General features: G+C 71.4%; 58 protein-coding genes (2 of these 58 cut by a window edge). 25 read left to right on the top strand and 33 right to left on the bottom strand.

Annotated elements, in window-relative coordinates; translation table 11 throughout:
* The 4 genes from F6J85_RS00540 to allB all read right to left on the bottom strand — a co-directional run.
* On the bottom strand, positions 1-1,078 hold the 5' portion of the coding sequence (locus F6J85_RS00540) for a pyridoxal-phosphate-dependent aminotransferase family protein (RefSeq protein ID WP_150927066.1). It extends 122 nt beyond the left edge of the window; 1,078 of the gene's 1,200 nt are visible here — the first part of the coding sequence; it begins with the start codon at positions 1,076-1,078; the stop codon falls past the left edge of the window.
* A 255-nt stretch (positions 1,079-1,333) separates the two neighbouring features.
* The gene (locus tag F6J85_RS00535; protein ID WP_238707012.1) at positions 1,334-2,941 is read right to left on the bottom strand and encodes an AtzH-like domain-containing protein; all 1,608 of its coding nucleotides are present in this window, start codon (positions 2,939-2,941) and stop codon (positions 1,334-1,336) included.
* Complete coding sequence (locus tag F6J85_RS00530; RefSeq protein WP_150923390.1) at positions 2,938-4,200, bottom strand: acetamidase/formamidase family protein; 1,263 nt, start codon at positions 4,198-4,200, stop codon at positions 2,938-2,940. The genes F6J85_RS00535 and F6J85_RS00530 overlap by 4 nt, the downstream gene beginning before the upstream one ends.
* A complete protein-coding gene (gene allB, locus F6J85_RS00525; RefSeq protein WP_150923389.1) occupies positions 4,197-5,552 on the bottom strand; it encodes an allantoinase AllB in 1,356 nt (451 codons plus the stop codon). The genes F6J85_RS00530 and allB overlap by 4 nt, the downstream gene beginning before the upstream one ends.
* 140 nt (positions 5,553-5,692) lie before the next feature.
* On the opposite strand from allB, the gene uraD reads away from it, so the two are divergent.
* From uraD to hpxO, 3 genes are read left to right on the top strand one after another with little or no spacing between them, the layout of a single operon-like run.
* Entirely contained in the window at positions 5,693-6,217 is a 525-nt protein-coding gene (gene uraD / locus F6J85_RS00520) for a 2-oxo-4-hydroxy-4-carboxy-5-ureidoimidazoline decarboxylase (RefSeq protein WP_150923388.1), read from the top strand.
* Positions 6,214-6,540: a hydroxyisourate hydrolase gene (gene uraH / locus F6J85_RS00515; RefSeq protein WP_150923387.1), complete on the top strand. Its 327-nt coding sequence runs from the start codon at positions 6,214-6,216 to the stop codon at positions 6,538-6,540. Before uraD ends, uraH begins: the two co-directional genes overlap by 4 nt.
* A complete protein-coding gene (hpxO, locus tag F6J85_RS00510; protein WP_150923386.1) occupies positions 6,537-7,733 on the top strand; it encodes an FAD-dependent urate hydroxylase HpxO in 1,197 nt (398 codons plus the stop codon). Before uraH ends, hpxO begins: the two co-directional genes overlap by 4 nt.
* 431 nt (positions 7,734-8,164) lie before the next feature.
* Here the strand turns inward: hpxO and F6J85_RS00505 are convergent, their stop codons facing one another.
* On the bottom strand, positions 8,165-8,686 hold the full coding sequence (locus tag F6J85_RS00505) for an adenine phosphoribosyltransferase (protein WP_150923385.1): 522 nt from the start codon (positions 8,684-8,686) through the stop codon (positions 8,165-8,167).
* 68 nt (positions 8,687-8,754) lie between these two features.
* Between F6J85_RS00505 and F6J85_RS00500 the strand changes: the two genes are divergently transcribed.
* The 3 genes from F6J85_RS00500 to F6J85_RS00490 are packed head-to-tail and all read left to right on the top strand — an operon-like array spanning position 8,755 to position 12,748.
* On the top strand, positions 8,755-10,434 hold the full coding sequence (locus F6J85_RS00500; protein ID WP_150923384.1) for a glycoside hydrolase family 13 protein: 1,680 nt from the start codon (positions 8,755-8,757) through the stop codon (positions 10,432-10,434).
* Positions 10,435-10,463: 29 nt separating this feature from the next.
* Entirely contained in the window at positions 10,464-11,474 is a 1,011-nt protein-coding gene (locus F6J85_RS00495; protein ID WP_150923383.1) for a LacI family DNA-binding transcriptional regulator, read from the top strand.
* Positions 11,475-11,524: 50 nt separating this feature from the next.
* Positions 11,525-12,748, top strand: coding sequence for an amidohydrolase (locus tag F6J85_RS00490; RefSeq protein ID WP_150923382.1), 1,224 nt, complete (start codon positions 11,525-11,527; stop codon positions 12,746-12,748).
* Positions 12,749-12,770: 22 nt separating this feature from the next.
* Here F6J85_RS00490 and F6J85_RS00485 read toward each other — a convergent pair whose 3' ends face one another.
* The 7 genes from F6J85_RS00485 to F6J85_RS17605 form a co-directional block, all read right to left on the bottom strand.
* A complete protein-coding gene (locus F6J85_RS00485; protein WP_150923381.1) occupies positions 12,771-13,445 on the bottom strand; it encodes a response regulator in 675 nt (224 codons plus the stop codon).
* Positions 13,442-15,955: a DUF4118 domain-containing protein gene (locus F6J85_RS00480; protein WP_150923380.1), complete on the bottom strand. Its 2,514-nt coding sequence runs from the start codon at positions 15,953-15,955 to the stop codon at positions 13,442-13,444. The genes F6J85_RS00485 and F6J85_RS00480 overlap by 4 nt, the downstream gene beginning before the upstream one ends.
* An 83-nt stretch (positions 15,956-16,038) precedes the next feature.
* Positions 16,039-16,650 carry a K(+)-transporting ATPase subunit C gene (kdpC, locus tag F6J85_RS00475; RefSeq protein WP_150923379.1) on the bottom strand — a complete coding sequence of 204 codons (612 nt, stop codon included), beginning with the start codon at positions 16,648-16,650 and terminating at the stop codon, positions 16,039-16,041.
* 11 nt (positions 16,651-16,661) lie between these two features.
* Positions 16,662-18,854 carry a potassium-transporting ATPase subunit KdpB gene (gene kdpB / locus F6J85_RS00470; protein WP_150923378.1) on the bottom strand — a complete coding sequence of 731 codons (2,193 nt, stop codon included), beginning with the start codon at positions 18,852-18,854 and terminating at the stop codon, positions 16,662-16,664.
* Position 18,855: 1 nt separating this feature from the next.
* Complete coding sequence (gene kdpA, locus F6J85_RS00465) at positions 18,856-20,538, bottom strand: potassium-transporting ATPase subunit KdpA (protein ID WP_150923377.1); 1,683 nt, start codon at positions 20,536-20,538, stop codon at positions 18,856-18,858.
* A gap of 1 nt (position 20,539) precedes the next feature.
* Entirely contained in the window at positions 20,540-20,629 is a 90-nt protein-coding gene (gene kdpF / locus F6J85_RS00460) for a K(+)-transporting ATPase subunit F (protein ID WP_135062510.1), read from the bottom strand.
* The gene (locus tag F6J85_RS17605; protein ID WP_191906691.1) at positions 20,626-20,766 is read right to left on the bottom strand and encodes a hypothetical protein; all 141 of its coding nucleotides are present in this window, start codon (positions 20,764-20,766) and stop codon (positions 20,626-20,628) included. Before F6J85_RS17605 ends, kdpF begins: the two co-directional genes overlap by 4 nt.
* A gap of 244 nt (positions 20,767-21,010) precedes the next feature.
* On the opposite strand from F6J85_RS17605, the gene F6J85_RS00455 reads away from it, so the two are divergent.
* The 4 genes from F6J85_RS00455 (at position 21,011) to F6J85_RS00440 (ending at position 23,412) form a co-directional block, all read left to right on the top strand.
* Positions 21,011-21,340: a PadR family transcriptional regulator gene (locus tag F6J85_RS00455; protein WP_150919844.1), complete on the top strand. Its 330-nt coding sequence runs from the start codon at positions 21,011-21,013 to the stop codon at positions 21,338-21,340.
* A gap of 1 nt (position 21,341) precedes the next feature.
* Complete coding sequence (locus F6J85_RS00450) at positions 21,342-21,704, top strand: DUF1048 domain-containing protein (RefSeq protein WP_150923376.1); 363 nt, start codon at positions 21,342-21,344, stop codon at positions 21,702-21,704.
* A gap of 138 nt (positions 21,705-21,842) precedes the next feature.
* Positions 21,843-22,640 carry an ABC transporter ATP-binding protein gene (locus F6J85_RS00445; protein ID WP_150923375.1) on the top strand — a complete coding sequence of 266 codons (798 nt, stop codon included), beginning with the start codon at positions 21,843-21,845 and terminating at the stop codon, positions 22,638-22,640.
* Between the two features lie 10 nt (positions 22,641-22,650).
* Positions 22,651-23,412: an ABC transporter permease gene (locus tag F6J85_RS00440; RefSeq protein WP_150923374.1), complete on the top strand. Its 762-nt coding sequence runs from the start codon at positions 22,651-22,653 to the stop codon at positions 23,410-23,412.
* 61 nt (positions 23,413-23,473) lie between these two features.
* Here F6J85_RS00440 and F6J85_RS00435 read toward each other — a convergent pair whose 3' ends face one another.
* The 4 genes from F6J85_RS00435 to F6J85_RS00420 form a co-directional block, all read right to left on the bottom strand.
* A complete protein-coding gene (locus F6J85_RS00435) occupies positions 23,474-23,671 on the bottom strand; it encodes a glycine zipper domain-containing protein (RefSeq protein ID WP_150923373.1) in 198 nt (65 codons plus the stop codon).
* A 226-nt stretch (positions 23,672-23,897) separates the two neighbouring features.
* Positions 23,898-24,386: a hypothetical protein gene (locus tag F6J85_RS17600; protein ID WP_191906690.1), complete on the bottom strand. Its 489-nt coding sequence runs from the start codon at positions 24,384-24,386 to the stop codon at positions 23,898-23,900.
* 172 nt (positions 24,387-24,558) lie between these two features.
* Positions 24,559-25,536, bottom strand: a complete 978-nt coding sequence (locus F6J85_RS00425) for an SRPBCC family protein (RefSeq protein WP_150923371.1) — start codon at positions 25,534-25,536, stop codon at positions 24,559-24,561.
* 40 nt (positions 25,537-25,576) lie between these two features.
* Positions 25,577-25,921, bottom strand: coding sequence for an ArsR/SmtB family transcription factor (locus F6J85_RS00420; protein ID WP_150923370.1), 345 nt, complete (start codon positions 25,919-25,921; stop codon positions 25,577-25,579).
* An 80-nt stretch (positions 25,922-26,001) separates the two neighbouring features.
* Between F6J85_RS00420 and F6J85_RS00415 the strand changes: the two genes are divergently transcribed.
* The 5 genes from F6J85_RS00415 (at position 26,002) to F6J85_RS00400 (ending at position 30,996) form a co-directional block, all read left to right on the top strand.
* Positions 26,002-26,406 (top strand): hypothetical protein, encoded by a 405-nt coding sequence (locus tag F6J85_RS00415; RefSeq protein ID WP_150923369.1) that lies wholly within the window; start codon positions 26,002-26,004, stop codon positions 26,404-26,406.
* A 90-nt stretch (positions 26,407-26,496) separates the two neighbouring features.
* Complete coding sequence (gene purL, locus F6J85_RS00410) at positions 26,497-28,929, top strand: phosphoribosylformylglycinamidine synthase subunit PurL (protein ID WP_150927061.1); 2,433 nt, start codon at positions 26,497-26,499, stop codon at positions 28,927-28,929.
* 9 nt (positions 28,930-28,938) lie between these two features.
* Entirely contained in the window at positions 28,939-29,073 is a 135-nt protein-coding gene (locus tag F6J85_RS18090) for a hypothetical protein (protein WP_261799196.1), read from the top strand.
* Positions 29,074-29,150: 77 nt separating this feature from the next.
* Positions 29,151-29,984: a hypothetical protein gene (locus F6J85_RS00405; RefSeq protein ID WP_150923368.1), complete on the top strand. Its 834-nt coding sequence runs from the start codon at positions 29,151-29,153 to the stop codon at positions 29,982-29,984.
* Positions 29,985-30,027: 43 nt separating this feature from the next.
* Complete coding sequence (locus F6J85_RS00400) at positions 30,028-30,996, top strand: hypothetical protein (protein ID WP_238707010.1); 969 nt, start codon at positions 30,028-30,030, stop codon at positions 30,994-30,996.
* 106 nt (positions 30,997-31,102) lie between these two features.
* Here the strand turns inward: F6J85_RS00400 and F6J85_RS00395 are convergent, their stop codons facing one another.
* Together F6J85_RS00395 and F6J85_RS00390 are read right to left on the bottom strand one after the other, a co-directional pair.
* Positions 31,103-31,900 (bottom strand): hypothetical protein, encoded by a 798-nt coding sequence (locus F6J85_RS00395; RefSeq protein WP_150923367.1) that lies wholly within the window; start codon positions 31,898-31,900, stop codon positions 31,103-31,105.
* Between the two features lie 31 nt (positions 31,901-31,931).
* Positions 31,932-32,156: a hypothetical protein gene (locus F6J85_RS00390; RefSeq protein ID WP_150923366.1), complete on the bottom strand. Its 225-nt coding sequence runs from the start codon at positions 32,154-32,156 to the stop codon at positions 31,932-31,934.
* 114 nt (positions 32,157-32,270) lie between these two features.
* Between F6J85_RS00390 and F6J85_RS18085 the strand changes: the two genes are divergently transcribed.
* The gene (locus tag F6J85_RS18085) at positions 32,271-32,399 is read left to right on the top strand and encodes a hypothetical protein (RefSeq protein WP_275094053.1); all 129 of its coding nucleotides are present in this window, start codon (positions 32,271-32,273) and stop codon (positions 32,397-32,399) included.
* Between the two features lie 8 nt (positions 32,400-32,407).
* Here the strand turns inward: F6J85_RS18085 and F6J85_RS00385 are convergent, their stop codons facing one another.
* Together F6J85_RS00385 and F6J85_RS17595 are read right to left on the bottom strand one after the other, a co-directional pair.
* Positions 32,408-33,187 carry a hypothetical protein gene (locus F6J85_RS00385; RefSeq protein WP_150923365.1) on the bottom strand — a complete coding sequence of 260 codons (780 nt, stop codon included), beginning with the start codon at positions 33,185-33,187 and terminating at the stop codon, positions 32,408-32,410.
* Positions 33,184-33,345, bottom strand: coding sequence for a hypothetical protein (locus tag F6J85_RS17595; RefSeq protein WP_191906689.1), 162 nt, complete (start codon positions 33,343-33,345; stop codon positions 33,184-33,186). The genes F6J85_RS00385 and F6J85_RS17595 overlap by 4 nt, the downstream gene beginning before the upstream one ends.
* A 246-nt stretch (positions 33,346-33,591) precedes the next feature.
* Here F6J85_RS17595 and F6J85_RS00380 point away from each other — a divergent pair, with 246 nt between their 5' ends.
* From F6J85_RS00380 to F6J85_RS00370, 3 genes are read left to right on the top strand one after another with little or no spacing between them, the layout of a single operon-like run.
* Complete coding sequence (locus tag F6J85_RS00380) at positions 33,592-33,993, top strand: GntR family transcriptional regulator (RefSeq protein ID WP_150923364.1); 402 nt, start codon at positions 33,592-33,594, stop codon at positions 33,991-33,993.
* Entirely contained in the window at positions 33,990-34,907 is a 918-nt protein-coding gene (locus F6J85_RS00375; RefSeq protein WP_150923363.1) for an ABC transporter ATP-binding protein, read from the top strand. Before F6J85_RS00380 ends, F6J85_RS00375 begins: the two co-directional genes overlap by 4 nt.
* Positions 34,904-35,602 (top strand): hypothetical protein, encoded by a 699-nt coding sequence (locus F6J85_RS00370; protein ID WP_150923362.1) that lies wholly within the window; start codon positions 34,904-34,906, stop codon positions 35,600-35,602. The genes F6J85_RS00375 and F6J85_RS00370 overlap by 4 nt, the downstream gene beginning before the upstream one ends.
* A gap of 87 nt (positions 35,603-35,689) precedes the next feature.
* Here F6J85_RS00370 and F6J85_RS00365 read toward each other — a convergent pair whose 3' ends face one another.
* Positions 35,690-35,998: a chorismate mutase gene (locus tag F6J85_RS00365; RefSeq protein WP_150921755.1), complete on the bottom strand. Its 309-nt coding sequence runs from the start codon at positions 35,996-35,998 to the stop codon at positions 35,690-35,692.
* A gap of 86 nt (positions 35,999-36,084) precedes the next feature.
* Between F6J85_RS00365 and F6J85_RS00360 the strand changes: the two genes are divergently transcribed.
* Entirely contained in the window at positions 36,085-37,230 is a 1,146-nt protein-coding gene (locus tag F6J85_RS00360; protein WP_150923361.1) for an AI-2E family transporter, read from the top strand.
* 13 nt (positions 37,231-37,243) lie between these two features.
* Here F6J85_RS00360 and F6J85_RS00355 read toward each other — a convergent pair whose 3' ends face one another.
* Together F6J85_RS00355 and F6J85_RS00350 are read right to left on the bottom strand one after the other, a co-directional pair.
* Complete coding sequence (locus F6J85_RS00355) at positions 37,244-38,425, bottom strand: lactonase family protein (RefSeq protein ID WP_150923360.1); 1,182 nt, start codon at positions 38,423-38,425, stop codon at positions 37,244-37,246.
* A complete protein-coding gene (locus F6J85_RS00350) occupies positions 38,425-39,711 on the bottom strand; it encodes an adenylosuccinate synthase (RefSeq protein ID WP_150921758.1) in 1,287 nt (428 codons plus the stop codon). Before F6J85_RS00350 ends, F6J85_RS00355 begins: the two co-directional genes overlap by 1 nt.
* Positions 39,712-39,801: 90 nt before the next feature.
* Between F6J85_RS00350 and F6J85_RS00345 the strand changes: the two genes are divergently transcribed.
* Both F6J85_RS00345 and F6J85_RS00340 read left to right on the top strand, forming a co-directional pair.
* A complete protein-coding gene (locus F6J85_RS00345; protein ID WP_191906688.1) occupies positions 39,802-40,554 on the top strand; it encodes a Pr6Pr family membrane protein in 753 nt (250 codons plus the stop codon).
* Between the two features lie 4 nt (positions 40,555-40,558).
* On the top strand, positions 40,559-41,224 hold the full coding sequence (locus tag F6J85_RS00340) for a peptidylprolyl isomerase (RefSeq protein ID WP_191906827.1): 666 nt from the start codon (positions 40,559-40,561) through the stop codon (positions 41,222-41,224).
* Positions 41,225-41,241: 17 nt separating this feature from the next.
* Here F6J85_RS00340 and F6J85_RS00335 read toward each other — a convergent pair whose 3' ends face one another.
* The 6 genes from F6J85_RS00335 to F6J85_RS00310 all read right to left on the bottom strand — a co-directional run bounded on the left by F6J85_RS00335 (position 41,242) and on the right by F6J85_RS00310 (position 48,539).
* A complete protein-coding gene (locus F6J85_RS00335) occupies positions 41,242-42,255 on the bottom strand; it encodes a LacI family DNA-binding transcriptional regulator (RefSeq protein ID WP_150923358.1) in 1,014 nt (337 codons plus the stop codon).
* Positions 42,252-43,778, bottom strand: a complete 1,527-nt coding sequence (locus tag F6J85_RS00330) for a sugar ABC transporter ATP-binding protein (RefSeq protein ID WP_150923357.1) — start codon at positions 43,776-43,778, stop codon at positions 42,252-42,254. The genes F6J85_RS00335 and F6J85_RS00330 overlap by 4 nt, the downstream gene beginning before the upstream one ends.
* Before the next feature lie 37 nt (positions 43,779-43,815).
* A complete protein-coding gene (locus F6J85_RS00325; RefSeq protein ID WP_191906687.1) occupies positions 43,816-44,847 on the bottom strand; it encodes an ABC transporter permease subunit in 1,032 nt (343 codons plus the stop codon).
* Positions 44,844-45,893, bottom strand: coding sequence for an ABC transporter permease (locus tag F6J85_RS00320; protein WP_150923356.1), 1,050 nt, complete (start codon positions 45,891-45,893; stop codon positions 44,844-44,846). The genes F6J85_RS00325 and F6J85_RS00320 overlap by 4 nt, the downstream gene beginning before the upstream one ends.
* Positions 45,890-47,482 carry a sugar ABC transporter ATP-binding protein gene (locus tag F6J85_RS00315; protein WP_150923355.1) on the bottom strand — a complete coding sequence of 531 codons (1,593 nt, stop codon included), beginning with the start codon at positions 47,480-47,482 and terminating at the stop codon, positions 45,890-45,892. Before F6J85_RS00315 ends, F6J85_RS00320 begins: the two co-directional genes overlap by 4 nt.
* Positions 47,483-47,558: 76 nt before the next feature.
* Positions 47,559-48,539 carry an ABC transporter substrate-binding protein gene (locus F6J85_RS00310; protein ID WP_150923354.1) on the bottom strand — a complete coding sequence of 327 codons (981 nt, stop codon included), beginning with the start codon at positions 48,537-48,539 and terminating at the stop codon, positions 47,559-47,561.
* Between the two features lie 277 nt (positions 48,540-48,816).
* Here F6J85_RS00310 and argG point away from each other — a divergent pair, with 277 nt between their 5' ends.
* The 3 genes from argG to F6J85_RS00295 all read left to right on the top strand — a co-directional run bounded on the left by argG (position 48,817) and on the right by F6J85_RS00295 (position 53,104).
* Positions 48,817-50,259: an argininosuccinate synthase gene (gene argG, locus F6J85_RS00305; RefSeq protein ID WP_150920617.1), complete on the top strand. Its 1,443-nt coding sequence runs from the start codon at positions 48,817-48,819 to the stop codon at positions 50,257-50,259.
* 254 nt (positions 50,260-50,513) lie between these two features.
* The gene (locus F6J85_RS00300) at positions 50,514-51,254 is read left to right on the top strand and encodes a P-loop NTPase family protein (RefSeq protein ID WP_150923353.1); all 741 of its coding nucleotides are present in this window, start codon (positions 50,514-50,516) and stop codon (positions 51,252-51,254) included.
* Complete coding sequence (locus tag F6J85_RS00295) at positions 51,251-53,104, top strand: YhgE/Pip domain-containing protein (protein ID WP_150923352.1); 1,854 nt, start codon at positions 51,251-51,253, stop codon at positions 53,102-53,104. The genes F6J85_RS00300 and F6J85_RS00295 overlap by 4 nt, the downstream gene beginning before the upstream one ends.
* Before the next feature lie 21 nt (positions 53,105-53,125).
* Here F6J85_RS00295 and mnhG read toward each other — a convergent pair whose 3' ends face one another.
* The 4 genes in view from mnhG to F6J85_RS00275 are tightly spaced (each overlapping or abutting the next) and all read right to left on the bottom strand, a layout consistent with a single transcriptional unit that may run on beyond the window.
* Entirely contained in the window at positions 53,126-53,527 is a 402-nt protein-coding gene (gene mnhG, locus F6J85_RS00290; protein ID WP_150923351.1) for a monovalent cation/H(+) antiporter subunit G, read from the bottom strand.
* Positions 53,524-53,793: an MrpF/PhaF family protein gene (locus tag F6J85_RS00285; protein WP_150920614.1), complete on the bottom strand. Its 270-nt coding sequence runs from the start codon at positions 53,791-53,793 to the stop codon at positions 53,524-53,526. The genes mnhG and F6J85_RS00285 overlap by 4 nt, the downstream gene beginning before the upstream one ends.
* Positions 53,790-54,386, bottom strand: a complete 597-nt coding sequence (locus F6J85_RS00280) for a Na+/H+ antiporter subunit E (RefSeq protein WP_150923350.1) — start codon at positions 54,384-54,386, stop codon at positions 53,790-53,792. Before F6J85_RS00280 ends, F6J85_RS00285 begins: the two co-directional genes overlap by 4 nt.
* Positions 54,383-55,863 carry the 3' portion of a Na+/H+ antiporter subunit D gene (locus F6J85_RS00275; RefSeq protein WP_150923349.1) on the bottom strand. Its footprint extends 76 nt past the window's final position, so only the last 1,481 of its 1,557 coding nucleotides appear in the window; its start codon lies beyond the right edge, outside the window; it ends in the stop codon at positions 54,383-54,385. Before F6J85_RS00275 ends, F6J85_RS00280 begins: the two co-directional genes overlap by 4 nt.

Raw genomic sequence — 55,863 nt, 5'->3', positions numbered from 1 at the left:
GCACCGCATCCGTGCGCGCGTTGTAGCCCATCGTCCCGATGCGCCACACCCGACCGTGCAGCGGCCCGAACGACGTGCCGATCTCGATCCCGAAGTCCGCGAGCAGCGTGGAGCGCACCGCCTCCCCTGGCACGCCGTCGGGGATCTCCACGGCCACGACGTTGTGCATCTTGTGCGCGAGGTCGCCGAAGACGCCGAGGCCGAGGCCCCCGACGCCGGCGAGCATCGCCTCGCCGTGCAGCCGGTGCCGCGCGATGACGGCGGCGCGTCCCTCGTTCAGCAGCACGCGGGCGCATTCGCGGGCGGCGTAGAGCATCGACGTCGCCTCGGTGTGGTGGTTCAGCCGGCGCGGACCCCAGTAGTCCAGGATCATCCCGAGGTCGAAGTAGTTCGATCGGACGAAGTCCGCCGCATCGGGGTCGCTCTCCTCGCGGATGCCGGCCTCCACACGCGCGCGCGATCGGATGACCTCCACCGCCCGCTCCGACAGGGTGATCGGTGCCGAGCCCGACGGACCGCCGAGGCACTTCTGCAGACCCGCGGTCGCCGCATCCACGCCCCACGCGTCCATCTCGAAATCGTTGCCGCCGAGGGATGCGGTGGCATCGGTGTAGAACAGCACCCCGTGCGCGCGGCAGATCTCGCCGATCTCCTCCAGCGGCTGGTTCATCGTCGTGGAGGTGTCGCCCTGCACGAGGGCGAGCACGTGCGGGCGCACCCGCGCGACGGCCTCGCGGATGGCCGAGACCGGAAACACCTGACCCCAGGGCACCTCGATGGTGTGCACCTCGGCGAGCGCGCGTTCGGCGATCTCGGCGAGGAGGTGACCGAACCTGCCGAAGACGGGCACGAGCACGCGGTCGCCGGGGCGGATGAGGGAGACCAGGGCCGCCTCGATCCCCGCACGGGAGGTGCCGTCGATGAGCAGCGTCGCGTCGTTCTCGGTGGCCCACACGCGGCGGTAGAGGTCCTGCGTCTCGGCCATCGTCGCCGTCATGAACGGGTCGTACTGCCCCACCAGCGGCGCCGACATGGCCCGCAGCACGCTCGGGTAGGCCGAGATGGGGCCGGGGCCCATGAGCAGGCGCGCGGGAGGGTCGATGGGGCCGGGCACGGATGGGGTGGTCACAGGTTCTCCGTCGTGGTCGGGGCGGGCGGCGGGGTCGCGGGCGGCGGGGTCGCGGCGGCGGGGTCGCGGCGAGCGGTGGGCTGTCGGGGCGGGCGGTGGGGGGCGGCGAGCGGTGGGCAGTCTGGGTGGGCGGTTGGCGGCCGGGGGTCGGTGGGCAGTCTGGGTGGGCGGTTGGCGGCCGGGGGTAGGGGTGGGCGGCGGGTGTCAGGGGAGCGCCCGGGCCAGGCGGCGGGCCAGGCGGACGAGCGCGATGTCGGTGCCGGCCGCCGACACGAGCGACACGCCCACGGGCGCCTCGCCGACCGGCGAGGGCACCCTCAGCAGCGGCACGGAGATCGCCGGCAGGCCCGCCACCGCCGCGGGGGCCGTCATCCGCAGGGTCGCCGTGCGGGCGGCGTCGACGGCCGCCGCATCCGCCGTCCGCAGCGGGGCGGGTCCAGGCACCGTGGGGAACAGCAGCACGGCGCCGCGGACGAGATCCGTCAGCCGCCCGCGCACGGCGTCGGCCGCCTCCCGGGCCGCGGCTTCGGCGACGGGGTCGACGGCGGCCGCGATGCGGAAGCGTTCGGTCACCGCGGGGCCGAGCGCTCCGGGGTGCTCCCGGAGCCACTCGCCGTGGTTGCGCCACGCCTCCGCCCCCTGCACGGTGCGGAATACGTCGAGGATGGTGTCGAGATCGCCGGCCTCCACTGACGTCACCTGCGGCGCATCCGCGGTCTCGTCCAGCGCGGCCACGAGCGCGTCGAAGGCGGCGCGGGTGGCCGGTTCTGCCTGCTCGCGCAGCTCGTCCGGGACGACGAAACGCCACGGCAGGTCTTCGCCGGAGGCGCCGAAGACGCTCTCGGTCGACTCGGAGCCGTCGTAGCTCAGGCACCAGTCCACGACGCGCTGCAGCGTCTCGCCGTCGCGCGTGAGCCAGCCGACGGTGTCGAACGTCTGCGCGAGGGGGAGCAGGCCCTGCCGCGGCACGAGCCCGTGCGTGGTCCGCAGCCCCCACAGGCCCTGGTACGACGCGGGCACCCGGATCGATCCGGCCGTGTCGGTGGCCAGGCCGATCTCGGCCTGCCCCGTGGCCACGGCGGCGGCGGGACCGCTGGACGAGCCGCCCGGAAGCGCGCCGGGCACGGCACCGTTGGGCGGCGTGCCGTAGTGCGGGTTGTCGCCGGCGATCGAGTACGCGAATTCGTCGGTGCGGGCGATGCCGCGCAGGGATGCTCCGCCGCGCAGCAGGTCGGACACCGCCGGCGCGGTCGTGGTCTCGGGCCGCGCCTGCTCGAGGTAGGTCGGATTGCCCGCGCCGATACGGAACCCCTTGACGGCGAAGAGGTCTTTCACGGCCACCGTGAGGCCGGCCAGCGGCCCCTCCCACGCACCCTGGAAGAACGGGTCTCCCACGCTCCGCCACACCGATCGGTCGAACGCCTGCGCGCGGGGGGTCACGTGGGCGGCGGTGATGAGCCACCGTCCCTCGATCCGCTGCCACACCTGCGTCTGCAGGCCGCTTCCGCCGCCGGCGTACCGCGAGACCGACATCAGCAGCGCGGTGTCCTCGCCCAGCGGCCGGTGGTGGATGCTGTCGATCGTGCGCCGCGCGACGCCCCCGCGACGCGAGCGGAACGCGCGGATGGCGTCGTGCCCGACGAGCAGGCCCGCCCCGTCGCCGCGCAGCACGTCGGGCCCGGGTGCGAAGGACGCGTCGAGCACGTCGAGGTCGTTCTCGACCACCGCGCGCTCGTAGGCCTCGAAGGCGGCCCGCAGATCCTCCGGCATCGCCGCATCCGCGCCGTTCATCGCCGCATCCGCGCCGTTCATCGCCGCACCTCCGTCTCGGTCGCGCTGCCGGATTCAGGAGATATGCCGAGATCAGGCCGATGTGGGCTGGATGCTCCTGATCCGGGCGATTCTCCTGATCCGGGGAGAGCGGCGGGGCGAAGGACAGCCGGGCGCGGGACGGCGGCGAAGTCGGATACGCGGATGCGGGCGTGCACGCCGCTGACGATGTCGACGACCTGCGAGATGTCGAAGTCGGTGGCCGCGCTCAGGTACGCGTAGGCGAGGTGCTCGTCCAGCCCCCAGCGGGCCTGGATGAGCGACAGCGCGGCCCGCACGCAGCGGCGCATCGCCTCGTCGAGGTCGACGTCCATCCCCGTCGGCACGAGATAGTCCTCGGTGCGGACGAGGGGTCCGGTCACCTCGCCGAACTCGGCGAGCGCCTCCTCACGCGGCACGACGTCGAAGCGCAGCGTCGCGCGGAGCGAGGCCTCCAGCGCCGTGAGCGCGACCTCCCCGTCGCCCTGCGCGAAGTGCGGATCGCCGACGTACGCGAGGGCGCCCTCGACCTGAACCGGCAGGTACAGCACGGTGCCCTCCACGAGCAGGTTGATGTCGATGTTCCCGCCGTGCCCGCCCGGCGGCACCGAGTGCGGCCGCTCGTCACCGGCGACCGCGACGCCCATCGTGCCGAGGAACGGCGCCAGCGGGAAGGCCACGATCCGCTCGCCGCCCTCGGTGACCGGGAGGGTGCCGAACAGCTGTCCGTCGCGCTCCGCCACAGCGGCGAAGACGCTGACGCTGCCGGGCGTGCGGGGCAGTTCGCCGACGAGCGCGCCCTTGCCGTGCCGGTTGGAGATGACGCCGTACGGCACGCGCGGCACCAGCTCCTCGACCGTGATCTTCAGCAGGTCGCCCGGGCGCGCGCCCTCGATCCGGATCGGCCCGGTGACCACGTGCGGGCCGTCGGATGCGGCATCCCGCGGCACGGTCGCGGCGATGTCGATCGCGTCGCGCAGCACGTCGGATGCGGCGACCCCGTGCCCGCCGAAGAACGCCACCGGGTCCTTCCCCTGGTCATCGAGGATGCCCTCGTGGCTCACTGTGTCGATCGTGACGGTCGCACCCGGCGCGATCGTGAGGACCGCCGCATCCGCCGCGCCCGGCAGCCGCCCCCACAGGACCGTCTCAGGAGTGGACGGCAGATAGTGCGCGCCCGGCCAGGCGCCCTCGCCGGGCTGCAGGACCGGAATGGCGGCGGCGAGCCCGGCCGCGTCCTGGTGCGAAACCTCGATCGTCATCGGTCGTTCCCCCATCCGGCGAGCGCGGCGGGCTCGGCCAGGATCTCGCGCCCCGCGCGGGCGATCACGCCCTCACCCGGGCGGTAGGCCAGGGTTCCGTGCACCCACGTCGAGGCCACGACGCCGTCCAGCGACCGGCCGTCCCACGGCGAGATCTTGTTGCGGTACTCCAGTTCCACCGCGCGCACCGTGTGCGCGGCATCCGGATCGAAGGCGACCAGGTGTGCCGGTTCGCCGGCCTGGATCCGCCCCGCCCCGCCCAAGCCGCCGATGCGCGCAGGGCCCGTCGTGAACAGCGGGATGAGCCGCTCGAGCGGGATGCCGCGGCGGCGGGCCTCGGTCCACACGGCGGAGAATCCGGTCTGCAGACCCGAGATGCCGCCCCACGCCAGGCCGAAGTCGGGCGAGGCCTTCAGGTCGGAGGTGGCGGGCGAGTGGTCGCTCACGATCGCGTCCACCGTGCCGTCCAGGACGCCCTCCCACAGCAGGTCGCGGCTCGCGGCATCGCGGATGGGCGGGCAGCACTTGAATTCCGCGGCACCGGCGGGCACCTCATCCGCCGTGAGCGTCAGGTAGTGCGGGCACGTCTCGACCGTGAGCGGCACGCCCTCGGCCTTGGCCGCCCGCACGTCGGCGAGCGCTCCCCCGTCCGACACGTGCACGATGTGGGCGCGCCCGCGGGTGCGCCGCGACGCGTCGATGACGGTGCGGATGGCCGCGCGTTCGCCGGCAGCAGGGCGGGAGGCCTCGAAGACGGTGTAATCGGTGCCGAGCGCGCCGTCGGCGGGCAGGTGCGCGGGGTCTTCGGCGTGCACGATGAGGATGCTGCCGAGCGCGGCGATCTCCGCCAGGGCCGCCTCCAGCTGCTCCGCGTCGAGATGACCGAACTCGTCGATGCCCGAGGGCGACAGGAAGCATTTGAACCCGACCACGCCCGCCGCATCCAGCGCGGCCAGCGCACCCAGGTTCTCCGGAACAGCGCCGCCCCAGAACCCCACGTCGACGGCGAGCTGACCGGCGGCCGCGGCCCGTTTGGCGGCGAGGGCGCCGGGCGTCGTGGTGACCGGGATGCTGTTGAGCGGCATGTCGAGGACCGTCGTGACACCGGCTGCGGCTGCCGCGGCGGTTCCGGTGGCGAACCCCTCCCATTCCGTCCGGCCCGGCTCGTTCAGGTGCACGTGGGAATCGACCAGGCCGGGCAGGAGCACCTGCCCAGCGGGGAGCACGGTGTCGGCACCCGGGTCGAACGCATCCACCGCCGCGATCACGCCGTCGACGATGCGGACGGTCGCGGGGACGAATGCGCCGTCGAGGTACACGCGGGCGGCGGAGACCGAGGAGGGGGTGGTCATGGCGCCACCGTACGGTTTCCGCATTTCCCGGATGTTACCCAGGGCAACATCCTCGTGCTTCGCGTGCCGCTTCGGCGGCCCGGGGCGGGCGGGCGCGGCGTGTCACGAGCCCGAAACGCAGCCGCGCTAGCGTGACCGGCATGGAGCTGGATGAGTTCAACGCCGCCGACCCCAATGAGGCGGCGACCGTCGTGCGGGTGTGGGCCGACGTGCCGGGGTGGGTGGATGCCGTGGTCGCGGGCCGTCCGTACGCCTCCGTCGACGCCCTCGGCGCCTATGCCGGAGCGCTCGCCTCCACGTGGGCGCCCGCCGACCTGGAAGCCGCCCTCGCGCACCACCCGCGGATCGGAGCCCGGGTGACCGGCACCGCCGCGGAGGCCGCGGCATCCCGTCGCGAGCAGGCGTCCATGGCCGGCGCGCCCGACGAGGTCGCCGCCGCCCTGGCCGCCGGGAACGCAGCGTACGAAGAGCGGTTCGGGCGCGTCTTCCTCATCCGCGCGGCAGGGCGCACCCCGTCCGAAATGCTCGCCGAGCTGCAGCGGCGCCTGGGCAACGCGCCCGACGTCGAAGCCGCCGAGGCCACTGCGCAACTGGCCGAGATCGCGCTGCTGCGCCTGCGGACGACCATCGCGAGCGACACCGCCGCCCCCGAGGAGGCCGAGTGACCCACCTCACGACGCACGTCCTGGACGCGGTGAGCGGTGAGCCCGCCGCCGGGATCGCCGTCACGCTGGCCCCGGCTGCCGCGACGACGCCGCTGGCCCGGGGCACGACCGACGCCGACGGCCGCCTCGCGCTCGGGCCCGAGCTGCTCGAGGCGGGGGACTACGGCCTCACCTTCCGCACCGGCGATTACTTCGCCGCGCGGGGGACGGCGACGTTCCACCCTTCCGTCACGGTGACCTTCACCGTCGACGACAGCGGCCGGCACCTGCACGTGCCGCTGCTGCTGAGCCCGTTCGCCTACTCCACCTACCGCGGATCATGAAGGTCATCGTCATCGGCGCCGGCGTCGGCGGCACGAGCGCCGCGCTCGCCCTCCAGCGGCTCGGGCACGACGTGGTCGTGTACGACCAGATGCGGGAGAACAAACCTGTCGGCGCGGCGCTGTCGCTGTGGTCCAACGGCGTCAAGGTGCTCAACTGGCTGGGCCTCGGTGACGCGGTCGCCGCCCTGGGTGGCCGCATGGACCTCATGGCGTACTACGACGGGCACACCGGCGAGCAGATGTGCCGCTTCAGCCTCGACCCCGTCACGACGCAGACCGGCCAGCGCCCCTACCCCGTCGCGCGCGCCGACCTGCAGGCACTGCTGATGGATGCGGTCGGGCCCGGCCGCATCCGACTGGGCATGCGGCTGGTCGGCGTCGACGACGACGGCACGACCGTCACGGCGACCTTCGCCGACGGCTCGACCGACGCCGCCGACCTCCTGATCGGCGCCGACGGCGCGCGTTCGTTCACGCGGGACTACGTCACCGCGGATGCGGCGGCCCGCCCCGAGCGCACCTATTCGGGGTACACGAACTTCAACGGACTCGTCCCCATCGACGAGCGCATCGGACCCGCCGACCAGTGGACGACGTACGTCGCGGAGGGGAAGCGCTGCGCCGTCATGCCCGTGGCCGGCGACCGGTTCTACTTCTTCGTCGACGTTCCGCAGCCCGCCGGGCTCCCCTACGACCGTGCCGTCGACGGCAAGGCCCCGCTGGAGGCCGCGTTCGGCGGATGGGGCGCCCCCGGCGTGCGCGTACTCCTGGACGCGATCGACCCTGCCGTGTCGCTCAACCGCGTCGAGATCTGGGACATCGATCCGTTCCACACGTGGGTGCGGGGGCGCGTGGCGATCCTCGGCGATGCCGCGCACAACACCACGCCCGACATCGGCCAGGGCGCATGCTCGGCGCTGGAGGACAGTTTCGCCCTCGGCATCGTGTTCGCCACCAACACCCTCGGGGTCGAGGACGCGCTCCTGCGGTACCAGCGCATCCGCTCCGAGCGGGCGGGCGACCTCGTCCTGCGGGCCCGGAAGCGCGCGGTGGAGACCCACGCGTTCGACCCCGCCGTGACGCAGGCCTGGTACGAGGGGCTGCGTCACGAGGACGGCACCGGCGTCATCCGCGGCATCGTGGGCAACATCGAGGGCAGTCCGGTGAACCTGGGCGGCGGCATCCTCGCCTGACCACACCGGAGGAGGCGAGGCACGCGCGCAAAACTCAGGAAGATCCGACCTCGACACCGGTGACAGAGCCCCGGAAGAGCCGGATCTCCTGAGTTTTGCGCGGCGAAGGGCGGCACCCGGGGTCAGCACCGGCGGGACGGCCACCGTCCGGACCGCCGCCCCGGCCGCGCCAGCCGCGCCTCGGGCCCGTCCCCGCCGGACCGCCACGCGCGCAAAACTCAGGAAGATCCGACCCTGACACCGGTGACACAGCCCCGGAAGAGCCGGATCTCCTGAGTTCTGCGCGGAACGACAGGGGCGGAAGCGGGGGCGGAAGCGGAACCGCGGCGCGGAAGCGAAGGGCGGAACCGGGGCGGAAGCGGGGGGAGCCGCGCCGCGGAACGGCGGGTGAGGAGAGGGCCGCGGCGGGCGGGGCGGAAGGCTGCGGCGGGTCAGATGTGGAAGACGGCGTGCAGCGGAGCGTCGCCGAGTGCGTCGCGGCCGCGGAGCGCGTCGATCTCCAGCAGCACCGCGGTACCCACGACGGTGCCGCCGAGGCCTGCGACCAGCTCGCGCGCGGCGGCGATCGTGCCGCCGGTGGCCAGCACGTCATCCATCAGCAGCACGCGGGTGGCGGGGGCGATGTCGTCGTGCATCTCGATCTCGGCGGTGCCGTACTCCAGCGCGTAGGCGACGGATGCGGCCGGCCGGGGAAGCTTCCCGGCCTTGCGGATCGGGACCAGCCCCGCCCCCGCGGCGATCGCGGCGGCACCGGCGAGGAGGAACCCGCGCGCCTCGATGCCGGCCACCACGTCGAAGCCGCCCGCGAACGGGGCGATGAGGGCGTCGATGCTGGTCCGCAGCGCTGCCGCGTCGGCCAGGAGCGGCGTGATGTCGCGGAAGATCACGCCCGGTTCGGGATAGTCGGGGATGCTGCCGATGAGGCTTTCGGCACGCGCGAGGTCGGACACCAGGCCACCCTACCGGCCCGATCCTGAGCATTCCCACCACTGATGTAAGCGTTTGCACTACCCTGGAGGCCATGACTTCGACGCAGCAGGAGACGCAGCACGCGGCCGCAGCCGCTCCCGGGTCGGAGTGGTGGCGCACGGCCGTGATCTACCAGATCTATCCCCGCTCGTTCGCGGACGACTCCGGCGACGGCGTCGGCGACCTGCCCGGCGTGACCGCGCACCTGGACGAGCTGCTCGACCTGGGCATCGACGCCATCTGGCTGAGCCCGTTCCAGCGGTCGCCGCAGAAGGACGCCGGGTACGACGTCTCCGACTACTGCGACGTCGACCCGCTGTTCGGCACGCTCGCCGACTTCGACGACCTCCTCACCGGCGCGCACGATCGCGGCATCCGCATCATCGTCGACCTCGTCCCCAACCACTCCTCCGACCAGCACGAGTGGTTCCAGGCCGCCCTGGCCGCTGCCCCCGGAAGCCGCGAACGCGCGCGCTACATGTTCCGCGACGGCAGGGGTGAGCACGGCGAGCTGCCCCCGAACAACTGGGAATCGGTGTTCGGCGGACCGGCCTGGACGCGCGTCACCGAAGCCGACGGCGCGCCCGGGCAGTGGTATCTGCACCTGTTCGACTCGTCGCAGCCCGACTTCGACTGGTCGAACGAGGAGGTGCGGGAGGAGTTCCGACGCATCCTGCGCTTCTGGCTCGACCGGGGGGTGGACGGCTTCCGCGTCGACGTCGCGCACGGCCTGGTCAAGCAGGAGGGCCTGCCCGATTACACCCCGAACCCGGATGCCGGGTCGATGGGCGGCGACGAAGGATCGGTGCCGTACTGGGGCCAGCCCGGCGTGCACGAGATCTACCGCGACTGGCACCGCCTGCTCGCCGAGTACGACGGCGACCGGGCCCTGTGCGCCGAGGCGTGGCTGCCGAGCGTCGCGAAGACAGCCCTGTGGGTGCGGCCGGACGAGATGCACCAGGCGTTCAACTTCGAATACCTCGAGACCGAATGGGATGCCGCGAAGCTGCGGGCTGTCATCGCCGAGTCCATCTCGGTGTACGCCGCGGTGGGTGCGCCCAGCACGTGGGTGCTGTCCAACCACGACGTCGTCCGCCACGCCTCGCGGCTGGCGCTGACGGCGGAGAACCCCCAGGGGCACGGCATCGGCCCGTCGTCGCCGGGTCAGCCGATCCCCGAGGTGGGCCTGCGCCGCGCCCGCGCCGCGACGGCGCTCATGCTGGCGCTTCCCGGCTCCGCCTACGTCTATCAGGGCGAGGAGCTGGGCCTGCCAGAGGCCATCGACCTGCCCGACGAGGCGCGTCAGGATCCCACGTGGTTCCGCACCGAGGGTGAGCGCTACGGCCGCGACGGATGCCGCGTGCCGCTGCCGTGGAGTCCGTCCGCCCCCGCCTTCGGCTTCAGCCCCACCGGCGAGAGCTGGCTGCCACAGCCCGAGCAGTGGCGCGAGCTCGCCCGGGAGGTGCAGGCCACCGACCCCGACTCGACCCTGTCGCTGTACCGCACGCTCCTCGCCGAGCGGCGCGCGCGGTCCCTCGGGTCGGGCGCCCTGGAGTGGCTCGACGGGTTCGGCGACGGCGTCGTGGCGTTCCGCAACGGCAGCCTCACGGTCATCGCGAACGTGGATGGCGCGACGGTGCCGCTGCCGCACGGCACGATCGTGGCCGCGAGCGGCCCGCTCGCGCCGGAGGGCGTGCCCATCGACACGACGGTCTGGGTCGCGGCGGACTGACCCGCAGGAGTGCCGCGGGGGCGGTCGACATGGTGAGCATCGACGAGGTCGCGCGGATGGCGGGCGTGTCGACGGCGACGGTCTCGCGCGCCCTCAGCGGCCGCGGCCACGTCTCCGACGCCACACGCGCGCGCGTGCACGACGCGGCCGAACGCCTCGGCTACGTCGTGTCCGCCTCCGCCTCGAGCCTGGCCTCGGGCCGCACGCGCAACATCGGCGTGCTGGTGCCGTTCCTGGATCGCTGGTTCTTCAGCACGGTGCTCACCGGCATCTCCGCCGCGCTCATGCGGCGCGGCTACGACATCACCCTCTACAGCGTCACGGCCGACCCAGAAGAACGTCGCACGGTGTTCGAGACGTTCCTGCGCCGCCGGCGGATCGACGGCGTCATCGCGATCTCGATCGAACTCGGCACCGAGGAGTCGCAGCGGCTGCACGCCCTCGGCATTCCGGTGATCGCGATCGGCGGCCCCAATCCGCACCTGACGACCCTCACGGTGGACGACGTCGCCCTCGCCCGCCTGGCCACCGAGCATCTGCTCTCCCTCGGGCACACCCGCATCGCCCACATCGGCGCCACCCCCGAGTTCGACATCGACTTCCACATCCCCACCCGGCGCCGCCAGGGGTTCGAGCAGGCGCTGGCGGATGCGGGGATGCCGGCGCTGCCCGCGCTGTTCGAGCCGGCCGACTTCACGATCGAGGGCGGGTTCCGCGCTGCCAAGCAGCTGCTGGGACGCCCCGGCGATCGCCCCACCGCGATCTTCGCGGCATCGGACGAGATGGCCATCGGCGCCGTGCTGGCCGCGCGCGAGCTCGGCTACCGCGTTCCCGAAGACCTGTCCGTCATCGGCATCGACGGCCACGAGCTCGGCGGGTTCTTCCGTCTCACCACGATCGACCAGTTCCCTTCAGCCCAGGGCGAGCAGGCTGCCGACACGATCCTGGCGGAGCTGGAGTCACCGGCAGCCACCCCGCACACGCCCGCGCGGCTGCCGTTCGAGCTCGTCGTCCGGGGCACCACGGCGCGGCTGCGCTGAGGCGGACCGGCTTCGCACGCTGCGCGGGAGCGCGCGTCTAGGCTCATCGCATGAGCATCGATCTGGAGAGCCTGTACCGCGACCTGCACCGCCATCCCGAGCTGTCCTTCCAGGAGACGCGCACGGCCGGTGTCATCGTGCGGCACCTCACCGAGCTCGGGCTCGAGGTGGAGGAAGGCGTCGGCCGCACAGGCGTCGTGACCGTGGTGCACGGCTCTGCGCCCGGCGAGGGTCCGGTCGTATGGCTGCGGGCCGACATGGACGCCCTCCCCGTCGAAGAGCGCACGGGGCTGGACTACGCCAGCACCGCCCGCGGCGTGGATCCTTCCGGCACGGAGGTGCCCGTCATGCACGCGTGCGGGCACGACATGCACGTCGCGGCGCTGCTGGGCGCGGTGGAGCGGCTCGTCGCGACGCGCGAGGAGTGGTCGGGCACGGTCGTGGCGGTGTTCCAGCCCGCCGAGGAGTACGGCGCCGGCTCGCGCGCGATGATCTCCGACGGCGTGCTCGAGCGGTATCCGAAGGCCGACATCGTGCTCGGCCAGCACGTCACGCCGCTCCCGGCCGGTATCGTCGGTGTCCGCCCGGGCACGCAGATGGCCGCGTCCGACGGACTGAGCGTCGTCCTGCACGGCCGCGGTGGCCACGGATCGCGGCCGCAGGCCACGATCGACCCGGTGGTGATGGCGGCGGCCACCGTCATGCGGCTGCAGACCATCGTCTCGCGCGAGACCGACCCCCGTGACGTCGCCGTCGTCACCGTCGGCTCCATCCACGCGGGGCTGAAGAACAACATCATCCCCGCCGAGGCCAAGCTCGAACTGAGCCTGCGCTACCCCGACGACGAAGCCCGCGACCGCGTGCTGGAGAAGGTGGAGCGCATCGTGCGGGCCGAGGCGATGGCATCCGGCGCCGAGCAGACACCCACGATCTCGACCGACCACACGCTGCCGCCCACGATCAACGACGAGGATGCGACGGCGCGGGTGACCGCCGCGTTCGAGCGCTCCTTCGGCCAGGACAGCGTCGTGGACCCGGGCATGTTCACCGGCAGCGAGGACGTCTCGTGGTTCGCGCGCGACGCCGGGGCGCCCCTGGTGTTCTGGTTCTGGGGCGGCGTCGACCCGCAGGCCTACGCCGAGGCGGAGGCCGCGGGAACGCTGGAGCGCGACATCCCCACGAACCACTCGCCGTTCTTCGCCCCCGTGCTCCAGCCCACCCTCAGCCGGGGTGTGGACAACCTCGTGGTGGCCGCGCGGGAGTTCCTGGGGTGAGCTGCGCCGCCGGGCGCCCTGATCAGTCCGCGACGAGCCGGTAGCCCATGCCCTGTTCGGTGAGCAGGTGCTGCGGGTCGGCGGGATCGGCTTCGAGCTTCTTCCGCAGCTGCGAGACGTACAGCCGCAGGTAGCCGGAATCCGACACCTGCTCGCTGCCCCACAGCTCCTTCAGAAGCGTCTGCCGCGTCACGAGCGAACCGGGGTGGCGGGCGAGGAACTCCAGCATCCGCCACTCGGTGGGAGTGAGGTGCACGCGCGTGCCGGCGCGCGTCACGACGCGGGCCGACAGATCGACGACGACGTCGCCGAACCGCACGACCGGGTCGACGGATGCGGCGGCCGTCCGCCGTGACAGGGCGCGCAGTCGCGCGAGCAGCTCATCGATCTGGAACGGCTTGGTGACGTAGTCGTCGGCGCCGGCGTCCAGGGCCTCGACCTTGTCAGCCGAGCCGGTGCGGCCCGACACGACGAGGATGGGCGCCTCGCTCCAGCCCCGCAGGGCCTGGATCACGCGAACGCCGTCCAGTCGCGGCATCCCGAGATCCAGCACGACGATGTCAGGGTGCTCCTGCGCCGCCAGGGTGATGGCGGCGGCACCGTCGGGGGCGGTGACGACGTCGTACCCGTGCGCGGCGAGCGTGATCCGCAGGGCCCGGACCAGCTGCGGGTCGTCGTCGGCGAGGAGGACCTTCATCGGGACTCATCCTCCCCCGCCTCGGCCGCCGGCAGCGCCACGACCATCGTGAGCCCGCCGCCGGGGGTGTCCTCCGGGCTGAGCGTGCCGCCCATCCCCTCGGTGAAGCCGCGCGACAGCGCGAGCCCGAGGCCGAGCCCCGTGGTGTTGTCGGTGTCGCCGAGCCGCTGGAACGGGGCGAAGATGTCGCCCTGCCGCTCGGGCGGCACGCCCACCCCGGTGTCGACCACGCGGATCTCCACCGTTCCGCCCAGGCGGCTCGTGGCCACGCGCGTGCGGGTGCCCGCCGGAGCATGGCGGTGCGCGTTGGCGAGGAGGTTCACCATCACGCGCTGCAGGAGCACGGGGTCGGCGACCACGGCCGGGAGCTCGGGGTCCAGCGCGAGGTCGACCTGGTCGGGCCCCAAGTGCAGCTCGTCGACGGCGGCGAGGATGACATCGGCGGCATCCACCGGCGCGAGCGACACGGCCAGGACACCGGCCTGCACGCGGCTGACGTCGAGGAGATCGGTGACCAGCGCCGACAGGGTGGCGAGGCTCTCGTCTGCGGTGACCAGCAGTTCGTCGCGGTCCTCGCCGGAGAGCTGGCCGCCGGCGGCCCGCAGTCCTCCCACCGCGGCGACGGCGGCAGCCAAGGGCCTGCGCAGATCGTGGCTGACGGCCGACAGCAGCGCACTGCGCACCTGGTCCGTGGCAGCCAGGACGCCCACTTCCCGCGCCGTCTCGGCGAGATCGGTGCGCTCCAGTGCCGCGCCCAGCTGCACCACGATGACGTCGAGGAGCCTGCGGCCGGATGCGTCGAGTTCTGCGCCGTGCAGCTCGAGCGTCGCACGCGCTTCGCCGTCTTGGCCGACGGGCAGGCGGACGGCGCGGTCATCGCGCACCGGCTCGCCGTCGGTCGCGAGCACCGTGCCGTCGGCGGCGAGGAGGCGGACCCCGGCGAACCCGAACGCCTCGCGCAACCGGGTGACCATCGCCGGCACCGCGCTCTCGCCGCGCAGGACGCTTCCGGCCACCGTCGCGAGCAGCTCCGACTCCGCCAGCGCACGCCGCGCCGAGCGGTCACGCCGGGCCGCCTGGTCGACGACGAGGCTCACCAGGACCGCGATCACGATGTACAGCACGATCGACAGCGCATGCGCGGGGTCGGCGATCTCGATCGTGAAGAGCGGGTCGATGAAGAGGAAATCGAGGGTGAGACCCGACAGCAGCGCCGCGAAGACGGCGGGCCAGATGCCGCCGACGAGCGCCACGAGCACCACGAGCAGCTGGTAGGCGAGCACGTCGGAGGTGAGGGAGTCGGGACCGTCGGTGATGTACAGCAGCCACGACAGCAGCGGCCCGCCGCCCAGGGCGAGAACGAATCCGAGGATGCGGCGCTTCACGCTCAGCGCTCCGCCGCGCAGGCGCGGCAGCGTCAGGCGCCCGCCGGCGGCGGCGTGCGTGACGATGTGCACGTCGATGTCGCCGGATTCGCGGATGACGGTGGCCCCGATCCCCGGGCCGGTGAGGGCGGCGGCCAGGCGTCCGCGCCGGCTCACGCCGATCACGAGCTGCGACGCGTTCACCGATCGGGCGAACTCCACGAGCGTCCGCGCGATGTCGTCCCCGACCACCTGGTGGTAGGTGCCGCCCAGTGACTCGACGAGGGCGCGCTGGGCGGCCAGGTCGCCGGGGGCACCGCTGCGCAGCCCGTCCTGACTGGACACGTGCACGGCCAGCAACTCGCCGCCGGCCGACCGGGCGGCGATCCGCGCCCCCCGACGCAGCAGCGTCTCGCCTTCGCGGCCCCCGGTCAGGGCCACCACGACACGCTCGCGCGCCTGCCACGAGCCCTGGATGCCGTGATCGGCGCGGTAGGACCGCAGGGCGCTGTCGACCTCGTCGGCCAGCCACAGCAGGGCGAGTTCGCGCAGGGCGGTGAGGTTGCCCAGCCGGAAGTAGTTCGACAGTGCCGCGTCGATGCGCTCGGCCGGGTACACGACCCCGGCCGACAGGCGGTCGCGCAGCGCCTGCGGGGCGACATCGACGACCTCGATCTGGTCGGCGCCGCGCACCACGCCGTCGGGCACGGTCTCGCGCTGCACGACGCCGGTGATGCGCTGGACGACGTCGTTGAGGGAGGCGATGTGCTGCACGTTGACGGTCGTGATGACGTCGATGCCGGCCGCGAGGAGCTCCTCGACGTCGGCCCAGCGCTGGGTGTTGCGCGAGCCGGGCGCGTTGGTGTGCGCCAGCTCGTCCACCAGCGCGAGGTCGGGGCGTCGCGCCAGCACGGCATCCAGGTCCATCTCCGCCAGGGTCACGCCGCGGTGCTCGACGCTGCGGCGCGGAACGAGCGGGAGCCCTTCCGCCTGCGCGGCCGTGGCCGCACGCCCGTGCGTCTCGACCACCGCGATCACGACGTCGCGGCCCTCGTCCCGCAGGCGCCGCCCCTCCTGGAGCATCTCGTACGTCTTGCCGACGCCGGGCGCGGCCCCCAGCAGCACCCGCAGGCGTCCGCGTCTCACGCCGCCGCTCCCGCCGCGCCGAGGGCGGCCGCGTCAGGGGGGCGGCCGGCGGGGGATGTGCGGGAGGTCATGGCGGGATTCTCTCAGTCCTTCAGCGCGTCCAGCGCCCGATTCAGCTCCAGCACGTTCACGCGCTCCTCGCCGAGGAAGCCGAGGTCGCGCTGCTGCACGTGCGCCCGGACGAGCTCCTGGACGTCGCCGGCCGGGATGCCGCGCGCTTCGGCGACGCGGTCGGCCTGCAGCGCGGCGTACTCGACGCTGATGTCGGGATCCAGACCCGACCCCGACGCCGTGACCGCATCGGCGGGGATGTCTCCCGGCGCGACGCCGTCGCCGTCGCTGATCGCGGAGCGGCGCTCCTGGATCGCCGCGACGAGGTCGTCGCTCTCGGGTCCGAGGTTCGACCCGCTCGAGGCGGCGGCGTCGTACCCCTCGCCGGCGGCGGAGGGGCGCGACTGGAAGTACTCCGGGAGCGGTGCGCCCTCGGCATCCGTCCACCCCTGCCCGATCAGCTCCGACCCGATCACGACGCCGTCGGCGTCGCGCACGAGCGAGCCGTTGGCCTGGTGCGGGAGGACGAGCTGCCCGACGGCGGTGATCAACAGCATGTAGCCGATGCCGAGGACGGCGGTGAAGACGAGCATCGCGCGGACGGCGACGCCGGCGGTGCGCAGGGAGGTGCGTGCGGTGGTCATGGGGGTGCTCCTCAGAAGCCGGGGATGACGCTCACGACGAGGTCGATGAGCTTGATGCCGATGAAGGGGACGAGCACGCCGCCGATGCCGTACACGAGCAGGTTGCGGCTCAGGATGCTCGATGCTCCGGCCGCGCGGTAGGCGACGCCGCGCAGGGCGAGCGGGATGAGCGCGATGATGACGAGCGCGTTGAAGATGATGGCGCTGGTCACCGCCGACGCCGGCGACGACAGCTGCATGATGTTCAGCGCCGCCAGTCCGGGGAAGACGCCCATGAACATCGCCGGGATGATCGCGAAGTACTTCGCGATGTCGTTCGCGAGCGAGAACGTCGTGAGCGCACCACGGGTGATCAGCAGCTGCTTGCCGATGCGGACGATGTCGATGAGCTTGGTCGGGTCGGAGTCGAGGTCGACCATGTTGCCGGCCTCCTTGGCCGCCGACGTGCCGGTGTTCATGGCCACGCCGACATCGGCCTGCGCGAGGGCGGGGGCGTCGTTGGTGCCGTCGCCGGTCATCGCGACGAGGTTGCCGCCCTCCTGCTCGCGCATGATGAGCGCCAGCTTGTCTTCCGGCGTTGCCTCGGCGAGGTAGTCGTCGACCCCCGCCTCGGCGGCGATGGCCTTCGCGGTGAGCGGGTTGTCACCGGTGATCATGACGGTGCGGATGCCCATCGCCCGCAGCTCGGCGAAGCGTTCGCGCAGCCCGTCCTTGACGATGTCCTTGAGGTGGATGACGCCCAGCACCTCGCCCCGCGCGCCGTCCGGGCCCTGCCGGAGGACGGCGACGACGAGCGGTGTGCCGCCCGACTGCGCGATCGCGTCGGCCTCGCCGCTCACGTGCGCGCGCACCTGCGCGGCGACCCCGGGGGTCTCCGCCTCCAGCCACGCGAGCACCGCGGATGCGGCACCCTTGCGCACCTGGGTGCCGTCGGGCAGGTCGACACCGCTCATACGTGTCTGTGCGGTGAACGGCACGGCCACCGCATCCGCCGGCATGTCGGCCACGACCCCCTGGGCGGCGGCCAGCTCGACCACCGACGTGCCCTCGGGGGTGGGGTCGGCCAGTGACGACAGCGACGCGGCCTCGGCCACCGCCCGGGCGTCCACGCCCGGCATGGGCACGAACTCGCTCGCGCGCCGGTTGCCGTACGTGATGGTTCCGGTCTTGTCCAGGAGCAGCGTCGTGACATCGCCGGCCGCTTCGACGGCGCGGCCCGACAGCGCCAGGACGTTGCGCTGGACGAGCCGGTCCATGCCGGCGATGCCGATGGCAGACAGCAGCGCCCCGATCGTGGTGGGGATGAGGCACACCAGCAGCGCCACGAGCACCGGGATCGACACGGGGGATGCGGCGTAGGAGGCGATCGGGTTCATCACCAGCACGACGATGACGAAGACGATCGACAGGCTTGCCAGCAGGATGTTCAGCGCGATCTCGTTCGGCGTGCGCTGACGCGAGGCGCCCTCCACGAGCGCGATCATCCGGTCGACGAAGGTCTCCCCCGGCTTGGAGGTGATCCGCACGACGATCCGGTCGGAGAGCACGCGCGTGCCGCCGGTGACGGCACTGCGGTCGCCGCCGGACTCGCGGACCACGGGCGCCGATTCGCCGGTGATGGCGGATTCGTCGACCGTCGCGATGCCGTGGACGATGTCGCCGTCGCCGGGGATCAGCTGCCCTGCCACCACGACCACCACATCGCCCACGCGGAGGTCGCCCGAGGGCACCTCGTCCAGGCGCGCGGCGAGGGCCGCCGCATCCGTCGTGCCGTCGTATCCGGAGACGCGGTGGGCCGTGGTGGTGGTGCGGGTCTGGCGGAGCGTGGCGGCCTGCGCCTTGCCGCGTCCTTCGGCGACGGCCTCGGCGACGTTGGCGAAGAGCACCGTCAGCCACAGCCACACCGCGATCCCCCACGTGAATCCCCACGGCACCGCCGCGCCGCCGGAGGAGGCCGGCCCGCCGAGGAAGGGCTCGGCGATCGCGATGAGCGTGGTGAGGGCGGCGCCGACCCACACGAGGAACATGACCGGGTTGCGCCACTGCGCCGCCGGGTTCAGCTTGCGCAGCGCGCCGGGGAGGGCCTCGACGACCTGCGCGGCGCTGAACGCACGGCCGCGCGGGGGCGGGGGCGTCTGGCGGGACGACGGACGTCCGGGCTCCTGGACGGCCAGGGGATCCGAGGTGAGCGAAGTGGTGGACATGTCAGGCGAGTCCTTCGGCGAGGGGTCCCAGGGTCAGGACCGGGAAGTAGGTGAGAGCGGTGACGATGACGGCGACACCGGCCAGGAGGCCCGCGAACTGCGGGCGGTGGGTGGGGAGGGTCCCGGCGGTGGAGGGAACCTTGTCCTGCGCGGCGAGCGAGCCGGCCAGCGCGAGGACGAAGACGATCGGCAGGAAGCGGCCGAGCAGCATCGCCACGCCCAGGGCGGTGTTCAGCCACGGGGTGTTGGCGGTGAGCCCGGCGAAAGCCGACCCGTTGTTGTTCGCCGCCGACGTGAACGCGTAGAGCACTTCGCTCAGGCCGTGCACGCCCGGATTCCAGATCGAGGTCGATTCGACGTCTGCCCGGATGCCGGGGATCGCGAAGCTCAGCGCCGTGCCGGCGAGCACGAGGGTCGGGGTGACGAGGATGTACAGGCTCGCGAGCTTGATCTCCCGCGGACCGATCTTCTTGCCGAGGTACTCCGGCGTGCGGCCGATGAGGAGTCCGCCGACGAACACCGCGATGACCGCGAGCACCAGCATCCCGTACAGGCCCGATCCGACGCCGCCGGGGGCGATCTCCCCCAGCATCATGTTGATCATCGGCATCATGCCGCCCAGCGCCGTGTAGCTGTCGTGCATGGAGTTGACCGCCCCGGTGGAGGTCAGCGTGCTCGTACTGCCGAACAGCGTCGACCCGAAGATGCCGAAGCGCACCTCCTTGCCCTCCATCGCACCGCCGGCCAGCTGCGGCGCCGCACCGGCACCCGCGCTCTCCAGCGCCGTGAGGATCGCCGTGGACGCGACGAAGATGCCGGCCATGACGGCGAGGATCGCGTAGCCCTGGCGGTTGTCGCCGACGATCCTGCCGAAGGCCCGAGGCATCGCGAAGGGGATCACGAGCATGAGGAAGATCTCGAAGAGATTCGTCCACGGGGTCGGGTTCTCGAACGGGTGGGCGGAGTTGACGTTGAAGAACCCGCCGCCGTTGGTGCCGAGGAGCTTGATCGCCTCCTGCGAGGCGACCGGGCCACCGGGGATGGACTGCGCCGCGCCGGTCAGCGTGGCGGCGTCGGTGAACCCGTTGACGTTCTGGATGACGCCGCCGGCCAGCAGAACGATGGCGGCGACGATCGAGAAGGGCAGGAGCAGCCGGTACGTGCCGCGCACGAGGTCGACCCAGAAGTTGCCGATCACCCCGCCCCGGCGGGAGGCGAAGCCGCGCACCAGGGCGATCGCCACGGCGATCCCGACCGCGGCGGAGACGAAGTTCTGCACGGCGAGCGCGGCGAACTGGACGGTGTAGCCCAGCGTCGTCTCGCCCGAGTACGACTGCCAGTTCGTGTTCGTCACGAACGAGACGGCGGTGTTGAACGACAGCGCCTCGCCGGGGGCGGGCATCCCGAGGGCGTAGGGCAGGAACTGCTGCAGACGCATGAGGCCGTACACCAGCAGCACGCCCACGGCGGAGAACAGCAGCACCGAGCGCAGGTAGGCCTGCCACGTCTGGGCGCCGGCGGGGTCGACGCCGATCAGACGGTACGTCGCCCGCTCGACGGCGAGGTCTTTCGTGCCGGTGTAGATACGGGCGATGTAGTCGCCCACGGGCCGGTAGGCCAGCGCGAGGGCGAGGATGAGGGTTGCCGCGGTGAGCGCGATCGACCAGATGGTCCCGGCATCCATGTCAGAACCTCTCCGGCCGCACGAGGGCGACCACCAGGTACACCACGGCGGCGACGGCGAGCACGGTGGCCAGCAGCGAGAAGACGATCATTCCTGCCCCTCCCCACTCACCGCTTCACGCTGGGCGGAGCCGGCGGCGCGTGGGCCGAGGTGCTCCACCCCCCGGGCGACCAGCGCGACCAGCGCGAACAGCGCCAGCGTTGCTGTGAGATAGACGACATCGAGCACGGGAGCTCCTTGAACGGGTGCGACCGCGCGACTGCTGTGGCGCGGGTGACCACGCGCGGCGGCCACGGGATCCGATGCAACACCCCGCGCGTGCCCCGCGCGGCCGTCCTCACGGAATCCATACGGGCGGGACGCGCTTCCTCACGCGGTCCTGACATCGTCGGTATTCAGTGTTGCTATCTACCGGTATTCGGTCTTACTATGTACCGGTACCTAGTGACACTGAGATGCGGGAGCGAGCTTCATGGGCAAGCAGGACACGGAGATGCTCAAGGGGGTCCTGGAGGGGATCGTGCTCGCGGTCCTCGCGCGGCGACCCGCCTACGGGTACGAGATCACGGCGGGGCTGCGCGAGCGCGGCTTCGCCGACATCGCGGAGGGCACGATCTACGCGCTCCTCGTGCGCATCGAGCAGCGCGGACTGGTCGACGTGGAGAAGGTGCCCTCCGAGAAGGGTCCGCCGCGCAAGGTCTACACGCTGAACACCGCAGGGCGGGACAAGCTCGCCGAATTCTGGACCACCTGGAGCGTCCTCGCCGAACGGCTCGAACAGCTCCGCACGGAAGGAGACTGACATGGCCTGGTACGAGAAGATCATCGGCGATCTCGGTGAGAAGAAGCGCTACCTGGCGTACAAGGCGCGCGTGAAGCGCCTGCCCGATCCGTACCGGCAGGCCGCCGTGGCGCTCGAGCGATACCTGCTGCACCTCGGACCCAGCGACAGCGGTGCGAGCCTCGTCGCGATGCTCGACGACCTCGGCGACCTCCTCGAGCAGAGCGCGGCGGCCGGCACTCCCATCCGCGACGTCGTCGGAAGCGACCCCGTCTCCTTCGCCGAGACGTTCATGGAGAACTACGGCGGCGGGAGCTGGATCCGCAAGGAGCGGGCCCGGCTCGAACGTGCCATCGAGGCCGCCGAACACGACGACACCGCCTGACCCCCGGGGCCGCGCGCCCCGTCCTCACGGAACGTCCACCACGCCCTCCCGCCCTTCGGGCTCGAGGCGATGGCCTCGTGCGGCCATTTTCCGCACGTCACCCGCACGGTCACACCCTCATCTCGCAAAGGAACTCCCATGACCACCGCCATCCGCATCCGCGCCCTCGAGAAGGCCTTCGGCGACGTGTCGGTGCTCCGCGGCGTCGATCTCGACGTCACCCGGGGCAGCATCTTCGCGCTGCTCGGCTCCAACGGCGCGGGAAAGACCACGATCGTCAAGATCCTCTCCACGCTGCTCTCCGGCGATGCCGGGTCCGCCGTCGTCGACGGGCACGACGTGGCCGCCGACCCCCGCGGCGTCCGTGAATCGATCAGTCTCACGGGGCAGTTCGCCGCCGTCGACGAAGTGCTCACCGGGCGGGAGAACCTCGTTCTGGTGGCGAAGCTGCGTCACCAGAACGATCCCGGTCGCATCGCCGACGACCTGCTCGCGCGTTTCCGGCTCACCGAGGCGGGCGCACGGAAGGCGTCCACCTATTCCGGCGGCATGCGCCGGCGGCTCGACATCGCGATGAGCCTCATCGGGGCACCGGCCGTCATCTTCCTCGATGAGCCGACCACGGGCCTGGACCCCGAGGCCCGCATCGAGGTGTGGCAGGCCGTGCGCGAGCTCGCCGCGGGAGGGACGACCGTGCTGCTGACGACGCAGTACCTCGACGAGGCCGAGCAGCTGGCCGACCGCATCGCGATCCTCCACGAGGGCCGCATCATCGCCGACGGCACTCTCGCCCAGCTGAAGGCGCTGCTCCCCCCGGCGACGGTCGAGTACGTGGAGAAGCAGCCCACGCTCGAGGAGATCTTCCTCGCCATCACCGGCGGCACCAGCCGCCCCACCTCCCCCGGCGAACCCGGTGCGCCCGGCGCATCCGAGTAAGGAACCTGCCATGACCACCCACTTCTTCGGCGACACCGCCGTCCTCACCGGGCGCTCGCTGCGACACATCCTGCGCAGCCCCGACACGATCATCACCACCGCGGTGACCCCCATCGCGCTGATGCTGCTGTTCGTCTACGTGTTCGGCGGGGCGATCGACTCCGGCTCGCAGTCGTACATCGACTACATGCTCCCCGGCATCCTCCTGATCACCGTCGCATCCGGCATCGCGTACACGGCGTACCGGCTGTTCCTGGACATGCAGGGCGGGATCTTCGAGCGCTTCCAGTCGATGCCCATCGCACGCTCCGCCGTGCTGTGGGGGCACGTGCTGACCTCGCTCGTGGCGAACACGATCTCGCTCGTGCTCGTCGTGGGGGTCGCACTGCTGATGGGCTTCCGATCGGGTGCCGGCGTGCTGGAGTGGCTCGCCGTCGCCGGGATGCTCGTGCTGTTCACCCTCGCGCTGACGTGGGTCGCGGTGATCGCCGGACTGTCGGCCAGGACGGTGGACGGGGCCAGCGCGTTCTCCTACCCGCTGATCTTCCTGCCGTTCGTCAGTTCGGCGTTCGTGCCGACCGACACGATGCCGGGGCCGGTGCGCTGGTTCGCGGAGAACCAGCCGGTCACCTCCATCGTGAACTCGATGCGCGACCTGTTCACCCAGCAGCCGGTGGGATCGGACATCTGGATCGCCCTGGCGTGGTGCCTCGGCATCCTCGTGGTGGCCTTCGCCCTCGCCATGCGCCTCTACCGCCGCCGCACCCACTGAGCCACGTGCGCGAATCGGCTGCTTCCCGTGCGGGGAGCAGCCGATTCTTCATGTGGGTCGCTTACTTGCGACCACCGCCTCGCACGTCGAATGCCCCACCGGCCGCGATGCCCACGGCCAGACCGATGCCCAGCCACAGCGCGAGGTTCTCGGTCGCGATCCCGAGGGCCGCACCCACGGCAAGACCCAACGCGACGCCGATGCCGACACCGGTGCCCTTCGCGAAACCTTTGGACTCCGACTTCTCTTCGTCACTCATGGCCCCCACGCTACGCAGCAGCACGCAGCGGAGCCTCCCGCCCGCGACGGAGATCCGCCTCACCCCTGCGGGGGATCCCGGCGGTGCCGCTTCTCACGCCCGTGGCCCGCGCGTCACCCCTCCGGGTCGTGGTCGTCGTCGGCGCCGGATTCGGGATACGCCGCGAGGAACTCCGCCTGCACGCGCGCACAGCGCAGGGCGTGGAGGATCGAGTGAAGGAGCACCGTCAGCCCTTCGCCACGCCGACGCGCAGTTCGCCGACCGTGTGCAGTCCGGGGCACGGCACGGCGACGAGGTCGCCGACGCGCACGTCTCCGGGCAGCACGACGGCGGCCGGCGATCCGTCCGCGCCCCGCACCGCGAACGGCTTCTCGTGGGCATGCGAGACGCGCCCGAGCAGGCGGGCCTCCCGCCACACCGGCTGCAGGTGCGAGATGCGGCCGTCCACCACGACGGCGCGGTCGTCGACGGCGGCGATCCCGAGCAGCAGGACCGTCGTGCTGTCGGTGCGCGAGGCGACACCGCCCGAGAGGGGGATGACGGCGGCCCCCGTGCACACGCACGGAGTGCCGCAGAGCTCGGCGTATCGCCGCAGCGAGATGGCCGACACCGTCACATCGCCGATTCCGGCACGTGCGCCGGCCGGCCAGGCGGCGGAGTCGAAGGGCGCGGGGATGCTGTCGCGGAGGGTGGGGAGGATCGTCGTGAGTGTCACAGCGACAGGTCTACGCCGCGCGGCCTCCGCCGAGCGCGGCCCTCGCGCTTCCCATACGCCGAGCCGGCGGATCCTGACGACCTCACCAGGCGCCCGCGCAGAACTCAGGAAGAACCGGATGCCGAGGGCCCGGCGAGGGCGGCAGCATCCGGATCTCCTGAGTTATGACGGGTCAGGCCAGGACGAGCGACTCCAGCCGGGCGTAGCTGGTCTCCATGCCGTCGACCATGCCGGTGGCGAGGATCATGTCGCGCGTCTCCTTGTCGGGGTACTCGATGAGCACCGTGAGGAGCGTGACGCCGTCCTCCTCGTAGAGCGTCATGTCGTTGACGGTGCCCTCGCCGGGCATGCCGATCATCCGCTCGGTGGTCACGGCCCGCCGGGGCGGGTCGGAGAGGAGAGTCTCGCCCTCGAAGCCGAAGCGCTCGCCCGGCTGGCCGGGTGCCGGCTCCCACTCGTACCGGTAGTGCCCGCCGACGGAGGAGTCGACGTCGGCGACCGGCATCGTCCAGCCATCGGGTCCGAGCATCCACTTCCGCAGCAGCTCCGGGTCGTGGTGCGCACGCCACACAAGCTCGCGCGGACCCTGGATGACCCGGGTGATGCGGACATGGGTGTCATCGAGCACCTCCAGCTCGGTGCCGTGCCCGGCGGCGTACTCGCGGAGGTCCCGCAGCACGGCGTCCAGCTGGCTCATCGCCATCGTCGCGCCCTCGACCATGCCCACCGCCGCGAGCTGCTCGAGCGCCTCGGACGAGGGGAAGTGCGTCAGGAGCGTCAGGCGGGATCCGGTGTCCGTCGGCGCGATCGCGAACCTCATGCGCGAGGTGGGCATGTCGGCGGATGCGGCGCCGGAGTCATCGGCGAAGGCATCGAGAACCTCGTACCCCGTGGGAGCGTCGATCGAGAGGAACTCCCACCGCCCGCGGGAGACATCGCCGCGCGGACCGGTCATCACGTACGTGGCCACGCCACCGGGGGTCAGGTCGAACTCATCGAAGGTCGCGGGATATCCGGGCGGCCCCCAGAACCGCTCCAGCTGCCGGGGGTCCGAGAAGGCCCTCCACAGCCGCTCGGGGCCGACCGGGAAGTCGGCGACGAGGGTCATCGTGAGGGCCTCGGGGTCGGTGGTCACGGATGTGACGGGCATGACGTTCTCCTTCGGACGTGTGGATGCCGCAGCATCCGGTTCAGGACGCGGGGTCTTCCCGCAACAGGTCGTCGAGACGGTCGATGCGCGAACGCCACAGCCACTCGAATCCGCTGAGCAGCTCGCGGGCGCGGGCGATCGTCTCGGGCTCGGCACTCACCAGCCGCTCCCGCCCCTCGGCGCGTTTGACGACGAGCCGAGCCGTCTCCAGGACGGCCACGTGCTTCTGCACGGCGGCGAAGCTCATGTCGTACTCGGCGGCGAGCGCCGACACCGACTGCTCGCCGACCAGGGTGCGGCGCAGGATGTCGCGCCGTGTGGCGTCGGCGAGGGCCCGGAAGATCCGGTCCACCGCCGCGTCATCGAGTTCACTTTCTACAACCATTTGGTTGCACGTTAGACCCCCACGCGGCCGACGTCAACCCCTTCTCCCCGCGCGCGACGGGCGCCGGGTAGCCTCGCGGTATGACTTCCCTGCCGGATGCGAGGAGTGCGCGGGCTCGAGTGGCCGACGCAGCGCTCCCCGACCCTCTGGCCGGACCACCCACCTCCCCCGTGGACGCACAGGGCAGGCCGCTGCCCAAGGGCGACGTGCGGGCGGCCTCGTGGATCGCCCTTGTCAGCGGCGCCGCGGTGCTGCTGTGGTACCTCAGCATCCTCATCCTCGGGGGCGTCTACCTCGGCGAGTTCAGCAGCCTTGCCCAGATCGCGGTGTGGGGGCTGGCTGCGGTGTCGTTCGTGTGCGGCCTCATCTGTCTCAACGCCCGCCGGGCGAGAGAGCTCGCCGCCGCGGGATTCATCGCCGGCATCGTGTCGCTCCTGGTGAGCCTCACGATCGGACTCCCCACGGGCTTTCAGATCCTCTTCTGACACGGGCGACCGGATGCCGCGGCAGAACTAGACTGAGCGGGTCCGGCACCCGAAGCCCGTTCGGCCGAATTCCTGGAGTACAGCCGCGTGATCACCCCCGCTGACAACGCCGCGGCCGCGGCATCCGCCCCCGTCGCTCCGACAGCTCAGGCGGATACCGTCGCCGCGAGAGCGGCAGCACAGGCGGACACCGCCGCCGCGAGAGCGGCAGCACAGGCGGATACCGTCGAGGACGCCCTCGCCACGCCGGAGAAGGAGCAGCCGTACGCCGCGCTGGGCCTCAAGCCCGACGAGTACGCGCGCATCCGCGAGATCCTCGGCCGCCGGCCCACCTCGGGCGAATTGGCGATGTACTCCGTCATGTGGAGCGAGCACTGCTCCTACAAGTCGAGCAAGATCTACCTCCGTCAGTTCGGAGACAAGGTCTCCGACGAGATGAAGACGCGCCTCATGGTCGGCATGGGCCAGAACGCCGGCGTCGTCGACATCGGCGAGGGATGGGCCGTCACCTTCAAGGTCGAGTCGCACAACCACCCCAGCTACATCGAGCCGTTCCAGGGCGCTGCCACGGGCGTCGGCGGCATCGTGCGCGACATCATCTCGATGGGCGCGCGTCCGGTGGCGGTCATGGACCAGCTGCGCTTCGGGGCGATCGACCACCCCGACACCGCGCGCGTCGTCCACGGGGTCACCAGCGGCATCTCCTTCTACGGCAACTGCCTGGGCCTGCCCAACATCGGCGGCGAGACCGTGTTCGACTCCGTGTACCAGGGCAACCCGCTCGTCAACGCGCTCGCCGTGGGCGTCCTCCGCCACGAAGACCTCAAGCTCGCGAACGCGTCGGGCGTCGGCAACAAGGTCGTGCTGTTCGGCGCCCGCACCGGCGGCGACGGCATCGGCGGAGCATCCATCCTCGCCTCCGACTCGTTCGACTCGACCGGGCCCACCAAGCGCCCGGCGGTGCAGGTGGGCGACCCGTTCGCCGAGAAGGTGCTCATCGAGTGCTGCCTCGAGCTCTACCAGGGCGACCTGGTCGAGGCGATCCAGGACCTCGGCGCCGCCGGCATCTCGTGCGCCACGAGCGAGCTGGCCGCCAACGGCGGCAGCGGCATGAAGGTCGAGTTGTCGCACGTGCTGCTGCGCGACCCGTCGCTCACGCCCGAGGAGATCCTCATGTCGGAGTCGCAGGAGCGGATGATGGCCATCGTCGCTCCCGACAAGCTCGACGCCTTCCTCGCCGTCACGGGCAAGTGGGACGTCGAGACCAGCGTGCTGGGCGAGGTCACCGGAGACGGACGCCTCGTGATCGACTGGCACGGACACGAGATCGTCAACGTCGACCCGTCCACCGTCGCCGTCGACGGCCCCGTCTACGAGCGTCCGGTCGCCTACCCCGCGTGGATCGACGCGCTGCGCGACGACTCCGCCGCCGCGCTCCCTCGCGACAGCGACCCCGACACGCTCCGCCACCAGTTCCTGCAGCTGCTGACCAGCCCCAACCTGGCCGACACGTCGTGGATCACCAACCAGTACGACTACTACGTGCTCGGCAACACGGCGCTGTCGTTCCCCGATGACGCGGGCATGATCCGCGTCGACGAGGAGTCGGGGCTCGGGTTCGCGATCGCGACCGACAGCAACGGCCGGTACTGCCAGCTCGACCCGTACGAGGGCGCCAAGCTGGCGCTGGCCGAGGCGTACCGCAACGTCGCCGTCACCGGCGCCGCACCTGCCGCCGTGACCGACTGCCTCAACTTCGGCAGCCCGGAGAACCCCGAGGTCATGTGGCAGTTCTCGCAGGCCGTCGCGGGCCTGGCCGACGGATGCCTCGAACTGGGCATCCCCGTCACCGGCGGCAACGTCTCGTTCTACAACCAGACGGGCGACACCCCCATCCACCCCACCCCTGTCGTGGGCGTCATGGGCATCATCGACGACGTCGCCCGCCGCATCCCCAGCGGCTGGCAGGATCCGGGCGAGAACCTGTACCTCCTGGGCGTCACCTCCACCGAGCTGTCGGGCTCGCAGTGGGCCGGCACCGTGCACGGGCACCTCGGCGGGCGGCCCCCGCGCGTCGACCTGGCGCAGGAGCGTCGCCTCGCGGAGCTGCTGCGCGCGGCGAACGACCAGTCGCTCATCTCCAGCGCGCACGACGTCTCCTCCGGCGGCCTCGGACAGACCCTCGCCGAGGGCGTGCTGCGCTTCGGCGTCGGCGCCCGCGTGTGGCTCACCGAGATCATGGAGCGCGACGGCGTGGATGCGTCGGCCGCGCTGTTCTCCGAGTCGACGGGCCGGGTCATCGTGAGCGTGCCGCGCGAGGAGGACGTGAAGTTCCGCGGACTGTGCGCGGGCCGGGGCTACCCGGTGCTGCGCATCGGCGTGACCGACCTCCCCGGCGACGGCACAGACGGCGCCCTCGAGGTGCAGGACGTGTTCACGATCCCCGTCGCCGAGCTGCGGGAGCTGTCGGGCTCGACCCTGCCGGCGGCCTTCGGCCCGACCGTCGTGGAACCGGCCGCCTAGACTGTTGTCATGACCGACCAGGAGGACTACGGCCCGCTCGGACAGACCCGGCAGCGCCGCATCCGCATCGTCGCGTGGGTCGTCATCGCGTCGCTCATCATCGTGGGCGGCGGCGCGACCGTGATCTCGTTGCTGCTCGGCTGATCTCTGGCAGGTGTTCGCATGGTGGAAGCGGCGCACACCGGGTGCCCCGCAGGCTGGCGCGCGATTAGCATGAGGGCGTGGATCCGCTCTGGGCGATGCTCGCCGATCTCTGGTGGCTCGCGCCCGCGACGGTGGGCGCCGGAGCCGTCGGCTGGGGCGCCGTGAGCATGGCGCGCGGCTCAGGGCGTGCGCGCCACCTCGAGGTCGAGGCATCCCTGCACGACGTGCGGATCGCCGCCGGCAACCTCTCCCGCGCCCGCGCCGCCGTGCTCGCCGCCCGAGCGGCGGTCGCCCGCGCCGACGCGGACCGGCTCGCCCGTCGCGCCACCTCCGCCGATGTCGCCGCCGCCCGCCACGCCCTGCAGCAGGCCGAACGCGACGTGCGCGCGGCCGGCGCCGACCTCCGCGCCCGGCGGGCGAACGTGCGCGCCGCCCGCGCCGCCGTCCCGCCGCGGCGCGCCGGCATCGAAGCCCTGCCGCTGAGCCGCCTGATCGCCCGACACGACGCGGTCCTCTCGCGCTGGCTGGCGTACGAGACGGATGCAGCGAAGGCCATCGACTACCCGTCGATGAGCGATCCGCACGATCCGCTCACCGCTGAATTCCTGCGCGCGCAGTCCACCGCGCAGTGGCTCCGCCCGTCCGGCCCCGACGCCAAGATGCAGGCGGCCGACTTCGCCGCCTACCGCGACGCGGTGTACCGCGCCGAGCACGCGTTCGCCGTCGCGGAGCGTGCCGCCCAGCGCGGCCGCGGCGACGCGCCGGAGGCACCCGCATCCGCCGATCACTGGGGCGACCTCGCCCGCGACGTGATGGACACCACCAGCCGCGCGATCGCCCGCTCGGCGGAGGCCGTGGCCCGCGCCGCGGAGGCGGGCTGGAAGAACCGCCGGCGACCGCCCGGCGAGTGACGCGGCCGGTGTGCCCGGCCGACCCCGCGACTAGCATGGCTAGGTGGACTTCTGGGCCTTCGTCGGCGGTTACTGGTGGCTCGCCTTCCCCCTGCTCGGGGCGGCCGGCGGCGCCGCGGGCGCGTGGGAGAAGGCCGCTCGCCGGCGCCACAAACGGCGCCTGGAGATCCTCAAGGCCAAGAGCGAGCTGAAAGCCGCGCAGTCGGGACTGCGGTCGAACGCGCTCTCCGGCGGCATGCCCGCCGGCGCGGCCCCGGAGTCGCAGGCCGCTCAGCTGGAGCGACTGTTCGCCGCACACGACGCCGTCACGGCCCGCTGGCTCGACTACGAGCTGGACGTCGCGAAGCTCATCGCCTTCCCCGCGATGAGCGACGGCCGCCAGCCGCTCACCGCGGCCTACCTGCGCGCCAAGCGCGTGGCCGACGGCCTGCGCCCGGCGTCGGCCAAGGCGCGGTTGACGCACCAGGAGCTCACCGAGTACCGCAACGCCGTCACCGACTATGAGGTGGCCTTCGACGTGGCCGAACGCGACGCGCGGCGCATCAAGGACTCCTCGTTCACGGCAGCCGAACGCAAACGCCTCGACACCGCGCAGCAGCTGCTCACCGTCGCGGTGGACCAGGCCGCCACCCCCGCCGAGCGGCAGCTGGCCTACCGGCGCGTGCGCGAGGAGCTCGACGGGCTGCTGTCGCTGTCGGACGAGGCCATCGACGTGCTCGAGCAGAAGGTCGCCCTCGAGCTTTCCGCCGGCGCGTCCTCCCCCCGCACGGATGCCGCCGGCCCGGGCTCCGCATCCGCCGCCCCGGGTGCCGCGTCCTCGGCTAGTGCCGATCCCCGGTTGACGCCCCCTCCGCCGCCGTCCTCCCCCGCTCGGGCCGCGACCTCTCCGCCGCCGCTCCCGCCGTCTTCGGCGCCGCCCGCGCGCGAGCCGACGACCGGCCCTCCGCCGGCGCCCGCCTCCGACGTCACCCCCGCACCCGGCCGCATCGTCCGCCCCAAGCCCACGCCCTAGCCCGAAACACCACATTCCGGCTGAGACACCGGGCGACGCCTGGTGTCTCAGCCGGAATCTGGTGTTTCGCGGGGGCGGATGCGGCGCGCGCACGCGGAGGCCCGGGTCAGGACAGCGGCGGGTCCAGCAGGTACAGCGTGCCGAGGTCGGCCGCCCGGGCCCGCGCGACCGTCTCGGGGTCGAGGATGCCCCGCTCCCCGAGGACGTGCAACGCGGCATCCCGGTCGGCGCGGATGGCGTCGAGCTCCGCGTCGCCCAGCCCACGCAGCGCGGCCTGCGCGGCCTGCGGCCCTTCGGTGGGCTGTGCCGGCTGCGCGACGGCCTCGGGCACACGGTGGCGCCGGCGGGCCATCATCGCGATCGCCGATCCGGCTGAGATCAGGAACGCGGCGATGACCGCCGGGTACCACGCACCCCAGCCGTCGTATCCGTCGAGCGCGCCGGCGTTCACCATGCCGATGAGTCCGAAGCCCGAGAAGACGAGGGCCACCACCACGATGCCGAGGGTGAAGCCGTCGAACCGCGCCCCCTTGCGTAGCCACATGAGGAGCACGACGAGCTGTGTCAGCGCCGTGACGGCGAACAGTGCACCGGCCAGCGGCACCGACTGCGACGCATCCATGCGGAAGAAGTTGAAGCGGTCTCCCCCCATCGCGGAGACCGCCGCGACGGGGGCGATGACGCCCACCACGGCGAGCAGGGCGACGATGCCGTTTCCCGCCCGGGCTGCGATGGGGCGCCGCGCGGTCAGCGCACGCGCTGCCGTGACGGCGCCGTCGGGGCCGAAGTAGCGGTAGATCTCGGGATGCCGCCGGAAGGCGATGATCTCGACGCGCGCCAGGCGCACGTCGGCGGCGAGCGAGTGCTCGCGCGCCCATGCGGAGGCGGATTCCAGAGTGTCCACGGTTGGCACGTTAGCAAACGGCGTCGATCGATCAGCGCGGCGCATCCGCCGCCCGCGGCGATCCGTCCACCGGGAGCTCGAGGAGAGGCGGCGGTGCGATCGTGAGCGCCGTCATGCCGAGATCGGTGGCGTCGGCGCGCGCGGCGAGCGCGTCATCGATGAGGCCCCGCTCCCGCAGGCGGGCGATCGCCCGCCCGCGCTCGATCCGCAGGCGTGCTCGTTCGTCTTCGGACCGCTCCGCCACACTGACGCGCACGTTGTCGCCTAAAACGCGTCGTCCCCACCGCCCCGCGCCCCCGCGCCCTCCAGCCCGAGACACCACATTCCGGCCGAGACACCACGCGACGCCGGGTGTCTCAGGCGTTTTCGCGTGTCTCACGGATGGGATGCCGGCGAGGCGATCGAGCTGCCAACGGCCGGCACGGATCTCCTCCTGGTCGAAGCCGTCGACGACCGGGCGTACGCGTCACCGCAACTCCCCGGCTTGATGTGCGTCTGATCGCGCCGTCAGGCGGCGGGGGTGTAGGGGAAGAACCCGGACTGAACGCCAGGGGCCATCGTGAGTGCGAGGAAGCCCAGCGGTGCAGACAGGGCGCGGCGCTCCTCTTCCGCGCTGATGCGTCCGTGGGTCGCCAGGCGCCGGACGCCGTCCTGAATCCCGTCGAGCAGCTCCCGGCGGCGGGCGTTCGGAAGCTCCAGCACGGCCTGTCGGATGTTGTCGATCGGCGTCTTCGGCGCCGAGGAAGAGGAGCCCTGGAAGAAGATGACGATCGCCAGGACGACGTCCAGCACGATCACGAGGAGCCAGATCCAGCCGCCCTCGACGAGCGCGCGCTGCGCCATGGTCAGCGTGAGCCCCGCCGTGACGATCCCCGGCACGACATGCGGCAACGCCAGCGACCATCTCGCGCGCCGGGAGGCGGCCCGAGGATGGCGGTGTTCGCGGATGATCGAGTACACCGCGACCCCTACCCCGACCGCCGTGAACATTCCTGCGGAGGCGAGGGGGACGTCCCACTGCGACGCCCCCGTCCACACCCAGCGGAGCATCATCGCGGCGCCGATGACGGCGGAGACGAGGTAGAAGATGTAGGCGAGCGACTGAAGCACGCCGCCTGGCGTCACCCTGGTGTACTCGTGGTTCCGTGCCGATGTCGGCGCGAAGAGCACGACCGCGTGCTGGACCATCGCGGCGTCGCGCAGGGAGCGCAACTCAAGGCGCCACCAATGCTCCTCCGTCCACTCGCCCGGCGCGTCGATCAGGTTGTCGACCGCCGCGACCGTCACGGTACCCACCGATCGCCCGCGCGTGCCGCGTGCGCGTGCAGCTCGGTCAAGGGGACGAGCGTCAGGAAGACGCCGACGACGGTCACGGCGTACCCGAGCCCGCCCAGGGTGCACCCCGTCTGCTCCTCCACGAGATCCTGCACCGTCGCGTGCGCCATCGCATCCTCCCCCTCACGGCCGCGCCCCCGTCGGCCGACTGCTGCCCACATCCTAAAACGCGTCGCGCCCGCGCCCCGACCCGCCCCCGCCCCGCCTCTCCCGCTCGAGACACCACATCCCGGCCGAGACACCACGCGACGCCGGGTGTCTCGGACGTTTTCGCGTGTTTCGCGCGACAACTTGACAACGAGGACGGGAGGCGCCATGGTTAGTTACTCAAGTAATGAACCAGACAAGGAGGCTCTGTGATCGACGAAGGAAAGGCCCTCTTCCTGCAGATCGCGGAGAACGTCGAGGACGCGATCATCGACGGGAGCCTCCGCGAGGAGACCCAGGCGCCGTCGACGAACGAGCTCGCCGCCTTCTACCGCATCAACCCCGCCACCGCTGCAAAAGGAGTGAACATGCTCGCCGACAAGGGCGTGCTCTACAAGCGACGCGGCATCGGGATGTTCGTCGCGCCGGGCGCGCGCGAACTCCTCCTCGCCGAACGCCGCACCGCATTCGCCGACCGCTTCGTGCAGCCGCTGCTCGCCGAAGCCCGCAAGCTCGGGCTCGGCCCCGACGACCTCGCCGCCCTCATCCGCGACCGGGCCGCGCGCGACATCGACACCACCGACACCACCACCGAAAGGACCGCCTCATGACCGCCGTGATCGAGGTGAAGAACCTCACCAAGCGCTACCGCGACACCCTCGCCGTCGACGACGTGAGCTTCTCGATCGAAAAGGACAAGATCTACGGATTGCTCGGGCGCAACGGCGCGGGCAAGACCACGGTCATGTCCATCCTCACCGCGCAGAACTTCGCCACCTCGGGTGACGTTCGCGTCTTCGGAGAGCGGCCGTACGAGAACGCGCGCGTGCTCTCGCGCATGTGCTTCGTGCGGGAGAGCCAGAAGTATCCCGATGACGCCGTGCCGCTGCACGCGTTCCGCATCGCACGGCTGTTCTTCCCGAACTGGGATCAGGCCCTCGCCGAGCGTCTCATCGACGACTTCCAACTGCCGGTGAAGACGCGCATCAAGAAGCTCTCCCGCGGGCAGCTCTCCGCGGTAGGCGTCATCATCGGACTCGCCGCGCGCGCCGAAGTGACGTTCTTCGATGAGCCTTACCTGGGTCTGGATGCCGTCGCGCGCCAGATCTTCTACGACCGGCTGCTGGAGGAGTACACCAAGCACCCCCGTACCGTGATCCTCTCCAGCCACCTGATCGACGAGGTCTCCAACCTCATCGAGAAGGTGCTCGTGATCGACCGCGGACGGATCGTCATGGACGAGGACACCGATGCCGTGCGCGACCGCGCTGCGAACATCGTGGGTGACCAGGCGGCAGTGGACGCCTTCGTCGCCGGCCGCGAGGTCATCCATCGCGAGAGCCTGGGACGCGTCGCATCCGTCACGGTCCTCGGCCCGCTCACGGCGGCCGACCGGGCCCAGGTCGCCGCGGCGGGACTGGACATCACCCCGGTGTCGCTGCAGCAGCTCATCGTCCGCGTCAGCCAGAAGCACGCCGGTGCGGATGCCGCCGCATCCCCCGCCGAGGAAGGAGCCCTCCGATGAACCGCACACTCCGCGTCATCCAGATGCAGCTGGTCAATCGCCAGACCTTCATCTGGCTCCCCTTGATCATCCTGGGTGGAGCTCTGGTGGTCACCCTCGCGATCTACGCCATCATCGACAACGCCACCGGGGGGAGCGAGGGCATGTACGGCGGTGGAGCGCAGGCCCCGCTGTGGTACTTCCTGGCCGTGGGCGTGTACTCGCTGACCCTCAGCTTCCCGTTCTCGCAGGCGATGAGCGTCACGCGGCGCGAGTTCTACCTCGGAACCCTCCTCACCGCCGCGCTGACCGCGCTCATCATGGCGATCGTGTTCGTGCTCGGCGGACTCCTCGAGGGTGCCACCGGCGGATGGGGCATCAACGGGTACTTCTTCCGCCTGGACTGGATCTGGGAGCCGGGAGCCGCCGCGGCCGGCCTGTTCTACTTCACCCTGGCGATGTTCTTCTTCGTCATCGGGTTCTGGTCGGCGACGATCTACAAGCGATTCGGGCCCATGGGTCTCACGATCGCCCTGCTGGGCATCGGACTGATCCTCCTGGGGATCCTGTGGCTCATCGGCCAGGCCCAGGCGTGGGCCGAGGTCTTCGGCTGGCTCGCGACGCAGGGCTCGCTGAGCCTCACGCTGTGGGGCCTGCTGCTGACCGCCATCCTCGCGGTGAGCGTGTTCCCGATGCTCCGCCGTCTCGTCGCCTGACATCCCGCCGGACGTCGAGACCGACCATTCCGGGTGAGACACAGCGCATCGCGCCATGTCTCACCCGGAATGTCATGTCTGGGGGAGTCAGCCGGATGCGGCGGCGGTGTGGTGGCGGATGACCTCGGCCACGACGAAGTTGAACCACTTCTCGGCGAACTCGGGATCCAGATCCGCCTCCGCGGCCAGGCGCTTGAGCCGCGCGATCTGCTGCTCCTCGCGTGTCGGATCCGACGGCGGCATGCCGTGCTGCGCCTTGAGCACACCAACCTGCTTGGTGGCCTTGAATCGCTCCGCGAGCAGGAAGATGAGCGCGGCATCGATGTTGTCGATGCTGCCGCGGAGCCCCGCGAGCACTTCGCGCGGATCGACGGCGGCCACAGGCGAATCTGTCATGGCGTCCTCCGCCTCCGACGATACCGGCTGCCGGCGCCCCCGCCCGGCGGGCGACCCTGGGGCGCCGGGGATGCCCCGCCTAAAGTGTGAGCCATGACCGACGCGCCGGATGCTGCGGCCCCGCCCCCGCGGACCTGCCGCCCGCGATCCCGGCGCCGCCCGCTCGCCGCAGTGCCGGTGCCGTCTGGGCGAGTCTTGCCAGCCCCTTCTCCGCCGGGTTCTTCCTCACCCTGGGGGGCCTGCTCGCCCTGGTCCTCGGGCTGGCCGCCTCGCACCTGTCCACCGTCGTCATCTACGTGGTCTTCGCGCTCTTCGCCGCGCTCGGACTGGACCCGGTGGTGCGCTTCCTCGAGCGACGGGGGATCGCGCGCGGGTGGTCGATCGTCATCGTCTTCGCGGGGTTCGCGCTCGTGCTGGTCGGCGTGCTGGCCCTCATCATCCCCACGGTCGTGCGTCAGGTCACGCAGTTCGCCAAGCAGGCCCCCTCCCTCGTGAAGGAGTTCACCGACAGCGACATCTACGCGTGGCTGGAGAACACCTTCGGGGCGAGCGTGGGCGATCTGCTCGGCGAACTGGAGAAATTCGCCACGAACCCCGCCAACATCGCCGCCATCGGCGGGGGCGTGCTGCAGGTGGGCGTGTCCATCGCCACGGCGATCTCCGGCGCGATCATCGTCCTGGTGCTGAGCCTGTACTTCCTCGCCTCGCTGCCGGCGATCAAGACGTCGTTCGTCCGCCTCGTGCCCGCCCGCAACCGCGTCCGCGTGGCCGGGATGACCGACCAGATCACGGATTCCATCGGCGGCTACCTCATGGGCATGGTGATCCTCGCCCTGTGCAACTCCGTCTTCGCCTTCCTCCTCTATCTCCTGCTCGGCCTGCCCTTCCCGGCCCTCATGGCGGTCGTCGCCTTCTGCCTGACGCTCATCCCCCTGGTCGGCTCGGTGCTCTTCTGGATCATCGGCACCACCCTGGCCCTGTTCAGCAATCCGATCGCCGCGCTCGTGTTCGCGATCGTCTACCTCATCTACATGCAGATCGAGGCATACATCCTGACGCCGCGGGTCATGAACCGCGCCATCTCGGTCCCGGGGGCTCTCGTCGTCATCGGGGCGCTCGTGGGCGGCACGCTGCTCGGCCTCCTCGGCGCACTCGTGGCCATCCCGGTGACAGCGTCGATCCTGCTCATCATCAAGCAGGTGATCATCCCGCGCCAGGATGCCAAGACCTGACCCGCCCGGCGCGTCAGCGGGTGGGGAGGAGGCAGGTGGGCGCGGGAGCCGCAGTCCGGTACCGCACGCCGCCGGGGATCCCCGTGCGCAGATCCAGCGACAGCGACACGACGTCGTTCGACGTCTGCCCCGCCACCAGCAGGGTGTCGCGCACGACCACGTGGTGTCGGGGAACCTGCACGCCCGCTTCGACGAGCGCGACCGGTTCGACGGCCTCTCCGCCGCCGCGGACCCGCAGCACGCCCAGCGTGTCGCTCCCGCGGATGCCGGCGTAGAGGAACTGCCCGTCGCGGGATGCCGCGAGCTCGGCTCCGGTGTCGCCCTCGAGTGCGCCGACCGCCGCCGGCGCGCCGCCGCGCACGTGCCAGACGCCCTCCGCGTCGGGGGCGAGCACGAACACCTCGTGCGTGAACTCGGTCAGGACGTAGAGGTGCCCGCTCGGATGCCACACCATGTGGCGCGGACCGCAGCCTTCGGGCAGAGCGATCTGCTGCCCGCGGCGTAGCCCCGTTCCGGCCGCGTGCCACACGCGCACGAGGTCGAAGCCGAGATCGGTGGTGACGACGGTGCCGCCGGGGAGGAACAGCGCCTCGTGCGCGCGGGAGACGCGGGCGGACTCCTGGGGTTCCGGCACCGCCTGCTCGTCGGCGTCGGCGTCGGACCCGTAGCCGGGCACGAGGTCGGCGTACTCGGCTCCCGCCGCGGCTCGCAGAGCACGCGCTGCCGCGGCGAGGCCCGGGTCGACGGCATCCGCTGCCGGCTCTCCCGTCCCGTACGGGTCGGCCGCCGACGGCGCGACCCGCGCATCGCCCAGCGCGCCGTCGATCCCGAGCGGCACGCGCACGACGCGTCCGTCACCCCAGCAGCTGACCAGGAGGAATCCGCCGTTCGGCTCCACGGCGACATGGCATGCCGCCGCGCCGGCGGCCACGGGTGCGCCCAGGGGCACCAGCCGGTCTTCCGACACGCGGCGGAAGGCCTGCACGGCGCCCTGCACCTCGAGGGCGGCGTAGACGACGTCGAGCGTGGGATGCGCCGTGACCCAGGACGGCGAGGGGGCCGCGACAGCGGTGCCGGTGTAGGCGAGCGGGCCGCCGGCCAGGGCGCCGTCGGGTTCTCCGGCCACCAGCGTCCCGATGCCCTCGGCCGGCGCGCCGTCCTGGTCTTGGCCGTACCCGCCGACCCAGAACCTCATCAGTCGACGAGGTCGTGCCGCACGATGACGGCGTCGCGCGCGGCGCCGACGCCGATGACGGAGATCCGCGTGCCGCTCATCGCCTCCAGCGTCAGGACGTAGTCCTGCGCCTCGAGGGGAAGCTCGTCGAAGGTGCGCGCACCCGAGATGTCGTCCTTCCACCCCGGGAAGTACTCGTAGATCGGCGTCGCGTGGTGGAAGTCGGTCTGGTTCACCGGCATCTCGTCGAACCGCTCGCCGTCGATCTCGTAGGCGACGCACACGGGGATGCGGTCCAGGCCCGTGAGGATGTCGAGCTTGGTGAGCACGAGGTCGGTGATGCCGTTGATGCGCGTCGCGTAGCGCGTGACGGGTGCGTCGTACCAACCGACCCGGCGAGGCCGTCCGGTGGTCGTGCCGAACTCGAAGCCGCGCGAGCGCAGCCACTCCCCCTGCTCGTCGAACAGCTCGGTGGGGAACGGCCCCGACCCCACGCGCGTCGTGTACGCCTTGACGATGCCCACGATGCGGTCGAGGCGGTTGGGACCGACGCCGGAGCCGGTCGCGGCGCCGCCGGCCGTCGCCGACGACGACGTGACGAACGGGTACGTGCCGTGGTCGACGTCGAGCATCGTGGCCTGGCCGCCCTCGAACACCACGACGTCGCCGCGGTCGAGCGCGTCGTTGAGCAGCAGCGACGTGTCCGACACCATGGGGCGCAGGCGCTCGGCGTACGACAGCAGGTCGTCGACGATCTCGTCGACCGCGATCGCGCGGCGGTTGAACACCTTCACCAGCAGGTGGTTCTTCTGATCCAGCGCCCCCTCGACCTTCTGGCGCAGGATGTTCTCGTCGAACAGGTCCTGGATGCGGATGCCGACGCGGTTGATCTTGTCGGCGTACGCCGGCCCGATGCCACGACCGGTCGTGCCGATCTGCCGCTTGCCCAGGAAGCGCTCGGTGACCTTGTCGAGCGTGCGGTGGTACTGCGTGATCACATGCGCGTTGGCACTCACCCGCAGGCGTGAGGTGTCCACTCCCCGAGCGTTGAGCGCTTCGAGCTCGTTGAACAGCACTTCCAGGTCGACCACGACGCCGTTGCCGATGACGGGGATGACCCCGGGCGAGAGGATGCCGGAGGGCAGCAGGTGCAGCGCGTACTTCTCGTCGCCGATGACGACGGTGTGGCCGGCGTTGTTGCCACCGTTGAACTTCACGACCCAGTCGGTGCGCTCACCTAGGAGATCGGTGGCCTTGCCTTTGCCCTCGTCCCCCCACTGGACTCCGACGATCACGATTGCGGGCATGGACGCTCCTCGCGTGGATTCGGGCGGTACATCTCATCCTACCGAGGCCCGCCGCCCGGCCGCCGCCGTGCCGCGGGTTAGGGTGAGCGCATGCAGCCGCCAGCACGGGCGCACACGGCGTGGCTGATCGCCCGCCTCGTCGTCGGAGCGGTCGTGGCCGCCGCCGTCGTGGCCCAGGGGATCTCCACGATCAGTGCCGCCGCCGCGGCCGGGCAGCACGTGCCCACCGCCACCGCGAACTTCTTCAGCTACTTCACGATCCTCTCCAACGCCGCCACGGCGATTGTGCTGGGCTGGGCGGGGCTGTCGCGATTGCCGCGACGGCGGCGGGATGCGGTGGACCCGCCGGCGCTGGCGGCGTGCCTGGTGTGCGTGACGACGTACATGCTCATCACGTGCGTCGTCTACAACCTGCTGCTGCGCGCGGTGTCGATCGGGCCGGACACGGTCGGATGGGCCAACGAGATCATGCACGTCTGGGCGCCGCTGTACCTGCTCGCCGACGTGGTGTTCGGCACCGGGCACCGCCGCGTACGGTGGCGGGTCGCGGTGGCGGCCGTACTGTTCCCCATCGCCTGGATCGCGTACACGCTCGTGCGCGCGCCGCTCATCACGGCGCCCGGTTCGGGTGCGCCGTACTGGTACCCGTACCCGTTCCTCGACCCGTACGCCGGGCCCGATGGATGGGGCGGGGTGGTGGGCTACATCGTCGCCATCGCCGCCGGGGTCATCGTCGTGGCCTTCGGCGTGGTCGCGGTGCTGCGCCTGCGCCTGCCTCCCCCTGCGAGCACCGCCGGGTCCCGGCCGCCCGTTTCGATCGAGGGCGACAGGCCCATACGCTGAAGGCGTGCGCACCCGGATCCTCACCCTCGCCCTGGCCGCCTCGAGTCTGCTCGTCCTGGCGGGATGCGCCGGCGGTTCCGGCGACGCATCGCCCGAACCCACGACGCCGCCGGCCGCGGACGGCTGCGGCTACGTGGCGGGCGGTGGCGCCGCGCGCGAGGTGACGCCTCCGCCGGCCGAGCCGACGGTGACCGGCGAACTGACGGCGGTGCTGGAGACCTCCGTCGGCGCGATCCCGATGACCCTCGACGCCGACCGGGTGCCGTGCACCGTCGGCAGCTTCGTCTCGCTCGCCGAGCAGTCGTACTACGCCGACACCCCCTGCCACCGGCTCACCACGGCGCAAATCTTCGTGCTGCAGTGCGGCGACCCCAGCGGCACCGGCCGCGGCGGCCCCGGATACAGCTATCGCGACGAGCTGGACGGCACCGAGACCTACCCGGCGGGAACGGTCGCGATGGCCAACACGGGCCGCCCCGACACCAACGGGTCGCAGTTCTTCCTCGTGTACGAGGACAGCGAGCTTCCGCCCTCCTACACGGTCTTCGGGCAGCTCGCCCCCGAGGGTCTCGAGGTCGTGCGCGCCATCGCCGCTGCCGGGGCGGAGGGCGGCGCGCCCGACGGCGCACCGGCCACGCCCGTGACCATCACGGGGGTCACCGTCGGCTGACGGCTCCCCCACGGCCGTCACCCCAGCGCGCGGGCGGATTCGCGCACGATGAGGTGCGTGGCGATGGGCGTGTCCTCGGTCAGGCTCTCGGGCTCCTCGACCGCCAGCAGCACCTTCTGCATCATGAGCTCTCCCAGAGCGCGGAAGTCCTGGCGGACCGTCGTCAGCGGTGGCATCAGGTAGGGCGCCTCGGGCACGTCGTCGAAGCCGACGACGCTGATGTCCTCGGGCACGCTCAGTCCGCGGCCCCGCAGCGCCGACAGCAGCCCGATCGCCATGTGGTCGTTTCCCACGAAGACGGCCGTCCCCGATCCGAGGTCGAGCTCCCGCCCCAACGCGTAGCCGCTCGCGGCCGACCAGTCCCCGTTGCGGGGCTCCTCGGCCACGAGGCGCCGCGCGGCCAGCTCGTCGCGCCATCCGCGCACCCGTTCCAGAGCATCGGGATTACGCGGAGGGCCGGCGACGTGCAGGATGCGCCCGTGCCCGAGCTCGGCGAGATGCCGCACGGCCGAGCGGGCGCCGCGGTACTGGTCGATGGAGACCAGGTGCGGATGACGGCGCTGCGTCGCGGCGGCGGCCACCAGGGGAACGCTGAGGTCGAGACCGCGCACGACCTCGAGCACCCCGACGTCCGTCACGACGAGCACGATGGCGTCCACCCGTTGGCGCAGGAGGGTCTCCACCGCCGAGCGCACACTGGCGGGATCGGGCTCGGGCGAGGTGACCGTGTCGACGGAGTAACGCTCGGCACGGGCCGCGACGGTGAAGTGCATCGCGATCGACGTCGGTCCGAAGTCGGCGCTTCCGGGGGTCACCAGCCCGATCGTGCGGGTGCGCCGGGTGACGAGCGCGCGCGCCGCCGGCGACGGGCTGTACCGCAGCTGGGTGATGGCCTGCTCCACGCGCGCGCGGGTCGCGGGGCGGACGTTGGGGAGGTCGTTGAGCACGCGGGACACGGTCTGGTGCGACACGCCCGCGAGCCGCGCGACGTCGAAGATGTTGGCGGATTTCGGGCCGCGCTCATCGCTCACGGGGTGTCCTCGGGGCGTGCCACCCGCGCGAGCAGCGAGTCGACGGTGAGCGCCTCGGCGGGGAGGATCTCGGCCACCCGGCCCGCGCGCAGCACCGCCACGCGGGAGGAGACGCGCAGCACCTCCTCCAGCTCGGCGGAGATGAACAGCACCGACAGGCCGTTGTCCGCGAGGTCGGCCACGAGCCGCTGGATCTCGATCTTGGCGCCCACGTCGATGCCGCGCGTGGGTTCGTCCAGGACGAGCGCCCGCGGCGACAGGGCGAGGAGGCGTGCCAGCAGCACCTTCTGCTGATTGCCGCCGGAGAGCGTGCGGGCGGGGCGGTCGGGATCGGCGGGGCGGATGTCGAGCGCCTCGATCCAGCTGGTCGCCAGCTCGCGGCGCCGTGCGCGCCCCAGCAGCTGGAACACGCCGCGCTCGGCCTGGAGGGCGAGGGTGATGTTGTCCTCCACGCTGAGGTCGCCGATGATCCCCTCGGTCCGCCGATTCTCGGAGGAGTACACGATCCCCCGCGCGATCGCCTGTCGCGGCGAGCCGAGCACGGTGGGGACGCCCGCGACCCGGATGCTGCCGGCATCCGGCCGGTCGATGCCGGTGAGCACGCGCGCCAGTTCGGTGCGCCCCGAGCCGAGCAGCCCGGCCAGGCCCAGCACCTCGCCCTCCGACATCGCCAGGGAGGCGTCGCTGACCGCCGTCCCGACGGTGATGCCGGCACCGCTGACGTACGCCGGCGTCTCCGCCGAGGCCGGCTCCACCGCCTGGCGCAGCTGAAGCTCCTCGGTCGTGCGACCGAGCATCTTCTCGACCAGATCGATGCGCAGGAGCTCCGCCGGGACGTACTCGCCGATGAGCCGCCCTCCCCGCAGCACCGTGATGCGGTCGCAGATCTCGTACACCTGGTCGAGGAAGTGCGACACGAACAGGATCGCGACCCCGCGCTGCTGCAGGTCGCGCATGACGCGGAACAGTTCTGCCACTTCGTCAAGGTCGAGGCTCGACGTGGGCTCGTCGAGGATCAGCACGCGCACGTCGACCGAGATCGCCCGCGCGATCGCGACGAGCTGCTGCACGGCGAGCGAGTGGCGCACGAGGGTGCTGCGCGGGTCGATGTCGAGTCCGAGCTCGGCGAGCACCTCCGCCGCCCGCGCGTTCAGACGGCGCCAGTCGATCGCACCGAACCGGCGCGGTTCGCGACCGAGGAGGATGTTCTCGGCCACGGTGAGATTCGGCAGGAGATCGATCTCCTGGTACACCGCGCTGATGCCGGCGGCGAGCGCGTCGGCGGGACTGTTCAGGCGCACGCGCTCGCCCGTGACGCGCACGACCCCCGCGTCCAGCCGCAGTGCGCCCGTGATGGCCTTGATGAGCGTGGACTTGCCCGCGCCGTTCTCGCCCATCAGCGAGTGCACCTCACCCGGGAAGAGCCGGAAGTCCACCGCATCCAGCACCGTCTCCGCACCGAACCGGACAGTCGCGCCGGTGACCTCGATCACCGGCGCGACCGTCTTCGGGCGCGAATCCATAGGCTCCATCATGCCGGTGCGCGGCGGGGCATCCCGTTCAGGAACGCTGGGTTCCGGATCGCGCCACGATGACGCGCTGCACGACGACGAAGATCAGCAGCAGGCCGCCGATCGTGATGCGCGTCCAGGCCTGCTCCGCGCCGAGGAAGGAGATGACGGTCTTGATCGTGCCGTAAACGAAGACGCCGATCATCGACCCCAGGACGTATCCGCTTCCTCCGGTCAGGAGCGTCCCGCCGATCACGACCGCGGCGATCGTGTCCAGCTCGGTGCCGATGCCGTTCAGGGGGTACGACGCACCCGTGTACGCGGTGAAGACGACCCCCGCCAGACCGGCGCACACGCCGCTGATGACGTAGGCGAGCAGCTTGGTGCGCACGACCGGGAGACCCATCAGGCGCGCAGACTGCTCATTGCCGCCGATGGCGTAGATCGTGCGGCCGAAGCGGGTGAACTGCAGGACGAGGATGCCGACGAGCACCACCAGCAGTGCGAGGATCCCGGTGGGCGTGAGGTAGAAGCTGCCCGGTGCCCCCTGGATGCGCGCGGACTGCAGCCACAGGATCGCGGGGTCCTCCACCTTGATCGAGGACAGGCTCACCATGAACGCCAGCCCCCGGGCGGCGAACATCGCCGCGAGCGAGGCGATGAACGGCTGCACCCCGAAGTACTGCACCATCACGCCCACGGCCAGTCCCATCCCCGCGCCCAGCAGCAGCATGACGGGGACGACCACGGCAGTGGGCAGCCCCTGGCTCAGCAGGCTCGCCCCCAGCATCCCGGTGAAGGCCATCACGGCGCCCACCGACAGATCGATGCCGCCCGTGAGGATGACGAAGGTCATCCCCACCGCCAGGATCAGCAGGTAGGCGTTGTCCAGCAGGAGCGCCGACAGGACGCGCGGGGTGACGAAAGTGCCGAAGTACGCCTGCGCCCCCACCATCATCGCGACGAGGATCACCAGGGCGCCGAAGACGGGCACCCACGAGGCGTGCCGGCTGCGGAAGCGCTGCACGGCGGTGGCGACGGCTCCATGGCGCTCGGTGCCGGATGCGGTCAGGGTGGTCACGAGGCGGCTCCCATCTTGGTCGCGGGGGCGCGGCGGGCCGATGCCGCCAGCCGTGCGAGCGCACCGCGCGTGCGGGGCGACTGCACGAGCACCACGATGATCACGACGATCGCGAGGAACAGCGGACTTATCGCGGGCGGGACGCCGAGGAAGGTGATCGTCGACTTCAGCGTCTGGATGGTGAAGACCCCCACCACGGTGCCGGCGATCGTGAACTTCCCGCCCATGAGGCTCGTGCCGCCCAGCACGACGGCGAGGATGGCGTCCAGCTCGATGTACAGACCGGCGGCATTGGCGTCGGCGGCCATGATGTTGGAGGAGTACAGGATGCCGGCGAACCCGGCCAGGACGCCGCTGGCGGCGTAGGCGCCCCAGATGATGCCGCGAGAGCGTACGCCCGCGAGACGGCTGGCCTCCGGGTTGATGCCCACCGCCTCGGTGAGCACTCCCAGCGCGGTCCGCCGCTCCAGCAGCGCGACCACCGCGATCGCCAGTACCGAGACATAGAACGCGAAGGGCAGCCCGAACAGGTAGCCCTGCGCCATGAAACGGTAGGGATCGCTGTTGATCGTCGTGATGAATCCGCCGGTGATCAGCAGCGCGACGCCGCGGCCGGCGAGCATGAGCACGAGCGTGGCGATGATCGGCTGGACGCCGACCACCGACACGAGGAAGCCGTTCCACAGCCCGAGCACGAGTGAGACGAGCACGCCCAGGGCGATCGCGGTGAGCACCGTAGCCGGGGATCCCGGGTCGGGCGAGGAGGAGATGAAAGTCAGGGCGACCGCCCCCGACACCGCCATGATCGCGCCGACCGAGAGATCGATGCCGCGCGTGGCGATGACGAGCGTCATACCCAGCGCCACCAGCATGAGCGGCGCGCTGTTGCGCAGGATGTCGATGAGTGGTCCGTAGAGCTGCCCGTTCTGCACGGTGATGCCGATGAACGAGGGGCGCGCGATCGTGTTCACCACGATCAGGACGGCCAGGGCCGCCACCGGCCATACGAGACGGTGTCGGAACACACCCGTCAGAGTCGATCTCATGCCGCTGTCTCCGGGCTCTGGCGAGACGGCTCCGTCTCGCGGGATTCGTCGGCGATGACGGCGACGAGATCGTCGACGTCGACCTCCGTGGCGTCCAGTTCGCCGATCTTACGACGGTCGCGCATGACGACGATGCGCTGCGCGATCCGGATGACCTCCTCCAGCTCGGAGGAGATGAACACGACCGCCAGTCCCTGGGCCGACAACTCGGCGACCTTCCGCTGGATGTCGGCCTTCGCACCCACGTCGATACCGCGCGTGGGCTCGTCCAGGATGATCAGCTGGGGCGCGGTGGCCAGCCACCGCGCGAGCAGGACCTTCTGCTGGTTGCCGCCGGAGAGATTGCGCACGAGGGCGTTCGGGTCGGCCGGGCGCACCCCCAGCGCCTCGATGTACTCGGAGACGATCGCGTCCTGCTCGGCCCTGCCCATCTTGCGCAGCGCACCGCGCTTGGCCTGGATGCCGAGGATGACGTTCTCTGCCACGGTGAGGTCGGAGATGATGCCCTCGGCGCGCCGGTCCTCGGAGGAGAACGCGATGCGCCGGTCGATCGCGTGCCGCGGCGTCGTGATGCGTGCGGGCAGGCCGCGGACGACGTGCCGCCCGGTGTCCGCGCGGTCGGCGCCGTACAGCAGCCGCACGAGCTCGGTGCGCCCCGAGCCCAGCAGGCCCGCGATCCCGACCACTTCACCGTCGAAGATCTCGAGGTCGGCCGGCTCGAGCACGCCCTTGCGGCCGAGCCCCACGGCGGAGAGCACCGGCACCGCCGAGCGGTCGATGTCCCGCTCCGCCGTGCGGGAGAGGGCTTCGAGCTCATCGAGCTCGCGGCCGATCATCTTGGCGATGAGTTCGCCGCGGGGGAGCTCATCGATGAGGTACTCCCCCACGAAGCGTCCGTTGCGCAGCACCGTGAGCCGGTCGGAGATCTCGTAGACCTGGTCGAGGAAGTGCGTGACGAACAGGATCGCGACCCCACGGTCGCGAAGGTCGCGCACGACGGCGAAGAGCTGCTCGACCTCGCTGCGGTCCAGGCTCGAGGTGGGTTCGTCGAGCACCAGCACCGACGCATCCGACACCATCGCCCGGCTGATTGCGACCAGCTGCTGGACGGCGATCGAGTGCGTCCCCAGCGTCGAGCGGGTGTCGATGTCCAGGCCGAGGTTCGACAGGAAGCGGGCGGCCTCGCGATAGGTCGCGCGCCAATCGATCATCCCCGCACGGCGCACCTCGTGGCCGAGCATGACGTTCTCGCCCACGGAGAGGTTCGTGCAGAGGTTGACTTCCTGGTAGACGGTGGAGATCCCCGCCGCCTCGGCGTCTGCCGTGGTCCGGAAGACCCGTGCCGCGCCGCCGATCGTGATCGTGCCGGCGGCGACCGAATACACCCCCGTGAGGGCCTTGATGAGCGTGGACTTGCCCGCCCCGTTCTCCCCCATGAGGGTGTGCACCTCACCCGCGCGAAGCGTGAGGTCCACCCCGTCCAGCGCTTTCACCCCGGGGAATTCGACGGTGATGCCGCGCAGCGCGGCGACGGGTGCGGCGGAGGTTCCCGGGTCTTCCCGGGGGCGGACGACGGTGTCGTCGGTCATGCGGGCCTCCTTCCGAGGCGGACCGCCGGGAACCGGGGTCACCGGTCCCGGCGGTCGGGTGTCGGATCCGACGCACTCAGTACGGACGCGAGTCGAGAACCTCTTTCGCCTGCTCCTGCGTGAAGGACTGGTCTTCGACGATGGTCGCCTTCTCGACCTCCTCGCCGGCGAGCACCTTCTTGACCAGCTCGGCGGCCTGCTCGCCGAGGAGCGGGTTGCACTCCACGATGAAGTTGAACTCGCCGTTGGCCAGTGCGGTCATGCCGTCCTTGACGGCGTCGATCGTGACGATCTGGATGTCCTGGCCCGGGACGAGACCCGCGGCCTTGATCGCGTCGAGGGCGCCCAGGCCCATGTCGTCGTTGTGGGCGAAGAGCACGTCGATGTCGGAGCCGTACTTCTGCAGGTAGCCCTCCATGACCTTCTTGCCGCCGTCGCGGGTGAAGTCCCCGGTCTGCGAGTCCATCACGGTGATGTCGGTGCCCTCGATCGCCGCGTCGAAGCCCGTGGCCCGGTCCAGCGCGGCGGAGGAACCCGTCGTGCCTTCGAGCACCACGAGGTTCGCGCCCTTGCCGTCGAAGTTCTCCTTGACCCATTCGCCGGCGGTCTTGCCCTCCTGCTCGAAGTCCAGGCCGACCCACGAGGCGTAGAGGTCGTCGCTGGCCGAGACCGTGCGGTCTTCGAGGATGACGGGGATCCCTGCATCCTTCGCCTCGGTGAGCACGTCGTCCCACCCGTCGACCGTGATGGGGGCGATCACGATCGCGTCCACACCCTGGTTGATGAAGTTGCGGACGGCCGCGATCTGCGCCTCCTGCTTGTTGTCTGCCGCGTTGAAGACGAGGTCGAAGCCGTTCTCCTCGGAGAACGCCTCCTTCATCGACTCGGTGTTCGCGGCGCGCCAGCCCGACTCCGAGCCGGTCTGCGCGAAGCCGACGGTGATGACGTCGTCCCCGCCGCCGCCTCCGCCCGCAGTGCCCGCGCCGCCGGCGCATCCCGTCGCCGCCATGAGGACCGCGCCGAGCATGGCTGCTGCGGCCAGGATCTTCTTCTTCATTCCCTAAACCTCCTCGTTCGGGTCCGGCTGACAGCCGGGGCGCGGACGCCGCCATGGTGTCTGCTGGCTCGAATGTTAGCCTTCACATTTCCATCGGCGCCAGCATGTGAGCGATAACAATCGAGTAACGAGCGCGCCGGGCCGCTCTCATCCGCTTCCCTCACGGTTCACGCCGCCTGCCCCGATGTGAACCATCACAGGGTTCGGCCGATCTGCCCGAGGGGAACGGACCGGGCACAGTTCGTCGCGGAGCAGGGCGGAAACCTAGAATCGACTCATGTCCAAAGTCCTCCAGTCCCTCCCCGTCGGCGAGCGCGTCGGCATCGCCTTCTCGGGAGGACTCGACACCTCCGTCGCCGTTGCCTGGATGCGCGACAAGGGCGCGGTGCCCTGCACGTACACGGGCGACCTCGGTCAGCCCGACGAGGACGACATCGCCGCCATCCCCGGCCGGGCCCTCCAGTACGGCGCCGAGGTGTCGCGCCTGGTGGACTGCAAGTCGGCGCTCGTGGAGGAGGGCTTCGTCGCCCTCGCGTGCGGGGCGTTCCACATCCGCTCCGGCGGGCGCACGTACTTCAACACCACGCCCCTGGGCCGCGCCGTCACCGGGACCCTTCTCGTGCGTGCCATGAAGGAGGACGGCGTCGACATCTGGGGTGACGGGTCCACCTACAAGGGCAACGACATCGAGCGGTTCTACCGCTACGGCCTGCTGGCCAACCCGGCGCTTCGCATCTACAAGCCGTGGCTGGATGCGGACTTCGTCACCGAGCTCGGTGGCCGCACCGAGATGAGCCAGTGGCTCGTCGAGCACGGCTTCCCCTACCGCGACAGCGTGGAGAAGGCGTACTCCACCGACGCCAACATCTGGGGCGCCACCCACGAGGCCAAGACCCTCGAGCACCTCGACGTCTCGCTGGAGACGGTCGAACCGATCATGGGCGTGCGGTTCTGGGACCCGGCCGTCGAGATCGCCACCGAGGACGTCACGGTCACCTTCGACCGCGGACGCCCCGTCGCCCTCAACGGCGTGGAGTACGCCGACCCCGTCGAGCTGGTGTTCGAGGCCAACCGCATCGGCGGACGCCACGGCCTGGGCATGAGCGACCAGATCGAGAACCGCATCATCGAGGCGAAGTCCCGCGGCATCTACGAGGCCCCCGGCATGGCCTTGCTGTTCATCGCGTACGAGCGCCTGGTCAACGCCATCCTCAACGAGGACACCCTCGCCACCTATCACGAGCAGGGCCGGCGCCTGGGGCGCCTGATGTACGAGGGGCGCTGGCTCGACCCGCAGTCGCTCATGCTGCGCGAATCCATCCAGAAGTGGGTCGGATCCACGATCACGGGCGAAGTCACCCTGCGTCTGCGTCGCGGCGAGGACTACACGGTGCTCGACACCACCGCCCCCGTGATGTCGTACGGCCCCGACAAGCTGTCGATGGAGCGCGTCGGCGACGCCGCGTTCGGCCCGACCGACCGCATCGGACAGCTCACGATGCGCAACCTCGACATCGCCGACTCGCGCACCCGCCTCGAGCAGTACGCCGGGATGGGGCTCATCGGCGGGCCGACCGCCGAGCTGGTCGGCAGCGTGACGGCGGGCGAGGCTTACGACATCACCGAGCCGGCCACGCCTCTGGACGCCGCCCGCGAGGCCCTCGCCGAGGCGACCGACGCCGCCGGCGAGGCCGCAGCGTTCGACTCCGGCACCGACTGACCGGCCCCGCGGGGCGCAAGGCGTCCGCTTCCCGCGACCAATCGCTCGGTCCGATGCACCGTGATGACTGCACGGTGACTCGGCGCCGGTGACGAGCCCCGCAACCCTGCGAGCTCATCGAGCAGTTCGTCGCTGAGGGTGTCCGTCCGGCGCGTCGGCGCCGGCGGCGATCGCTGCACCACCGCACCGGGCCGAAGGGCCCGAGACACAGTCACGACGCGCAGGTACTCTGCCCCTGACCGGGCGGAGGCCTCATGAGGATCGAACTGCGCGGGGTCAGCCAGGGGCGCAACGGGCGCGCCCTGCCCGAGACGTCTCTGTCGTACGAGTCCGCACGGGCCACGCGCGTGGTCGCCGAGACGGAACAGCGGCCGACCGTGCTGGGCCTCCTGGCCTCGGGGAGGATGCGGCCCGACAGCGGCACCGTCCTCATCGACGGGGCGCCGGATGCGCGGATGCTGCGCCGGCGCGTGGCCCTCGTCGATGCGCCGGAGGTCTCCGAGCCCGAACCCAACGTGTCGCTGGCGGGCATGGTCGCCGAGGAGCTCATGTTCGCCGGTCGCCCGCCGACGCCGTTCGCCGCGCGGCGCTGGCTGGACGAGCACGGATTCGCCGATCTTGCCGCCATCCCGGTGGGAGACGTGGAACCGGCCGCCCGCATCCGCATCGTGCTCGAGTGCGCCGCCCTCCGCCCCGACGTGGAGGGCCTCGTGCTCGTGTCCCCGGACCGGCACGGTGGCGACCCCCACGCGTGGTGGCGCATCGTCGAGGACTTCGCGGGGCGCGACTACGCGGTGCTGGCGATCGCCGGCGTGCCGGCCCATCTGGTCCTCGGCGACGCGGGCGACCCCGATCACGAGGGCGACCCCGACCACGAGCCCGACACTCCTCCCGACGAGGCGGAGACCCTCCCCCTGCGCCACCGACGCCGCCCGCGGGGCCGGCGCACCGCCGATCCCGGCGCTGAACCCGACACGACGGGCGGATCATCATGAAGATCCCGCAGATCATCCACGCCGAGCTGCGTCGCCTCGTGTCCACGCCGATGCTGCTCGTGGCCCTTCTCGCGCTGCTGTGCGTGCCGATCCTGTACGGCGGGCTGTACCTGTGGGCCAACCAGGATCCGTATGGGCAACTCGCCCGCATCCCCGCCGCGATCGTCGTCAGCGACACCGGCGCGACCGTCAACGGCGCCGCGCGCAACTATGGCGACGACGTGGCACAGGAGCTGCTGGACAGCAACACCTTCGACTGGGAGCGCGTCAGCGCGTCCGAAGCCGGCAGCGGCCTCGCATCCGGACGCTTCGACTTCGTCATCGAGATCCCCGCCGACTTCTCCTCGGCGATCGCCTCCATCTCCTCCTCCGACCCGAAGAAGGCCGAGATCCAGCTGCGCACCGACGACGCGAACAACTATCTCGCCTCCACGATCGGGTCCCAGGCCGTGGAGCGCATCCAGGCCGACATCGTGGCGAAGGTCATCGACGAGGCGGGTCTGACGCTCCTCGCCGACCTCCAGACCATCCGCGTGAAGATCTCGGATGCGGCCACCGGAGCGCAGGAGCTCGTCGACGGACTCGGCACGGCCCGCACCGGCGCCGAGCAGCTCGCCGCGGGCACCGCGAGCCTGGCCACCGGCACCGCGGAGCTGCGGGACGGAGCGGCGCAGCTGAACAGCGGGGCCGGCGAGCTCAGCGCCGGCGCGCAGCGCGTGGCAGGGGGAACCGCCGAACTCGATCGCCTCGCAGACGAACTCGGCGCCGCATCCGCGGGGGCCGTCGCCCAGCTGCCGACGGCCCGCAACGACATCGCGCAGGCGCTGACGGCCGCGGGCGTGGACCCCGCGGAGATCCACCGCATCCTCACCGCCCTGGACCCCGTCGGAGAACTCCTGGATACGGCGAACAGCCGCGTGCAGGGGGCGGTCGGCCGGATCGACGAGCTCAACACCGGCGCACAGGAGGTCGCCGCCGGCGCCGCTCAGCTCGCCGAGGGGAGCGCGCGGCTGGCCGAGGGGACGGCGACGGCGGCTGCGGGCGCCGCCGAGCTCAACGACGGTGCCGCCCGGCTCGGCCCCGGCACCGCCGAGCTGCTGGACGGCGCCTCCCAGCTGCAGGCGGGCCTTGCCGACGGGGTCAGCCAGATCCCGGAGAGCGACGAGGACACGCGCGCGGCGCAGGCCTCGACGCTCGCCGATCCGGTGTCGGTGTCGACGAGCGACCTGGCGCAGGCCCAGAACTACGGCGCCGGCCTTGCACCGTTCTTCGCGGCACTGGCCGGGTGGATCGGCATCTACTCGCTGTTCCTCATCGTCAAGCCGATCTCGCGCCGCGCCGTCACGGCTCTGCGCGCTCCCGTGCGCGTGACGCTCGCAGGATGGCTCACCCCGGCGATGTTCGGGGCCGTGCAGATGCTCGGTCTCTTCCTCGTGCTCGCCTTCGCGCTGCGGTTCTCCTTCGCCAATCCGCTGCCCACGCTCGGGCTGCTCGTGGCCGCCACGGCCACGTACGCCGCGATCGTGCTGGCACTGAACGTATGGTTCGGGGAGGTGGGCGAATTCCTCGGCCTCGTGCTGATGGTGGTGCAGCTGGTCTCGGCCGGCGGCACGTTCCCCTGGCAGACGCTCCCCGGCCCGCTCGCCGTCGCGCACCACGTCCTGCCGATGAGCTACGTCGTCGACGGGATGCGACAGCTCATGTACGGCGGCAGCCTCTCGCGGGTGTGGCTCGACCTCGGGGTCCTCGCGATCTGGCTCATCGCAGGCCTCGTGCTGTCGGCGCTGGGCGTCGCGCGCATCACCCGCCGGCGCACTCTCCGCGACCTGCAGCCGAGCATCTTCGGCTGACTCGCCGCGCAGCCCGCCGGGTCAGCCGCCGGAGGCGGGCGGGGTCTCCTTCTCGCCGCGCAGCTCGTCGACGTACAGGCTCGCGCGGTCGATCGTCTCGTTGCGGTAGGCCTGACGCCCCACCATGTGCGCCGACAGCGGAGCCGTGGCCAGCTGGAAGAGCACGACGGGCACGAGGAAGGCCACCACCGGCCACGACCGCAGCGACAGCGCGATCGCGAGGCAGATCACCACGAGCCCGAGCACCTGCGGCTTCGTGGCCGCGTGCAGGCGCGCCGGCACGTCGCGGAACCGCAGCACGCCGATTCCGGCGACCAGGCACAGCAGCGCGCCGAAGAGGATGAGGACGAGCGCGATGCCGTCCAGCCACGCCTGGAGCGGCGTGGCGGCGGCATCGGCGCCCAGGGCGGCGAGGGTGCTCATCGGCCGGTGTTGTCCTTCCTCGCGACGAAGCGCGCGATGGAGACGGAGCCGAACACGCCGACGGCCGCGATGATGAGCATGATCGGCAGGGAGCGCGTGTGCTGGTTGATCGCCATCTCCGCGCCCAGCACGCACAGCACCTCGGTCAGCAGCACGTCCGATGCCACGGCACGGTCGAGGATCGAGGGGCCGATGACGATGCGCCACAGCGTCAGGATCGCCGCGACGGTGAAGACGACGAAGATCGCGATCAGCACGACGTTCATGCGACACCTCCCATCGGGGCGGGCGGTGCCGTCCGCCGGGTGTCCGTGGCCGCCTCCACCTGGGCCAGCTGCGCGCGCGAGCCGACCGCGCGCACGATGCGCCGCTCGAACAGCAGCACCGCCGCGCGCTGCTTCTCGACGTCCGCGTCCGAGCGCACCCCGATCACGTGGAGGTAGAGGATGCGGCGATCCCGGTCGGCCTCCACGATGAGTGAACCGGGGATGAGGGAGGCGGTGACCCCGACGTGGGTCATGATCAGGTCGTCGTCGGTGCGCAGCGGCACGGCGATGATCGCCGCGCCCGGCTGACGGCGGAAGTCCAGCACCTGCGCGGCCACGATGAGCGATCCCCGCACGACGTCGGTGAGGAACGTCACGACGAACACCAGGCCGTACCAGAAGTTCAGCCGACCCGACAGCTGCACGGGCGGAAGCCGGAAGACGCGTGTCACCGCGATCGCGGCGACGAGGCCGGTCAGGAAGGACACCACGGTGAACTGTCCCCACAGCAGCATCCACAGTGCGATCAGCCACACGAAGAAGGGCAGCTGCCGCCACAGCAGGTGCAGGAGGGTGCGGGCGTCGCGCCTCATTCCTCGACCCCCTGCTCGACCTGGACGACGGAGATCGGCTCCAGCAGGGTCGCCCCCACGCGCGCGCACACCGCGTAGAGCGGCCCGGCGAACACCGTCAGCGCCAGGGTGACCACCACCATCCCGGCCGTCGCGGCGGTCATGATGCGCGGGATGACGCGCCGCTCGGTCTGCACGCCGGCGGCGGGAGCCGAGCCGAGGTAGCCGATGCGGGCCTCGGTCTCGGCCGAGTCCTCCTCCTCGCGCCAGAACGCCAGGTTCCACGCCCGCATGAGCGCGTACAGCGTCAGCAGCGACGTGACGATGCCGCCCACGATCAGCACGATCATGATGGGCGTGCCGACCTCGGCGGCGGCGTCGAACAGGCCGTACTTGCCGATGAAGCCCGAGAAGGGCGGCAGCCCGCCGAGGTTGATCGCGGGGATGAAGTACAGCACCGCGATGACGGGAGCGGCGCGCATGAGGCCGCGCACGCGCAGGATCGACGTGCTCCCCGCCCGGCGCTCGATCAGCCCGATCGCCAGGAACAGCGTCGTCTGCACGACGATGTGGTGGACGGTGTAGTAGATCGTCGCGCCGATGGCCGCCTCGGTGGCGATCGCCAGCCCGAACACCATGTAGCCGATGTGGCTGACGAGGGTGAACGACAGGATGCGTTTGAGCTCGGCCTGTGCGAGGGCGCCGAGCACGCCGACGATCATGGTGGCCAGCGCCACGATCATGAGCATGAAGTTGACGTCGCTGTCGCGGAAGATCTGCGTCTCGGTGCGGATCAGCGCGTACACGCCGACCTTCGTCAGCAGGCCGGCGAACACCGCCGTGACGGGCGCGGGCGCCGTCGGGTACGAGTCGGGCAGCCAGAACGACAGCGGGAAGACGGCCGCCTTGATGCTGAATGCCAGCAGCAGCATGAGGTGCAGCACGAGCTGCACGTCCGGCGGCAGCTCGCCCATCCGATCCGACAGCTGTGCCATGTTCACGGTGCCCAGCGCGCCGTAGATCATCGCGATGGCGGCCAGGAAGAGGATCGACGACACCAGCGACACCACGATGTAGACCACGCCGGTGCGGATGCGCGACTCGGTGCTGCCGAGCGTGATGAGCACGTACGACGCCACGAGCAGGATCTCGAAGCCGACGTAGAGATTGAACAGGTCACCGGCGATGAATGCGGTGAAGATGCCCGCCGACAGGATCAGGTACGAGGGATGGAAGATCGACACCGGGGTGTCGTCGTCTCCGTCGGCGGCCCCCTGTCCGACCGAGAACAGCAGCACCGCCAGCAGCACGACGCTGGAGATGACGACCAGGAGGGCGGCCAGGCGGTCCACGTACAGCACGATGCCCAGCGGGATCGGCCAGCCGCCCACCGACACCGCGAGGGGCTGGTCGGAGGCGTCGACGGCGAACAGCAGCACCAGGGCGATCGCCAGCGTCGCGCTCAGGGTCGTCACAGACACCGCCACCTGCGTCTTGC

The organism is Microbacterium lushaniae (assembly GCF_008727775.1).
Taxonomy (GTDB): domain Bacteria; phylum Actinomycetota; class Actinomycetes; order Actinomycetales; family Microbacteriaceae; genus Microbacterium; species Microbacterium lushaniae.
Note: the sequence above shows the minus strand (reverse complement) of the source record. Positions and strands in the feature narration are given on the sequence as shown.

Coding starts and splice junctions, on each gene's coding strand:
- F6J85_RS00535 (WP_238707012.1), bottom strand. CDS start 2,941: ATGAACGGCGCGGATGCGGCGATGAACGGCGCGGATGCGGCGATGCCG.
- F6J85_RS00530 (WP_150923390.1), bottom strand. CDS start 4,200: ATGACGATCGAGGTTTCGCACCAGGACGCGGCCGGGCTCGCCGCCGCC.
- allB (WP_150923389.1), bottom strand. CDS start 5,552: ATGACCACCCCCTCCTCGGTCTCCGCCGCCCGCGTGTACCTCGACGGC.
- uraD (WP_150923388.1), top strand. CDS start 5,693: ATGGAGCTGGATGAGTTCAACGCCGCCGACCCCAATGAGGCGGCGACC.
- hpxO (WP_150923386.1), top strand. CDS start 6,537: ATGAAGGTCATCGTCATCGGCGCCGGCGTCGGCGGCACGAGCGCCGCG.
- F6J85_RS00500 (WP_150923384.1), top strand. CDS start 8,755: ATGACTTCGACGCAGCAGGAGACGCAGCACGCGGCCGCAGCCGCTCCC.
- F6J85_RS00495 (WP_150923383.1), top strand. CDS start 10,464: ATGGTGAGCATCGACGAGGTCGCGCGGATGGCGGGCGTGTCGACGGCG.
- F6J85_RS00490 (WP_150923382.1), top strand. CDS start 11,525: ATGAGCATCGATCTGGAGAGCCTGTACCGCGACCTGCACCGCCATCCC.
- F6J85_RS00485 (WP_150923381.1), bottom strand. CDS start 13,445: ATGAAGGTCCTCCTCGCCGACGACGACCCGCAGCTGGTCCGGGCCCTG.
- kdpC (WP_150923379.1), bottom strand. CDS start 16,650: ATGACCACCGCACGCACCTCCCTGCGCACCGCCGGCGTCGCCGTCCGC.
- kdpB (WP_150923378.1), bottom strand. CDS start 18,854: ATGTCCACCACTTCGCTCACCTCGGATCCCCTGGCCGTCCAGGAGCCC.
- kdpA (WP_150923377.1), bottom strand. CDS start 20,538: ATGGATGCCGGGACCATCTGGTCGATCGCGCTCACCGCGGCAACCCTC.
- kdpF (WP_135062510.1), bottom strand. CDS start 20,629: ATGATCGTCTTCTCGCTGCTGGCCACCGTGCTCGCCGTCGCCGCCGTG.
- F6J85_RS00455 (WP_150919844.1), top strand. CDS start 21,011: ATGGGCAAGCAGGACACGGAGATGCTCAAGGGGGTCCTGGAGGGGATC.
- F6J85_RS00450 (WP_150923376.1), top strand. CDS start 21,342: ATGGCCTGGTACGAGAAGATCATCGGCGATCTCGGTGAGAAGAAGCGC.
- F6J85_RS00445 (WP_150923375.1), top strand. CDS start 21,843: ATGACCACCGCCATCCGCATCCGCGCCCTCGAGAAGGCCTTCGGCGAC.
- F6J85_RS00440 (WP_150923374.1), top strand. CDS start 22,651: ATGACCACCCACTTCTTCGGCGACACCGCCGTCCTCACCGGGCGCTCG.
- F6J85_RS00435 (WP_150923373.1), bottom strand. CDS start 23,671: ATGAGTGACGAAGAGAAGTCGGAGTCCAAAGGTTTCGCGAAGGGCACC.
- F6J85_RS00425 (WP_150923371.1), bottom strand. CDS start 25,536: ATGCCCGTCACATCCGTGACCACCGACCCCGAGGCCCTCACGATGACC.
- F6J85_RS00420 (WP_150923370.1), bottom strand. CDS start 25,921: ATGGTTGTAGAAAGTGAACTCGATGACGCGGCGGTGGACCGGATCTTC.
- F6J85_RS00415 (WP_150923369.1), top strand. CDS start 26,002: ATGACTTCCCTGCCGGATGCGAGGAGTGCGCGGGCTCGAGTGGCCGAC.
- F6J85_RS18090 (WP_261799196.1), top strand. CDS start 28,939: ATGACCGACCAGGAGGACTACGGCCCGCTCGGACAGACCCGGCAGCGC.
- F6J85_RS17595 (WP_191906689.1), bottom strand. CDS start 33,345: ATGGCGCACGCGACGGTGCAGGATCTCGTGGAGGAGCAGACGGGGTGC.
- F6J85_RS00375 (WP_150923363.1), top strand. CDS start 33,990: ATGACCGCCGTGATCGAGGTGAAGAACCTCACCAAGCGCTACCGCGAC.
- F6J85_RS00370 (WP_150923362.1), top strand. CDS start 34,904: ATGAACCGCACACTCCGCGTCATCCAGATGCAGCTGGTCAATCGCCAG.
- F6J85_RS00365 (WP_150921755.1), bottom strand. CDS start 35,998: ATGACAGATTCGCCTGTGGCCGCCGTCGATCCGCGCGAAGTGCTCGCG.
- F6J85_RS00355 (WP_150923360.1), bottom strand. CDS start 38,425: ATGAGGTTCTGGGTCGGCGGGTACGGCCAAGACCAGGACGGCGCGCCG.
- F6J85_RS00350 (WP_150921758.1), bottom strand. CDS start 39,711: ATGCCCGCAATCGTGATCGTCGGAGTCCAGTGGGGGGACGAGGGCAAA.
- F6J85_RS00345 (WP_191906688.1), top strand. CDS start 39,802: ATGCAGCCGCCAGCACGGGCGCACACGGCGTGGCTGATCGCCCGCCTC.
- F6J85_RS00330 (WP_150923357.1), bottom strand. CDS start 43,778: ATGGATTCGCGCCCGAAGACGGTCGCGCCGGTGATCGAGGTCACCGGC.
- F6J85_RS00320 (WP_150923356.1), bottom strand. CDS start 45,893: ATGAGATCGACTCTGACGGGTGTGTTCCGACACCGTCTCGTATGGCCG.
- F6J85_RS00315 (WP_150923355.1), bottom strand. CDS start 47,482: ATGACCGACGACACCGTCGTCCGCCCCCGGGAAGACCCGGGAACCTCC.
- F6J85_RS00310 (WP_150923354.1), bottom strand. CDS start 48,539: ATGAAGAAGAAGATCCTGGCCGCAGCAGCCATGCTCGGCGCGGTCCTC.
- argG (WP_150920617.1), top strand. CDS start 48,817: ATGTCCAAAGTCCTCCAGTCCCTCCCCGTCGGCGAGCGCGTCGGCATC.
- F6J85_RS00300 (WP_150923353.1), top strand. CDS start 50,514: ATGAGGATCGAACTGCGCGGGGTCAGCCAGGGGCGCAACGGGCGCGCC.
- F6J85_RS00295 (WP_150923352.1), top strand. CDS start 51,251: ATGAAGATCCCGCAGATCATCCACGCCGAGCTGCGTCGCCTCGTGTCC.
- mnhG (WP_150923351.1), bottom strand. CDS start 53,527: ATGAGCACCCTCGCCGCCCTGGGCGCCGATGCCGCCGCCACGCCGCTC.
- F6J85_RS00285 (WP_150920614.1), bottom strand. CDS start 53,793: ATGAACGTCGTGCTGATCGCGATCTTCGTCGTCTTCACCGTCGCGGCG.
- F6J85_RS00280 (WP_150923350.1), bottom strand. CDS start 54,386: ATGAGGCGCGACGCCCGCACCCTCCTGCACCTGCTGTGGCGGCAGCTG.